Genomic DNA, 57,671 nt, shown 5'->3' on the forward strand with positions numbered 1-57,671 from the left:
CCGCAGGGATTATCCACCGGCACAGCAAATAGTGCAGCCCGGCACCCGCAGGGATTATCCACCGGCACAGCAAATAGTGCAGCCCGGCAAACGCAGGGATTATCCACCGACACAGCAAATAGTGCAGCCCGTCACCCGCAGGGATTATCCACCGGCGGCGCAGATATCCATCCCATGCAGCATAATTGCGTCTGGGGCTGGGGCTTTTTTCATAAATATGTCATAAAAGTGACGCATAATAACGCCGCGAGTCTCAATGACATCCCGTTACCGCAGCAGGAGTAATAATGGCTAAGCGCATTCTGGTGGTTGAAGATGAAACCCCCATCCGTGAAATGCTCTGTTTCGTTCTGGAACAAAATGATTATCAACCGATTGAAGCAGAAGACTATGACAGCGCCATCAACCTGCTCATTGAACCCTGGCCCAACCTGATACTGCTGGACTGGATGCTTCCCGGCGGATCGGGCATTCAGCTCATCCGGCACTTGAAGCGCGAAGCCATGACCCGACATATCCCGGTCATGATGCTCACGGCGCGCGGCGAAGAAGAAGATCGCGTTCGGGGCCTTGAGGTGGGAGCCGATGACTACATCACCAAGCCATTCTCACCAAAAGAGCTTATCGCCCGCATCAAAGCGGTCATGCGCCGCATTTCACCGATGGCGGTGGAAGAAGCGATCGAAATGCAGGGACTGACACTGGATCCCTCCTCCCACCGGGTGATGTCCGATACCCAGCCCGTTGAAATGGGGCCGACGGAATATAAGCTGCTGCACTTCTTTATGACCCATCCCGAGCGGGTTTACAGCCGTGAACAGTTGCTTAATCACGTATGGGGCACTAACGTTTACGTCGAAGATCGTACCGTTGATGTGCATATTCGCCGACTGCGCAAAGCGCTCGAACTTACCGGGCACGATCGCATGGTGCAAACGGTGCGCGGCACAGGTTACCGTTTTTCCTCACGCTACTGATCTCGCAACGGAGTATCCACCGTGCTGGAACGCCTCTCCTGGAAGAGATTACTGCTTGAACTGCTGCTGGCGTGCCTGCCCGCGCTGGCTCTCAGCCTGCTGATCGGCTATCTGCCGTGGCTGCTGCTGCTCTCCGTGCTGGCCCTGCTGGGCTGGCATTTTGCCAACATCCTTCGTCTTTCGCACTGGTTGTGGATCGACCGCAGCATGACGCCGCCAGGTGGGCGCGGCAGCTGGGAACCCCTTTTTTACGGTATTTACCAGATGCAGGCGCGAAACCGCCGTCGACGTCGCGAACTGGGCCATCTGATCAAACGCTTTCGCAGCGGCGCCGAATCACTGCCTGATGCGCTGGTGCTGACCACCGAAGAGGGCAGCATCTTCTGGTGCAACGGCCTCGCTCAGCAGATGCTCGGTCTGCGCTGGCCCGAAGATAACGGACAAAATATCCTCAACCTGCTGCGCTATCCTGAGTTCACCCGCTATCTGCGCCAGCGCGAATTTACCCGCCCGCTGATGCTGGTGCTTAACAGTCAGCGTCACCTTGAATTTCGCGTAATGTCCTACAGCGAAGGGCAGTGGCTCCTGGTGGCTCGGGACGTCACGCAGATGCACCAGCTTGAAGGCGCGCGGCGCAACTTTTTTGCCAACGTCAGTCACGAACTGCGTACGCCGTTAACGGTGCTGGGGGGCTATCTGGAGATGATGGAAACGTCAGAGATGGAAGGCGTGCGGCGGCAGAAAGCATTACAGACTATGCAGGACCAAACCCGCCGTATGGATGGGCTGGTGAAGCAGCTGCTGACGCTGGCCCGTATTGAAGCCGCACCGGCGCAGGGAAGGGACGAGCAGGTTGATATACCCGCGATGCTGCGGCGGCTGGAGGGGGAAGCCGCCACGCTCAGTCAGGGACGTCACCTGTTGCAGTTCTCCACCGATTCTCATCTGTGGGTTCACGGTAATGAGGAGCAGCTGCACAGCGCATTTTCTAATCTGGTTTACAATGCGGTAAACCACACGCCGGACGGCACACGGATTGACATTGCATGGCTGAAAACTGCGAAAGGGGCTGAGTTCAGGGTGAAGGATAACGGCCCGGGCATTGCGGCAGAGCATATTCCGCGCCTGACGGAGCGCTTCTATCGGGTGGATAAAGCCCGATCGCGACAAACGGGCGGCAGCGGTCTGGGCCTGGCTATTGTAAAACATGCGCTGAGTCATCATCACAGTCGTCTGGAAATACGCAGCCAGCCGGGAGAAGAGACCTGCTTCAGTTTTGTCCTGCCGCCGGAGTTGCTTGTCAGCGCTGAATCATCACAGAATGCGCTTCATCACTGATGCGGATAACAATAATGAAAAAGCTTATTATTGCCGGGCTGCTGCTGTTTAGCCTGCTGGCCCGGGCAAACGAAGGAATGCTGGCGGGTAATTTGAGCAGCGTAGGTTCGGATACGCTGGGTAATTTGATGGCGCTGTGGGGAGAGAGTTTTAATCGTCAGTATCCCGGCGTGAACGTGCAGATTCAGGCAGCCGGTTCCTCAACTGCGCCTACCGCGCTGGCAGCCGGGGCGGCTCAGCTGGGGGCAATGAGTCGCCCAATGCAGCAGGGGGAGCGTCAGCTGTTTGAAACCCGCTACGGCTATCCGCCCCTCGCCGTGCCGGTTGCCATGGATGCGCTGGTAGTGATGGTGAATCAGGATAATCCGCTGGCCGGGCTAAATACCCGCCAGCTCGATGCAATTTTTTCCATTACCCGCCGCTGTGGCGATACTGCAATCATCCGTCAGTGGGGTGATCTCGGGTTGACCCAGCCCGGCTGGCAAACGCGGGCACTACAGCGTTTTGGCCGCAACTCCGCCTCGGGAACTTGGGGTTTTTTCAAGCAGCAGGCGCTCTGCCACGGTGATTTTCGCAATGACGTCGGGGAGTATCCCGGTGCGGCGGCGGTCGCGCAGGCCGTTGCCGCCACGCTGAATGGTATCGGCTATGCCAGCATGGGTAGCCATATCAGCGGGGTTAAAACGCTGCCCATTGCGCGTGAGGGGAATGACTGGATCCCGCCTGACGCAGAGAATATTCGCAGTGGGCGCTACCCCTGGGCCAGACCGCTCTATATCTACATCAATAAGGCGCCAAACCAGCCGCTGGCACCGCTGACTGCCGCCTTTCTGCGGCATATTCTTTCACCGCAGGGGCAGGCGCAGGTAAGTCGGGCTGGCTACCTGCCGCTTTCTGACGCACAGCGTCTGGAAGCGCTAAGGCTGGCCGGGCTGGCCACGAAGTAAAGGTTATCCCCGACTTCAGGCAACGGGTCCGGTTGTAAGCCAGCAGCTTTACCCGACCCTCCCCAACGTGAATTTTTTTCACCTGTGATGAATTTTCCTCGTTTGCGCCTGAAACTTTCTCATGACATTCTTGCGTCTGGACATATAGACATCCAGAAGTCTAAAAATAACCCATTGTAACTATTTCACCGGTAAATTATGCGCCGTGCGCGCAGGCCAGGAGTAACCTAACATGCAAAGAGATTCCGCTCAGTACCGTGCCGAAGTGGTCGGCAGTTTCCTGCGTCCCGCCGCAATCAAAAAAGCACGTGAGCAGTTCCAGAACGGTGAAATCAACGCCGAAGAGCTGCGTCGTATTGAGGATGAGGCGATCCGTGACGTCGTGGAACATCAGCGCGCCAGCGGCCTGAAGGTGGTGACCGACGGCGAATTCCGCCGCGCCTGGTGGCACTTCGATTTCTTTGATGGCCTGGAGGGCGTGGAGCTTTATGAATCAGAGCAGGGTATTCAGTTTAACGGCGTGCAGACCAAAGCACACAGCGTACGCGTCACGGGCAAGCTGGGCTTTGGTCAGCATCCTATGCTGGAAGATTTCCGCTATCTGAACAGCATCAGCGGCGATGCCATCGCGAAAATGACCATTCCCAGCCCAAGCGTGCTGCACTTCCGCGGCGGCCGTAAGGCGATAGACGCCACCGTTTATCCCGATCTGAATGCCTATTTTGACGATCTGGCGCAAACCTATCGCGATGCGATTCAGGCTTTTTATAACGCGGGCTGCCGCTACCTGCAGCTGGACGACACCGTCTGGGCATACCTCTGCTCCGAAGACCAAAAGGCACAAATCCGCGAGCGCGGCGAAGACCCTGAAGAGCTGGCGCACATCTATGCGCAGGTGCTGAATAAGGCTCTCGAAGGCAAGCCTGAGGATCTCACCATCGGTCTGCATGTCTGCCGGGGTAACTTCCGATCGACCTGGATTTCGGAAGGCGGCTATGAGCCAGTGGCTGAAATTCTGTTTGGCAGCGTAAATATTGATGCGTTCTTCCTGGAATACGATAACGAACGCTCCGGTGGCTTTGAACCGCTGCGCTTTATCAAACCGGGCAGGCAGCAGGTAGTGCTGGGGCTGATCACCACCAAAACGGGTGAGCTGGAAGATCCGCAGACGGTAAAAAAACGTATTGCGGAAGCCGCGCAGTTCGTCAGCCTCGACCAGATTTGCCTCAGCCCGCAGTGCGGCTTTGCCTCTACGGAAGAGGGGAACAGCCTGAGCGAAGCGCAACAGTGGGAAAAGCTGCGACTGGTGGTCGATATCGCTAAAGACGTCTGGTAAAACACCGCAAAGGGTCATAAAGGCGCGCCCGGGCGCGCCTTTTGTGCATTTAAGCGGGCGGTAATGCAGGAAACCCCCCTGGACTGCATGCAAATCATACAAATCATGTAAGGCAACCAGCCGATAAACTGAACTGATTCACTGGATAAGCTTTTTTTTACGCTATATCACTCTGCATTCCCGATCCCGTATTGCCTTTCTCCGCTATAAACGGTTTACTTAGCGCCGTTTTTACATTATCCCCCGTTAGAAAACCAAAATCAGCGTACATTCGCTGCCAGAGCGACGTTGGGTCAATATATTTCCCTGTATCGGTTTGATAAGGCGGTGTTTTCAGCGCACACGGGGCGATATTTCTGACATCACGATTCCACTTAACACCAGTACAGGCAGCTTCGCTGATTATGACAAATCGATTATCTTCTAAAGACATCCTCGCGCTGGGCTTTATGACCTTTGCCCTGTTTGTGGGGGCAGGTAATATTATTTTTCCACCTATGGTGGGTATTCAGTCGGGCGCACACGTCTGGATCGCAGCAATAGGCTTTCTGATTACCGCCGTCGGCCTGCCGGTGATTACGGTCATTGCGCTGGCGCGCGTGGGCGGCGGCATCGACGCACTCAGTACGCCGATTGGCAAAGCCGCCGGTTTGGTACTGGCGACCGTGTGCTACCTGGCCGTCGGCCCGCTGTTTGCCACACCGCGCACCGCTACGGTCTCTTTCGAGGTGGGTATTGCCCCGCTGACCGGTGACGGCCCGCTACCGCTTTTTATCTACAGCCTGATCTACTTTGCGCTGGTTATCGGTATTTCTCTCTATCCCGGTAAGCTGCTCGATACCGTCGGTCATGTCCTCGCGCCGCTGAAAATTGTGGCGCTGGCCATTCTGGGAATTGCAGCGCTGATCTGGCCTGCCGGGGGGGTGGCACCGGCGACGGACGCTTACCAACAGGCGGCCTTTTCTACCGGCTTCGTCAATGGCTATCTGACCATGGATACCCTCGGTGCGCTGGTGTTCGGCATTGTGATTGTCAATGCGGCCCGCTCGCGCGGCGTCAGTGAAGCTAAGCTGCTAACGCGCTATACCGTTATGGCCGGTCTTATTGCCGGCGTGGGCCTGACGCTGGTCTATCTGACGCTGTTCAAGCTGGGTTCCAACAGCGCGGGACTGGTTGAGCAAAGCGCTAACGGTGCAGCTATCCTTCACGCCTACGTGCAGCAGACCTTTGGCGGCATGGGAAGCACCTTCCTGGCGGCGCTGATCTTTGTTGCCTGTATGGTAACGGCAGTGGGCCTGACCTGCGCCTGCGCGGAGTTCTTTGAGCAGTATCTGCCGCTGACCTACCGTCAGCTGGTATTTATTCTCGGCCTGTTCTCCATGCTGGTATCTAACCTTGGCCTGAGCCATCTGATCCGCATCTCTGTCCCCGTGCTGACCGGTATCTATCCACCCTGTATCGTGCTGATCCTGCTGAGTTTTACCCTGAACTGGTGGAACAAAAGCAGCCGCATTATCGCGCCAACGATGCTTATCAGCCTGCTGTTCGGCATTATTGATGCGATCAAGGCTGGTGAGCTGACGTCCATGCTGCCCGCTTTTGCCCAGCATCTTCCGCTGGCAGAGCAAGGGCTGGCATGGCTGCCGCCTTCACTGGCTATGCTGGTCGTGGCCGCTATCTATGACCGCGTACGCGGTGGCCAACCCGCTCACGTGTCGCAACAGTAATCGATCATCCGTCTTCCCCGTCGTCAATGCGTCGGGGAGGCAAATGTAGCAGGATCGGAAGCAGAGAAATGACAAAAAATACGCTCAAAAAGGGACTGAGTACCCGACACATTCGCTTTATGGCGCTGGGATCGGCAATTGGTACCGGGCTTTTTTACGGCTCGGCTGATGCAATGAAAATGGCCGGTCCGAGCGTTATCCTCGCCTACATCATCGGCGGGGCTATCGCCTATATTATTATGCGCGCGCTGGGCGAGATGTCGGTGAATAACCCCCAGGCCAGCTCTTTTTCACGTTACGCGCAGGACTATCTGGGGCCGCTGGCTGGCTATATTACCGGCTGGACCTACTGCTTTGAAATCCTGATTGTCGCTATTGCCGACGTGACCGCCTTCGGCATTTATATGGGCGTGTGGTTTCCGGACGTCCCGCACTGGATCTGGGTACTGAGCGTGGTGCTGATTATCGGCGCCATCAATATGGCGACCGTAAAGGTATTTGGCGAGGTGGAGTTCTGGCTGTCGCTGTTTAAGGTCGCCACCATTATTATCATGATCGTGGCGGGTATCGGTATCATCTTCTGGGGTATTGGTAACGGCGGTCAGGCGACCGGCATCCATAATTTATGGACTAACGGCGGCTTCTTTGCGCACGGCGTGATCGGTATGGTGCTGTCGTTGCAAATTGTGATGTTTGCCTATGGCGGGATAGAAATAATTGGTATCACCGCCGGTGAAGCGAAAGACCCTGAAGCCTCTATTCCCCGTGCGATAAACACCGTCCCGCTGCGTATTCTGGTGTTCTACGTGGGTACGCTGTTCGTGATTATGTCGATCTTCCCCTGGAATCAGGTCGGCACTGATGGTAGCCCCTTTGTGCTGACCTTCCAGCATATGGGTATCGCTGCCGCTGCGGCTATTTTGAATTTTGTGGTGATCACCGCTTCGCTGTCGGCCATCAACAGTGATGTATTCGGCGTGGGCCGCATGCTGCATGGTATGGCTGAACAGGGGCATGCGCCAAAAATGTTCGCCACGGTTTCGCGGCGCGGCATCCCCTGGGTAACCGTGTTGGTGATGATGTTAGCTATGCTGATCGCGGTCTATCTTAACTATCTGATGCCGGGCAAGGTGTTTCTGGTGATCGCTTCACTGGCGACGTTCGCCACCGTCTGGGTGTGGATTATGATCCTCTTCGCTCAAATTGGCTTCCGCCGGACGCTGAGCAAAGAGCAGGCGCGGGCGCTGAAGTTTGCCATGCCTGGCGGTACGTTCACTGCGATGGTAGGCGTGCTGTCGCTGGCCTTTATTATCGGCCTGATTGGCTACTTTCCCGATACGCGCGTTTCGCTATATGTTGGGGTAGGCTGGATCGCGCTGCTGCTGGTGAGCTGGCTGTTTGTGAAGAAAAAAGTCAGCGCTCATTAATCTCAGCCATCGACGACAGCAATGCGTCGCCCGGTTGTCACTCCCCGCAGGGTGGGGAAGAACCCAACAGCCGATAAAAAAAAGGGCCGGATAATTTCCGGCCCTTTTTTTGTTACTGATACCTGGCGAAAATAATTCACCCGACTTTGTACGCTTTTAGCCTGTGCCGACTTAAGCCGCCAGGCGAACGTGTTTTGACATCCAACACATCAGGATTTCGGGTAGCTCACCGGGACCATCACCGCCGGATCGATATTCTGCTTTATGCGCGTGAGCGCTGCATCGTAAGGGCAAAGCGTACCCACCGCAGTAGTTTTACAGCCGGGGAACTGCCACTCGGTGATAAGCAGCGGATTGCTCTGGCTGAGCGGCGTGAGCTGGCGTAGCTGATCGAGGCTCTGGGCCTGAAAGGTCACCCGGATATAACGCTGCTGATGGCTATCACGCCAGCGTTCGAAGACCAGGCTGCCGCCGGGCGGAATATTGCCAGGCGGATATTCACCCTGCTGCCAGCTGAAATTAAGCAGCGTACGCAGATACGCCAGATTAATATCGCTTGCCACATACAGCAGCCAGCGAACGTCCGGTGGCGCATCGGGCTGCGTATTATTATCCAGCGCAGCGGCTATCTGCCCCATCAGTATCGATCCGCCGCGACGCGCCGCATAAGGCAGATCGTTGCTGTAGGTGTATTTGGCGCTTAACAGTGGCAGAAGCCTGGCGACCCCGGCGGTGGTGCTTACCTGACCAAAAGCCACCCGTGCGACAGGCAGATTTTCACTCCACGCCAGCCGAAGGGTTTCCGCCATGGCGCCCAGGCTGTCCAGACCGGTAATACCTATGCGGCCGTTCGACCAGACATGGAGTGACCAGGGGCGATCGAAATCAGGGCAGGCGCTTCCCGGATGACATAAGGCGCGCTTCAGGGCCGCGATCTGTGGCTCCAGGCGCTGCTGCGCGCGGCTAACGTCGCCTCCGATTGCCTTAAGTGCTTCTTGCTTCGCTATTTCCTTTTCTGCCGGGCTGGCATTGCCTTTGGGATACTGAAACAGAGGGTCCCTGTCGGACAGCGCATGGACGGGCACACCGCAGCCGGGAAAAGCAGCCGATGACAGCGCAGCGGCGGTAGCCTGCGTACGCTGTAGGGTGCTGGCGCGGATATAAACCTCATCTTCAGACGGGCAGCCCGCCTTTAGCAGGCCGAGCTGGCGATAGCGCTGGCTTTCAAACTGGCCCTTAAGCCAGGCCCCGGTATAGCCGTGCCCGGTTAACTCTCCGTCGGCTGTCTGCCATACGGGCCATGAACGCTGGGTAACGGCTTCAATCTGCTTCCGGTTACCGGGGGTAGGTGGTCGCACGCCGTGGCGGCTGACCTCAACCACTTTTTCCAGCTGGTATTGCGTGCTCTCCGCACAGGCATTAAGCGTGAACAGGGCGGGCAGAATAGCGCTGATAAGCGCAGACAGAACGGGCGTTTTCACCAACATCGGATCCCTGTGCGTTGTCATCATTGGGGGAAGAGCAGACTGGCTCCAGTGTGCGAAACAATAGCCTGATTGCAGCACTAATGAAACCTTAAGACCCGAGGTGTAAGGGCTTAACACATTGGAATTACGTACGATGCGCGGAGTGAAGCCATTCAGCGCTGGATCAGCAGAGGTTAAGGGAAAGATGCTGCTGCCTAAGGTGGCGATTAAGGAGAGGGGATTGAAGCTGGCTAAGGTGGCGATTAAGGAGGGGGAGAGTTATGCCGGTGACGGACTGCCGTATCAGCACAGCTAAAAAAAAAGGCTCGCCGAAGCGAGCCATTGCAAAACGCGGGAATTACAGGTTATTTGCGTTTGCGGACAGGTATTTAGCTACGCCGTCTGGAGACGCGCCCATACCTTCTTTGCCTTTTTCCCACTGAGCCGGGCACACTTCACCGTGCTCTTCGTGGAACTGCAGCGCGTCTACCATACGCAGCATTTCGTCAACGTTGCGGCCCAGCGGCAGATCGTTAACAACCTGGTGGCGAACCACACCGGCTTTGTCGATCAGGAATGAGCCACGCAGCGCAACGCCAGCATCCGGGTGTTCAATACCAAACGCTTTCTGCACTTCGCGTTTGATATCAGCAACCATCGCATATTTCACTTCGCCGATGCCGCCTTTATCAATTGGGGTTTTACGCCAGGCGTTATGAACGAACTCGGAGTCAAAAGAAACGCCCACAACTTCCACGCCGCGCTTCTGGAACTCTTCGTAACGCTTGTCGAAGGCAATCAGTTCAGAAGGACACACGAAAGTGAAGTCCATTGGCCAAAAGAACACCACGGTGGCCTTGCCAGCGGTGTGTTTTTTGAAGTTGAAGTTTTCAACGATTTCACCGTTGCCCAGCACGGCAGCAGCAGTAAAATCAGGGGCTTGACGAGTTACCAGGACCATATGTACTCCTGTAAAAAGTGAGTGAATTAACGTTAATTAGACGCAGTATAAAGGTGGCTTCCGCGCGTGAACCAGCGCAACAGGCCGATTAATGAGATAGGCTAAAGCTATCAAAAGGTGTTATTCCTTCAGGCAGTCCACCACAGTAGTCTATTTCTGCAAAAGGGCAACGCTTTTCATTATTCAGAGGGCTTTTTGCGAGGCAAGTTCCATCATTCGCGGATATAACTGCCAAAAATAGTCGCTAAACGTTTGATAGTTATCAATGAAATCATAATAGGACGGCGCCAGCGCGGCCAGCCGGGGCCTGCTGCTGGCCATGCCGTTCAGCACTCTCTCAAGCCAGGCCGGATCGGCATACCTCTCCATCCAGCGCTCGCGCCATAGATAGCGATTAAGGCTCTGAAAGCGTTCCGGCGTCCCAGCCAGGTGAGGCGTAATTTCATCCTCAGCAAGGGTTAAAAATTCGCTAAGCGGCCTGTCGGGATGCAACCGGCCCCAGTTAAGGGATAAGAAGTGATCCCAGATAACATCAAGCGTAATGGGTGCCACCCGGCGCGTTTCATCGCGAAAAAATGCCTTTGCCGCGCGAACTTCAGGTAAAGCATCGGTCATCGCATCAACACGGCGGTGCAGCAAAATGCCCTCAGCAACGGCATCCGGCCAGTCGTTACGCGGATTACCGCGAACATAGTCAGCCATAAGGTTACCCAGCAGGGAGCTGTCAGCCAGCGTGGCGAGGTGGAGGTGGGCGAGATAGTTCATCCCCACAGTATACCGCCTTCGCCCTTGACGCTGTAGCGGCGTTTGCGGCGTTCGCTCACCCGAATCACTTACTTGAGTAAGCGCGTCGGATTCACTCCCTGTTTAGAAATGGTCGGTTTTCAGCTAGACTGTGCGCCCTGATTTCCCTGACAGTGAATGACCATGCGCGTTGCCGATTTTTCCTTTGAGTTGCCCGAGTCCCTGATTGCCCACTATCCGCAGGCCCAGCGCAGCGGATGTCGTCTGTTGACCCTGAATGGGGCTGACGGCACGCTGACGCACGGGGTCTTCACCGATTTGCTGGATATGCTCAACCCCGGCGACCTGCTGGTGTTCAACAATACGCGGGTGATCCCCGCGCGCGTCTTTGGTCGCAAAGCCAGCGGCGGTAAAATTGAAGTGCTGGTCGAGCGTATGCTTGACGACCATCGCGTACTGGCGCATGTCCGCTCCTCTAAGGCACCTAAGCCGGGCGCTGAACTTCTGCTGGGTGATGACGAAAGCGTCAAAGCCACCATGGTCGCGCGGCACGATACGCTGTTTGAGCTGCGCTTTGAGGATGAGCGTGCGGTACTGGACATCCTGAATGCCGTGGGGCATATGCCGCTGCCGCCTTATATTGATCGCCCGGATGAAGAAGCGGACCGCGAGCTTTATCAGACCGTATACAGTGAGCGTCCTGGTGCGGTAGCCGCGCCGACCGCTGGGTTGCATTTCGACCAGCCGCTGCTGGATGCGCTGCGTGAGAAAGGTATTGAAACCGCTTTTGTGACCCTGCACGTTGGCGCGGGTACCTTCCAGCCGGTGCGGGTAGAGAGCATTGAAGACCACATCATGCATGCCGAATATGCCGAGGTGCCACAGGAGGTGGTGGACGCGGTACTGGCCTGCAAGGCACGCGGCAACCGCGTGGTCGCGGTAGGCACAACCTCCGTTCGTTCTCTGGAGAGCGCGGCGAAGGCGGCACAGGGCCAGCTGATTGCACCCTTTTTCGATGACACGAAAATCTTTATCTATCCCGGCTACCATTACCAGGTTATTGACGCGCTGGTAACCAACTTCCATCTGCCTGAATCAACGCTGATTATGCTGGTCTCCGCCTTTGCCGGTTACCGCAATACCCTGCATGCCTATCAGCAGGCGGTTGCTGAACAGTACCGTTTCTTTAGCTACGGCGACGCCATGTTTATCACCCAAAATCCGCAGGCCGCAGATGAACAGGTGGGCGGTTAACGCGCTCGCTTGTATCGCAGCTGCCTGGGTTGGTAGAATGCGCTCCTTTTTACTGATCATCAGACTGTATATCTGGTGGAGGCAATGTGAAGTTTGAATTAGATACTACCGACGGGCGCGCACGGCGTGGCCGTCTGGTCTTCGATCGCGGCGTGGTTGAAACCCCTGCATTTATGCCGGTGGGCACCTATGGCACGGTAAAAGGCATGACGCCGGAAGAAGTGCAGGATACCGGTGCGCAGATTATTCTCGGCAACACCTTCCATTTATGGCTGCGCCCTGGCCAGGAGATCATGAAGCTGCACGGCGATCTTCACGATTTTATGCAGTGGAAAGGCCCCATTCTTACCGACTCCGGCGGTTTTCAGGTCTTCAGCCTGGGTGACATCCGCAAAATCACCGAAGCGGGCGTGCATTTCCGTAACCCGATTAACGGCGATGCGATTTTCCTCGACCCGGAAAAATCAATGGAGATCCAGTTCGATCTCGGCTCCGACGTGGTGATGATTTTTGACGAATGTACTCCTTACCCTGCCGACTGGGATTATGCTAAGCGCTCAATGGAGATGTCCCTGCGCTGGGCCCAGCGTAGCCGCGACCGCTTTGATTCTCTGGGGAATAAAAATGCGCTCTTTGGCATTATTCAGGGCGGGGTTTACGAAGATTTACGAGATGTCTCGGTAAAAGGGCTGGTGGAGATAGGCTTTGATGGTTACGCTGTGGGCGGCCTGGCGGTAGGTGAGCCAAAAGAGGATATGCACCGCATTCTGGAGCATGTCTGTCCGCAGATCCCCGAGGACAAACCCCGCTATCTGATGGGCGTGGGCAAGCCGGAAGATCTGGTTGAGGGCGTGCGTCGTGGGGTCGATATGTTTGACTGCGTGATGCCGACCCGCAATGCCCGTAACGGACATCTTTTTGTGACCCGCGGCGTGGTAAAAATCCGCAATGCGAAGTACAAAGATGACGTCTCGCCACTCGATGCTGACTGTGATTGCTATACCTGTCGTCACTACAGCCGCGCCTATCTGCATCATCTCGATCGCTGCAATGAAATCCTGGGTGCGCGTCTGAATACGATCCATAACCTGCGCTACTATCAGCGCCTGATGGCAGGTTTGCGGCAGGCTATCGAAGAGGGTAAATTAGAGCGCTTCGTTACCGAATTCTATGAACTGACGGGTAAAGCGGTTCCGCCGTTGAACGTCTGATAATTAAACAAAGAGGGAAATTAAATGAGTTTGTTCATATCTGACGCAGTGGCTGCCGCAGGCGCGCCGTCTCAGTCAAGTCCTTATTCACTGGTTATTATGCTGGTGGTATTTGGCCTGATCTTCTTTTTCATGATCCTGCGTCCGCAGCAGAAACGTGCGAAAGAACATAAAAAGCTGATGGACTCCATCTCTAAAGGTGACGAAGTGCTGACCACCGGTGGTCTGGTAGGTCGCGTAACCAAAGTGGCTGACACGGGCTACGTGGCCATCGCGCTGAACGAGACCACGGAAGTAGTGGTTAAACGTGATTTCGTGGCTGCCGTCCTGCCGAAAGGTACGATGAAAGCGCTTTAATTTTTTGTCTTCCCTAAGGGAAATGCCGTGTTAAACCGTTATCCTTTGTGGAAGTACATCATGCTGGTCGTCGTGCTTATCGTCGGCCTGCTGTATGCGCTTCCTAACCTTTATGGTGAGGATCCGGCTGTTCAGGTCACTGGTGCGCGCGGAAGCGCCGCCAGTGAGCAAACGCTGGTCCAGATCCAGAACGTATTAAAACAAGACAATATTCAGAGCAAATCCATCGCGCTGGAAAATGGCGCTATCCTGGCACGTTTTGCCAACGGTGATGCCCAGCTGCGCGCGCGTGATGCGATGATCAAGGTACTGGGCGAAGACTATGTCGTTGCGCTCAACCTGGCACCGGCGACGCCTGAATGGTTATCCCTGCTGGCTGCTGAACCGATGAAGCTCGGTCTGGATCTGCGCGGTGGCGTGCACTTCCTGATGGAAGTTGATATGGATACCGCCCTGGGCAAGCTCCAGGAGCAAAATATTGATAACCTCCGCAGCGACCTTCGCGATAAAAACATCCCCTACACCAACGTGCGCAAAACGGATAACTACGGTCTGGAAATCCGCTTCCGCGATGCTGCGGCGCGTGATGATGCCGTCAGCTATCTCTCTGGCCGCCATCGCGATCTGGTGATCAACAGCAGCGGCAGCAATGCGCTGCGCGCGGTCATGACCGACGATCGTCTGCGTGAGGCTCGCGAATACGCCGTACAGCAAAACATTACCATCCTGCGTAACCGCGTTAACCAGCTCGGCGTGGCCGAACCGCTGGTGCAGCGTCAGGGCTCCGATCGTATCGTGGTCGAGCTGCCGGGTATTCAGGATACGGCGCGGGCGAAAGAGATTCTGGGCGCGACGGCGACGCTGGAATTCCGCCTGGTGAACACCTCTGTTGACCCTACCGCCGCCGCGAATGGCCGCGTACCGGGTGATTCTGAAGTCAAAAAAACCCGTGAAGGCGAGCCGGTAACGCTCTACAAGCGCGTGATTCTGACCGGCGATCATATTACCGATTCCACGTCCAGCCAGGATGAGTACAACCAGGCGCAGGTGAACATTTCACTGGATAGCGCGGGCGGTAACATCATGTCCAACTTCACCAAGGATAATATCGGTAAGCCGATGGCAACGCTGTTTGTTGAGTATAAAGACAGCGGTAAGAAAGATGCCAACGGTCGGGCGATTCTGGCGAAGCAGGAAGAGGTCATTAACGTGGCGAATATCCAGTCCCGACTGGGTAACAGCTTCCGTATTACCGGTATCAGTAATCCTAACGAAGCCCGTCAGCTCTCGCTGCTGCTGCGTGCGGGTGCGCTGATTGCGCCTATTCAGATTGTTGAAGAGCGTACTATCGGTCCAACCATGGGCCAGCAGAACATCACTCAGGGTCTGGAAGCCTGTCTGTGGGGCCTGATCGCCTCTATCGTGTTTATGGTGGTTTACTACCGTAAATTCGGGGTGATTGCTACCACGGCGCTGGTCGCTAACCTGGTGCTGATCGTGGGGATTATGTCCCTGCTGCCGGGCGCTACCCTTACCATGCCGGGCATCGCCGGGATCGTACTGACGCTGGCGGTTGCGGTGGATGCAAACGTACTGATCAATGAGCGTATTAAGGAAGAGCTGAAGAACGGTCGCTCCGTTCAGCAGGCGATTCATGAAGGCTACAGCGGTGCGTTCTCCAGTATTATCGACGCCAACGTGACGACGCTGATCACCGCGATTATCCTGTACGCGGTCGGTACGGGTTCGATTAAAGGCTTTGCTATCACCACGGCAATCGGTGTGGTGACGTCTATGTTTACCGCCATTGTCGGTACCCGCGCCATCGTCAACCTGTTGTACGGCGGCAAACGCATCAACAAGCTGTCTATCTGAGGAGTGCGTTGTGGCACAGGACTATAGCGTTGAACAACTGAACTACGGCCGTAAAGTCTATGACTTTATGCGCTGGGATAAATTGGCCTTTACCCTTTCCGGCCTGTTGCTGATCGCCTCTTTTGCAATAATGGGCGTGAAAGGGTTTAACTGGGGTCTGGATTTCACCGGTGGTACGGTGATTGAAATTACCCTGGAAAAACCAGCCGATCTCGACAGCCTGCGCGGTGCGCTTGAGAAGTCTGGCTTTGTGGACCCACAAATCCAGAACTTCGGCAGCAGCCGTGACGTCCTGGTCCGTCTCTCTCCTCATGAGGGGAATGCGGGCCAGGAGCTGGGTAACAAGGTGGTCACCACCATTAATCAGGCCAGCCAGCAGCAGGCTACCGTGAAGCGTATTGAGTTCGTCGGTCCCAGCGTGGGCAGCGATCTGGCGCAGACCGGCGGTATGGCGCTGCTGGTGGCGCTGATCGCCATCCTTATCTACGTTGGTTTTCGCTTCGAATGGCGACTGGCGTTAGGGGCCGTACTGGCGCTGGCGCACGACGTGATCATTACTATGGGCGTGCTGTCTCTGTTCCATATTGAGATAGATTTGACCATTATCGCGTCGCTGATGTCGGTTATCGGCTACTCGCTGAACGACAGTATCGTGGTATCGGACCGTATTCGTGAGAACTTCCGCAAAATTCGTCGCGGAACGCCTTACGAGATCTTCAACGTCTCGCTGACGCAGACGCTGAGCCGTACCATCATGACCTCTGCGACCACGCTGATGGTGGTGCTGATGCTGTTTATCTTTGGCGGTGCGCTGCTGGAAGGCTTCTCATTGACCATGCTGATTGGTGTGTCCATCGGGACCATCTCTTCAATCTATGTTGCCTCGGCCCTGGCGCTGAAGCTGGGAATGAAGCGTGAGCATATGCTTCAGCAGAAGGTTGAGAAAGAGGGTGCCGATCAACCTTCAATCATGCCGTAAGCGGGAGAATTGCCGTTCTCAAGTCTGAGCGGCAGTTGAAAAAAACAACCCCACGCTAAGGTGGGGTTGATTGACCGTCAGAAGCGCCGCTAATGCGGCGCTTTTTATTTGGCTGGTGTGGAAGGCTGCCCGGAATTATTGGGCGGGTGTTGCCAGCTGTTCGGAAGGAGCCAGCTGGATATCATGGATACGTACGTAGCCTAACTGCTCGGGTGACACATTTTTCAGGCTTAGCGAAACGGCTGCATCACGTCTCGGCAACAGCGCGTCCGTCAGGTGAAGGGTCTGACTCTGACTGCTGGCCTCCAGTGGTTTACCCGTTGCGCTATCTGTTTCACCCCATTCAACCTGCGCGCTCAACGCCGGAATTGGCTTATCTGACACCGCATGGATATGCAACATCACCCGCGTGCCGTCGGCTTCGCTTTGTAGCGAACCAAGCGACAGTCGAAGATCCCCCGCCTGACTTTGCAACACCACTGCCGTGTGGGTGGATGGCAATAGCCACGCACCCTGTGCGGCACCGCCGTTAAGGCTATTTTGCTGCTCCAACAGCGAGGCCTGAGCGGTAAGCTGCTGCATCTGATTGTTCAGCTTACCCACTTCATGGTGCAATTTGTTCAGCTGCGGCTGCTGCGCGGGGGTGGCACAGCCGGCTAACAGCAGGGCTGCTGTTACCAGCAGAGGGGCTTTTACTCTGTCCTTTACCATTCTGTTCCGGGCTCCTTGCAGCCAGCTTACTCAGGGATACGCAGCGTCTGTCCGGGATAGATCTTGTCCGGATGAGAGAGCATTGGCTTGTTCGCTTCAAATATTTTGTTGTACTTGTTCGCGTCGCCATAAACCTGTTTAGAGATGGCGCTCAGGGTATCGCCCGACTTAACGGTATAAAATTTCGCTTCTGTGGCAGGTTCAGCCACTTTCACGTTGTCATCAACTGCGGTAATGCCCGCTACGTTCCCTGCTGCAACGAGGATTTTCTCTTTCAGTTCCTGAGAAATAGCGTCACCGCTGATGCTGGCTTTGCCATCATTAACCTTCACATCGACCTTATCACTGCCCGGCAGGCCCAGTTTGTTGATATAGTCGTGCAGCTTTTTACTCTGGTCCTCATCGGTGCCTGAAACGGAATCCCACAGTTTTTCACCCGCTTCTTTTACAAAGTTGAAAAGTCCCATATATCCTCCGGTTAATTGTTGCTCACTGAATGATTTATTTCACGTCAGGGGATAATTATAGCGGGAAAAACGGGAGCTGCTTTCAGGGGAGGTCTGAAAGAGGCCTGAAGGCTAAGGGATAATCGCGGTCAAAAGGTCGGTACGTTATTTTGTTCACTTTGACTTCGCGCTACACTGTATGTCTATTTCCAGACTATCAGGAAGCATCATGCACTGCCCGTTCTGTTCTGCTGTGGATACCAAAGTGATCGACTCCCGCCTGGTGGGGGAGGGAACCTCAGTGCGTCGACGTCGTCAATGCCTGGTGTGCCATGAGCGGTTTACTACCTTTGAGGTGGCCGAGCTGGTAATGCCGCGGGTGGTGAAAAGCAATGATATTCGCGAGCCGTTTAATGAAGATAAGCTCAGCAGCGGTATCATGAAAGCGCTGGAGAAACGCCCGGTTAACTCCGATGACGTGGAAAACGCCGTCAGCCATATCAAAAGCCAGCTGCGCTCGACCGGTGAGCGTGAAGTTCCCAGTAAAATGATCGGTAACCTGGTCATGGACGAACTGAAGAAGCTGGATAAAGTGGCCTACATTCGCTTTGCTTCGGTTTATCGCAGTTTCGAAGATATTCGCGAATTTGGCGAAGAGATTGCCCGCTTACAGGACTAACTCATGCGTGATGAAATCTATATGGCGCGCGCCCTGGAGCTGGCCCGCCGGGGACGCTTCACCACGACGCCCAATCCTAACGTAGGCTGCGTTATCGTACGTGCAGGCCAGGTGGTAGGGGAAGGCTATCACTACCGTGCGGGTGAGCCGCACGCCGAAGTTCACGCATTACGCATGGCGGGTGACAAAGCGCGCGGGGCGACGGCTTACGTCACCCTGGAACCCTGTAGCCATCATGGGCGAACGCCGCCCTGCTGCGATGCACTGATTGCCGCGGGTGTCAGCCGCGTGGTGGTAGCGATGCAGGACCCTAACCCGGAAGTGGCGGGGCGCGGACTTTACAGGCTCAGGCAGGCAGGTATTGAGGTCAGCCACGGGCTGATGATGCAGGAAGCGGAAGCGCTAAACCGCGGATTTCTGAAACGGATGCGTACCGGCTTCCCCTGGGTGCAGCTTAAAATGGGCGCGTCGGTGGATGGCAGAACGGCGATGGCCAACGGCGAAAGCCAGTGGATTACCTCACCGGAAGCCCGGCGCGACGTGCAGCGGCTGCGCGCGCAAAGTTCCGCTATTCTCAGCAGCAGTGCAACGGTGCTGGCGGATAATCCCTCCCTGAATGTACGCTGGGACGAACTGTCCGGCGAGAGTCAGGCGCTGTTCCCGGAAACGGATCTGCGGCAGCCGATACGCGTGATCGTCGACAGTAAGAATCGCGTCACGCCCGAGCACCGCCTGATTAATCAGCCCGGTGCCACCTGGCTGGTGCGCGAGCAGGCTGATACGCAGCGCTGGCCCGCAAATGTAGAGCAATTTACCCTGCCGCTGCATCGTAACCAGACGGATTTAGTGTCGCTGCTGCTGCTGTTAGGCCGCCGTCAGATCAACAGCGTCTGGGTGGAAGCGGGTGCGGGCCTTGCCGGCGCGCTGCTTAGCGCGGGCGTGGTTGATGAGCTTATTATTTATCTTGCGCCCAGGCTGCTAGGCGATGCCGCCCGTGGTCTGTGCCATTTGCCCGGCATCGCACATCTTGCTGAAGCGCCAGCGTTCTCATTCAGCGATATTCGTCAGGTCGGGCCTGATTTACGTCTTACGCTCACGCCGAATGCATCTTAGTTAGCATTATTGATGATGCGACCCGCCGTCTGCGCGAAAGCGGAAGCAGACCGGTGAAGAGTGTGATAGAATCCGCCCCCCTGCGGGGCCTCAACAGAACCCTTAAAGGAAGATTATGAACGTAATTGAAGCTGCTGTTGCTACTCCTGACGCGCGCGTGGCGATTGTTATCGCGCGTTTCAACAACTTTATCAACGACAGCCTGCTAAGCGGTGCCCTCGATGCGCTGAAGCGTATTGGCCAGGTCAAAGATGAAAACATCACCGTGGTCTGGGTGCCGGGCGCCTATGAAATGCCGATGACCGCGCGCGCGCTGGCCAATGCCGGCAAGCATGATGCCGTGGTCGCCCTGGGAACGGTTATTCGTGGTGGCACTGCCCACTTTGAATACGTCGCGGGTGAAGCCAGCTCTGGCCTGGCCAGTGTGGCAATGAACAGTGATATTCCGGTTGCTTTCGGCGTCCTGACGACTGAAAACATCGAGCAGGCCATTGAGCGCGCCGGAACAAAAGCGGGTAATAAAGGGGCGGAAGCTGCCCTGACCGCACTTGAAATGATTAACGTATTGAAAGCCATCAAAGCCTGATTTAAAGGGGAATTTCGTGAAACCTGCTGCTCGTCGCCGCGCCCGTGAATGTGCTGTCCAGGCGCTTTACTCCTGGCAGTTGTCTAAGAACGACATCTCTGATGTCGAATACCAGTTTCTGGCGGAGCAAGACGTCAAGGACGTTGATATCAGCTATTTCCGCGAGCTGCTGACCGGGGTTGCGACCAACAGCGCGTATCTCGATGGCCTGATGAAGCCCTGGCTGTCTCGTCAGCTGGAAGAGCTGGGTCAGGTTGAGAAAGCGATTTTGCGGATCTCACTGTATGAGCTGAGCAAACGCGCCGACGTTCCCTACAAGGTGGCCATCAACGAGGGGATTGAGCTGGCGAAAATATTTGGCGCCGAAGACAGCCACAAATTTGTCAACGGCGTGCTGGATAAAGCCGCTCCCACTATCCGCCCCAATAAGAAGTAATCCTCCCAGGCCGGTTTACCGGCCTTCTTCTTTTTTAACCCCGGAACGCAGCGTATGGCATGTGGCGAATTCGAACTTATCACACGTTATTTTGATCGTGTGACCAGCTCCCGTCGCGATGTGGAAAAAGGCATTGGCGATGACTGCGCATTACTGACCCTCCCCGAAAAGCAAACCCTGGCTATCAGCACCGATACGCTGGTGGAAGGCGTGCATTTCCTTCGTGATATTCATCCTGCCGATCTGGGCTATAAGGCCCTGGCGGTTAATCTGAGCGATCTGGCTGCCATGGGTGCTGACCCCGCCTGGCTGACGCTGGCGCTGACGCTGCCGGAAGTGAATGAACCCTGGCTTAAAGCGTTCAGCGACAGCCTGTTTGAGCTGCTGGACTACTACAATATGCAGCTCATCGGTGGCGATACCACGCGCGGACCGCTGAGCCTGACGCTGGGCATTCACGGCCTGGTGCCGCAGGGCAGGGCGTTGAAACGGTCGGGCGCACGGCCCGGCGACTGGATTTTTGTCACCGGTACGCTGGGCGACAGCGCCGCGGGTCTGGCGCTGCTCCAGCACCGGGTGAAGATTGGCGACCCGGTCGCCCATGAGGCGCTGATCAAGCGTCATCTGCGTCCGATGCCGCGTATCCTGCAGGGGCAGGCGCTGCGTAATCTTGCCAGCGCTGCCATCGATCTCTCTGACGGCCTGATCTCCGACGTGCAGCACATTCTGAAAGCCAGCGGCTGCGGCGCCCGACTTAATCTGGATGCGCTACCGCTGTCGGAGGTGATGAAGCAGAATATTGACCCCGGGCAGGCCCTGCGCTGGGCGCTGGGCGGCGGAGAGGATTATGAACTCTGCTTTACCGTGCCTGAGATTAATCGCGGTGCGCTGGATGTTGCCCTCAGTCATTATGGCATTCCCGTTACCTGCATCGGACAGATTGCGCCGCTCTCAGAAGGGCTGGTCCTGCTGCAAAACGGCAAACCGGTAGAGAGTCACTGGAAAGGATTTGACCATTTTGATCGCAGATAAATACGCGGCCAAAGGCCGTTTGAAAATGAGTAACCCCTGGCATCTGCTGGCAACGGGCTTCGGTAGCGGGCTTAGCCCCTACGTACCCGGCACGGTTGGCTCTGTTGCCGCGCTGCCCTTCTGGTATTTGATGACCTTTTTGCCGCCGGATATCTACTCGCTGGTAGTGATGTTCGGTATCTGTATTGGCGTTTATCTCTGCCACCGCACGGCGAAAGATATGGGCGTGCACGATCACGGCAGCATCGTCTGGGATGAGTTTATCGGTATGTGGATAACGCTGATGGCGATTCCGGTGAACAGCTGGCAGTGGGTGCTGGCAGGCTTCATTATTTTCCGCATTCTGGATATGTGGAAGCCCTGGCCGATACGCTGGTTTGACCGCAACGTGCAGGGCGGTATGGGCATTATGGTAGATGATATTGTTGCCGGGATTATTTCGGCGGGGATCCTTTACTATGCCGGGCATTATCTGGCGCTGTAGCCGTTAGGGTGAGCGGCCGTACACAAGCCAGCTTACACGACCGATCACGCTGTCTGGCACCAGATAGCGTAAGAATAAAAAAGCCTGACGTTAAATAACGACAGGCTTTTTCGTCTACTGTGCGGCAGGCTTATTCGTCCGGGTTTTCAGCACGCCCTGAGATTATTCAAACCCTACGAGATTATGCGGCTGATAGGCGCTCTCTAACTCGGCGATATCGGAAGGCGTTAGCGCAACGTCAACGGCCTTAACCAGATCGCTTAATTGCTCAGCCCGCGATGCGCCGATAATAGGTGCGGTAACGGCGGGTTTGGCCAGCATCCATGCCAGCGCGATCTGCGCCCGGCTGACGCCTTTATCTTCGGCAAGCGCGGCGACGCGCTGCGCAATCGCGCCGTCGTTCTCTTCGGTTTTATCATACAGGGTGCTGCCATATTCGTCCGATACCGAGCGCGCAGTGGCTTCGCCCCACGGCCGGGTCAGGCGTCCACGCGCCAGCGGGCTCCACGGCAGCACAGAAATACCTTCAGCCTGACAGAGCGGATGCATTTCGCGTTCTTCCTCACGCTGGATCAGGTTGTACTGGTCCTGCATGCTGACAAAGCGCGTCCAGCCGTGAAGGTCAGCCGTGTACAACGCTTTCGCGAATTGCCAGGCGTACATGGATGACGCGCCAATATAGCGGGCTTTGCCTGACTTCACGACGTCGTGAAGCGCTTCCAGCGTCTCTTCCAGCGGCGTTTCGTAGTCCCAGCGATGGATTTGCAGCAGGTCAACGTGGTCCATGCCAAGGCGACCCAGGCTGTCATCAATGGATTGCAGAATATTTTTGCGGGACAGGCCGCCTGAGAGATTGCTCATCGGGAAGTAGACTTTGGTCGCCACCACGATGTCGTCACGGTGGGCATACTCTTTCAGCGCGCGGCCCACAATCTCCTCGCTGCTGCCGTCGGAATAGCTGTTCGCGGTATCGAAAAAGTTGATCCCCGCGTCCAGCGCCTGCTTGATCAGCGGCCTGCTGCTCTCTTCTGGCAGAGTCCAGGCGTGGCGGCCACGATCAGGTTCACCATAGGTCATACAGCCCAGGCAGAGGCGGGAAACGGTCAGGTCGGTGCTGCCTAATTGAATAGTCTTCATTCGTGCTCCTGCATAGCGGAAATGGCGGGTAGCCGTTTATTCCGTTAAGCATAGCAGTTCAGATGCTCCCCGGATGGGGAGCATCGTGCGGTTTACTGTGCCAGCCAGCGGCTGATTTGCTGCTCAATGCCCTCTGCATCCAGCTGATAATCATGACGGATCTCATCCTGCGTTCCCTGGGGAATGAATTCATCGGGAAGACCCAGCGTCAGAACCGGCACCAGCAGTCGGCGTGCCATCAGGGTTTCGATCACCCCGCTGCCCGCTCCTCCCTTGATTGCGCCTTCTTCCAGGGTGATAAGCGCCTCATGGCTGGCGGCCAGCTCTGCAATAAGCGACTCATCCAGCGGCTTAACAAAGCGCATATCTACCAGCGTGGCGTTCAGCTTATCAGCGACCGCCGCCGCTTCGGGCAGCAGCGTCCCGAAATTGAGGATCGCCAGCTTTTCACCTTCACGCTTCACAATGCCTTTACCCAGCGGCAGCGAGGCGAGCGGCTTAAGCTCGGCCCCGGTGCCGGTCCCTCTCGGATAGCGCACCGCGCTCGGCCCGTGGGAGTAGTGATAGCCGGTATAAAGCATCTGCCGACATTCGTTCTCATCGCTTGGCGTCATGATCACCATATTCGGAATGCAGCGCATAAAGGCGATATCGAACGCACCCTGATGAGTCTGGCCGTCCGCGCCGACAATACCGCCACGGTCAATCGCGAATAGCACGGGCAGCTTCTGGATCGCCACGTCATGGATCAGCTGGTCGTAGGCACGCTGCAGGAAAGTAGAGTAGATCGCGACAACCGGCTTATAGCCGCCAATAGCCAGGCCCGCAGCAAAGGTCACGGCGTGCTGTTCGGCAATCGCGACGTCGAAATACTGCGCGGGATAGTCGCGCGAGAAGCTTACCATGCCGGATCCTTCGCGCATCGCGGGCGTCACGGCCATGAGCTTAGCGTCATCGGCTGCCGTTTCGTTCAGCCACTGACCGAAAATTTTAGAGTAGGACGGTAAGCCCTCTGCGACTTTTGGCAGCAGGCCGCTGGCGGGATCAAACTTTGGCACCGCATGCCAGGAGATCGGATCTTTTTCCGCCGGGGCGTAGCCTTTCCCCTTTTTGGTCATGATGTGCAGAAACTGCGGGCCCTTCAGGCCGCGCATGTTTTTTAGCGTCTGCACCAGCGTCAGCACGTCATGCCCGTCAACCGGGCCAATATAGTTGAAGCCCAGCTCCTCAAACAGGGTGCCAGGCACCACCATACCTTTCAGATGTTCCTCAGTACGCTTCACCAGCTCTTTGATGGGCGGCAGGCCATCCAGCACTTTCTTGCCGCCTTCGCGCAGGCGCGAATAGGTCTTGCCGGAAAGGATTTGCGCCAGGCGGTTGTTAAGCGCACCCACGTTCTCCGAAATGGACATCTCATTGTCGTTAAGGATCACCAGCAGGTCGGATTTGATATCTCCGGCGTGGTTCATCGCCTCAAACGCCATGCCCGCAGTAATCGCACCATCGCCAATGATACAGGCGGTACGACGGCCTTTGCCTTCCTTCTCAGCGGCAACGGCCATCCCCAGCCCGGCGCTGATTGATGTAGACGAGTGACCCACGTTAAGCACGTCATATTCACTTTCGTCGCGCCACGGGAAAGGGTGCAGGCCATTCTTCTGGCGGATAGTCCCGATGCGATCGCGGCGGCCGGTCAGAATTTTGTGCGGATAGGCCTGATGACCGACGTCCCAGACAAGGTGATCGAAAGGCGTATTATAAACGTAATGCAATGCAACGGTGAGTTCCACCACGCCCAGCCCGGAGGCAAAATGACCGCTGGAACGACTGACGCTGCTGAGTAAATACTGGCGCAGCTCGTCACAGAGTTTTGGCAGGCTCTCCTTAGGCAGAGAACGTAATTCTTGTACCGAGCTGGCCAGCGCCAGCGTCGGGTATTTTGCAGTATCAAAACTCATCAGAGACTCATTGTAGAGGTTATTTGTCGCGTTCAATTATGTAACTTGCCAGCGCCTGGAGTGAGGTTGTGTTACAGGATTGCGCCGCCAGAACGTCTAATGCGCTGAGGGATTCCTGATAGAGATCCCGCGCCTTCTGCCGCGCGCCGTCAAGCCCCAGCAGAGCAGGGTAGGTACTTTTTCCCAGGTCCTGATCGGCCCCCTGACGTTTCCCAATGATGGCCGTATCACCGACCACATCCAGAATATCGTCCTGCACCTGAAACGCCAGGCCAATAGCGCTGGCATAGCGGTCGAGCGCTGGCAGCGCCTGGCGGCCGCGTTCACCGGCCGCCAGTGCGCCGAGACGTACGGCTGAGCGAATAAGTGCGCCCGTCTTATGACGGTGTATTTGCTCCAGCGCTGCCAGATCTGTCTGCTGACCTTCAGCCGCTAAATCCAGCGCCTGGCCGCCGCACATACCGGCTACGCCACTGGCGTGGGCAAGTTCTGAAATCATCGCAATCCTGTTTGCGTCAGGGACGCCCGGCATTGGCGTATCGGCAAGTATAGTAAAGGCCAGCGTTTGCAGGGCATCGCCCGCTAAAATAGCCGTGTCTTCACCAAATTTAATATGGCAGGTTGGCTGCCCACGGCGCAGGCTGTCGTCATCCATAGCGGGTAAGTCATCGTGAATCAGCGAATAGGCGTGGATGCACTCTATCGCCGCGGCAGGTGCGTCCAGCGCCTCACCGTTGGCCAGCAGCATTTCACCGGTGGCATACACCAGGAAAGGACGTATGCGCTTGCCGCCTAATAATGCACCATATTCCATGGCATTCACCAGAGGAGAACTCTGAAAGGGCAGCGGCGAAATAAAGCGCTGTAGCGCCTGGTTTACGCGTGCGTGATGCGCCGTCAGGAGAGCAGCGAAATCCATCAGTCATTTTCCGGTGTGAAAGGCGTTAATTCGGCGTCCTTATCATCACTGAGCAGGATCTGCACGCGCTGTTCGGCCTGTTGCAGCGTTTGCTGCCCCGCGCGCGCCAGCTGGACGCCACGCTCGAATTCGGTCAGCGCCTCTTCCAGTGGAAGCTCACCGCTTTCAAGGCGTGAGACAATGTGTTCCAGCTGCGTAAGCGAGGTTTCAAAGCTGGCTGGCTGTTCGGCTTTTTTTGGCATAATGGCTTTCGACCCGGTCGTTTTGTTGACGTGGAAGTCGCTCATGTTAGCCGACTGGAAATGATTAGCAAAATAATGATCCTGTTAACGGATGAAGAAGCGGTCGGTTAACGGATGTGGTAGACTGCCGTCCTGGATGTAAAGGGCGCAAGCTGCTTTGCAATACGATGATTTTATCAGCTAAGTGCGTACGCTTTCAGCACTTAATTGCCCAACGAACCCATGCCGCCATGAAGTTTATCATTAAGCTGTTCCCCGAAATTACCATCAAAAGTCAGTCTGTTCGCCTGCGATTTATCAAAATTTTGACCACGAACATCCGTAACGTGCTGAAACAGAGCGATGAGACGCTTGCCGTCGTTCGCCACTGGGACCATATCGAGGTTCGCTCCAAGGATGAGAGCAAGCGCGCCGTCATTATTGATGAGCTGACGCGTATCCCCGGTATTCATCATGTTCTGTCGGTTGAAGATCGTCCCTGGACCGATATGCACCATATTTTCGAGCAGACGCTCGAGCTGAACCGTGAGCGGGTGGAGGGTAAGACCTTTGCCGTACGCGTTAAGCGTCGTGGCAAGCATGATTTCAGCTCCCAGGACGTTGAGCGTTATGTGGGCGGCGGTCTGAATCAGCACGTTGCCTCTGCGCAGGTGAAGCTTAACCATCCGCAGGTAACGGTCAATCTTGAGATCGAAGACGATCGCCTGATGCTGATTACCGCCCGGCATGAAGGTATCGGTGGCTTCCCGATTGGTACGCAGGAAGATGTACTGTCGCTGATCTCCGGTGGATTCGATTCCGGCGTATCCAGCTATATGCTGATGCGTCGCGGATGCCGCGTACATTACTGCTTCTTTAATCTGGGCGGTGCAGCGCATGAAATTGGTGTCCGTCAGGTGGCGCACTATCTGTGGAACCGCTATGGTCGATCGCATAAGGTGCGCTTTGTCGCCATCAACTTTGAGCCGGTGGTGGGTGAAATCCTCGAAAAAGTTGAGGATGGTCAGATGGGCGTGGTGCTTAAGCGCATGATGGTTCGTGCGGCCTCTAAGATAGCGGAGCGTTATGACGTTCAGGCGCTGGTCACGGGTGAAGCACTGGGCCAGGTGTCCAGCCAAACCCTGACTAATCTGCGGCTGATTGATAATGCTTCAGACACGCTGATCCTGCGGCCGCTGATTTCCCATGATAAGGAACACATCATCAATCTGGCCCGTGAAATTGGTACCGAGGATTTTGCCCGGACCATGCCGGAGTATTGTGGCGTCATTTCAAAAAGCCCGACGGTAAAAGCGGTGAAAGCAAAAATTGAAGCCGAAGAGCAAAATTTTGACTTCGCCCTCCTTGACAGGGTGGTGGCTGAAGCAACCAACGTTGATATCCGGCAAATTGCGGAAGAGACCCAGCAGGAAGTGGTAGACGTTGAAACCGTGATCTCCTTTAGCAACAATGATGTGGTGCTGGATATCCGCTCTCCCGACGAGCAGGACAGCCATCCCCTTATGCTGGAAGGCGCGGAGGTTAAATGCCTGCCGTTCTACAAACTCAGCACGCAGTTTGGCGATCTGGATCAGAACAAAACCTGGCTTCTCTACTGCGATCGTGGCGTGATGAGCCGCCTGCAGGCGCTCTATCTGCACGAGCAGGGGTTTACTAATGTGAAGGTTTACAGACCTTAACCACAAAACGCGGATGGCTGCATTATGCAGCCATCCTGCGCCTGAAGCCTGGCTGCCCTTCAATGGCCATACGACATAGTTCTCACCGCCTCAGGGCGCCTGTTCTACTGTTTTGTCCCAGATTCTTTCACAGGCTGCGCCTCGTATAGCTGACTGGTCAGCATAGTTTGCCAGCGCTCTATTGCGCTCGACAGATTCTTCGAGCAGCTGGGCAAGCAAAAGGGAGGAGCGGGTCTCTGTCTGGCATTTTCCGGCAGCGGGGGCATTCTGGCGGGCATGACCGGCGATAAGCTGCTTATGTAGTTTACCGATGGTGTGCTGCAACTGCTCAGCAGAAGACTTAGCATTAACGGTCTCAGCATGCGCCTGTTCAAGCTGTTTGCTGGCATTATCGTTTACCTGGCCGATGATAGTCTGACGGGCAAATTCTTTACTGCGCTCTGCCGCCTCTTGTTGTGCCCTGGCACGCAACTCTGCCAGATCCCTCTCGTGCCATTTACCCGTCCACTCCCTCTCTGAGGCACGAAACCCTGAGTAATAAATGCCCGCGCCAACGCCAAGGAATAATAAAATAATAGATACAGGTTTCCAGTAATTAATGGCCAGGTTGATTGCTTTCATTATTGCCATTTTAAATCCCCTGGCTTAGCGATGCCGTCATTCACAATTTCCTGACAGCGTGCGCCACTCCGTTGATGAAGGTTTGCTGGCATGAAGACACTTTTATTATAACGATTTGTTGTCGAACCAGGGGCCTCTGGAATAATTATTTTTTAATGTAAAAAGCACACTGTGTAATTTTTTAAAAACAACGCGTGTTTTTTTAATAGGATGTTGACTAAAGAATAATAATGGATGGCCTTTTATTATGCTTTTTTTTGGCTGCGCCATGGCCCTGATTTCTACAGGTCGGCATGCGGCCAACTCTCATCATGTTCGCATAAGCCATATACATTTAATGCTTTGATTTTAAGTGATTATTTCACCATTAACTGGAACTAATAATCACCTTCCGACACTTAATGTGGTTAAGAAGTGAACATGCTTTTTAAAAATTGATTTTTAGGAAATAGAAATTGATTCGTAAAAAAGCTGAAAGTTACTTAATTATTCCTTATTTTTAATTGGCGAAGTAAATGATTTTCTTCTCTGAATTTAGGGTGAGTTTTTATTTAATTTTTAATTAATGTAAATAAAACTCATCAGTGCCATAGGTTTCGAAATTTTTTCCGCATTGGATCTTATTATCTTTACCTTTTTGGACACGTGAAGAATGTTTTAGTTTAGAATTAATGGCTCTAACGATCAGGACTTTATCTGAATGGCATTTCTCCCTGAATAAAAGGACAGGCGCATGTTTATAAGTAAATCTATGCAGGTTTTTATCACATTATACAGGCAGAAAAACCTTAAGCAGGCGGCCGACCAGCTCTGCCTCACCGTGCCGCCTGTCTCGCGTATGTTAAAAAACACCGAGGAGTGGCTTGGGGTTAAGTTATTTATAATCGAACGTAATAAAGCCATCCCTACGCCTGCGGCAGAAGCGCTTTATAAAAAACTGATGCCACACTATTCGCTGCTTAATGAGATACTGAATGATAACAAAAATCATCAGTTTACCATTTCATCATCGCTGACACATTCCTCCTTCTTCAGCTATGTCATGCAGCCCTTTATAAAAAAACTGTCCACTATGCCCAGGGTGAAATTTTCCAGTCGTATTTATCACGAGGATGATGTTTATGTTTCTTTCTGCCAGATGCAGAGTTCAGATGATTTTTTACTGCATCATTTTATTCTTCCCTGCGTCGTCTGCTGTACGCCTTCCGTGCGGGAAGGGTGGAAGCAGCTGGATTTAGTGGTGGATCATAGTTTGCTGGATACCGACGAGTTTCAGAACATCGTTCTTGTTCTGCGCAATGAGGGATTTGAAGGTAAAATAAAACAGATTGATAATGCGGATCTTCAGCTCCTGCAGTTCAAACAGGGTGAGTGCATTATGCTGAACGTAAATGCCACGCATCCCGATGCAGAAACCATCCTGCCGTTTAACTTTTCACTCTCGCTTTATATTTATATCAATCAGGCCAGAAAAATGCCCAGTTCGGAACTTATGCTGGATTACCTATCCCATGAGATCGTAGGGCTTTAAGGTTTATCAATGGTTATTTCTTAAAGAAACTACAGAGTGATAAAAATGAAAAGACCAGGTTAAGCACCGCGAAATGGAGTATTACTCGACCTTTTTATCAACCGCAGCTTAGCGGTTGATGTCATTTGGGGCGATTCAGGTTGGCAATGCCTCAGGGCGAGGCTGTTATTTTCAGGACGCTTATTACGCCTTTTTCACCTTGCCTGTTTCCTGGCCAGCTAACCCTGGCCTTACTCTGACAGCGTGACTTCACCTCAAAGCTTAGGCTTCCCAGTCGCGGTAGTCGTAAATGCCAGCGGCCAGCACCAGTTGTCCAGCCACCTCCTGTGCCTTATCCTTACCGACCAGCAGGTCAATAAGCTTCAACGCAAAATCTATCGTGGTACCCGGCCCCTGGCTGGTCAGTAAATTAACTCGCGGGTCCCAGACAACGCGTTTATCCACCCATTTCTCTTCAGGGATAGCTGCCTTCAGACCCGGCGAGCCGGTCATATTACCCACCGGAAACAGATTGTGGGGAATCAGTACGGTGCCGGGCGCCGCGCAAATGGCGGCAACAATGCGCCCGGAAAGATGAAACTGACGAACGGTTTCGACCACCAGGGGACTGTCGCGAAACGCTTCAGCACCCCGCAGGCCGCCCGGCAGAACGACAGCGGCAAAATCGTTGTCAGCAACCTCTACTAAGGGGGCATCGGCCAGTAGTCGCACTCCGCGGGAGCAGACGATTTCTTTGCTCCCCTCATCCGTGACGCTGGCAGTGGTGACGCTAATCCCGCCGCGGACCAGTAAATCAATGGTGGTAACAGCTTCAGTTTCCTCACTGCCAGGTGCCAGGCAGACCAGTACCGATACGTTCGCGGTCATAATTTTGCTCCTTTCGTTTCACTATTTCATAAAGTCGGCTGTTTTGTGGCGTAGACAGGCCCTGTGCACGTGCGCGACGGATAATGTAACCGGTAATGTATTCAATCTCAGTACGGCGTTCGGCCCGGATATCCTGTAGCATGGAACAGGTATTTGCTGCCGTGCTGTGAATCACATCCATCACCACGGCGAGCAGCGACGCTGTCGAGGTGTGCTGGCCTTCACGCGCCATGACCATGGCTAATTCATCGCAGAGGACGGTAATTTCGTCACCATAGTTTACCAGCTCACCGTTGGTACAGTCGTACAGTACAGCCAGCGGGTTGATCACGCAGTTGACCGCCAGCTTTTGCCAGGCGGCAGAGGCCACGTTATTGTGCCAGGCAACGTCGGGCAGGGCATGATGTAGCGTCTCGGCAAGGCCGCTAAACTCTGCCGCTTCGGGAGACGTGGGGCCAATATGTGTCACCCCGGAAGCCACGTGAATCACTCTGCTGCCGTCACGTTTGGCTGCGTGAGTCGTTACTCCCCGCAGGAGCGGTTGTCGTAGCGCACTGAGCTCTTCCAGCGTGCCCATGCCATTGTGCAGCAGCAGGATTGGGCACGATCCCCGTAGCGCAGGCTGTAAATTTTTAACCGCTTCTGAAACCTGCCAGGCTTTAAGCGTAACCAGCAGCAGACTGCTTTCTGACAGAAACGCGGCGTCGTTAGCAAGGTAGCGTTTACCGATCGTCTCCCCTGCAAGCGTAACAACGTCAACAGAACAGTGAGACTGCGGCACACGCAGCCATCCCTGCACCTCATGTCCCTGCTGGTCGAGGGCTGCAAGCCAGATCTGCCCTAACGCGCCGCACCCCAATACGGTTATTTTCATTAATCCTCCCCGCCTGCGGATGGTATTCAGTGATGCTGGGTTATGGTAGTCAGCCAGCCAGGCCAAAAATTACCACCAGGCACACTGCGTGTAACTCCCCCTGGTATAGCTTTCGACAGCGGTGGTTTTTTTACCGTGGCGAAGTGGGTATTATGCACGTCACTTTAGATTCAGGAGAATACATCATGCCATCTTTCGATATCGTTTCAGAAATTGACATGCAGGAAGTCCGAAATGCCGTTGAGAATGCTAACCGTGAGATCTCAACGCGCTTTGATTTTCGCAATGTCACGGCCAGCTACGAGCTTAACGAGAAAAACGAGTCCATTAAGGTGCTGAGCGAATCTGACTTTCAGGTTAAACAGCTGGTGGATATCCTGCGCGAGAAATTATTAAAGCGCGGTATTGAAGGTGCAGCGCTGGAGGTGCCAGAAGAAATTGAGCACAGCGGCAAAAGCTGGACCGTCGAGGCCAAAATGAAGCAGGGTATTCCGACAGACGTGGCTAAGAAGCTTGTTAAGCTGATTAAAGACAGCAAGATAAAGGTGCAGTCGCAGATTCAGGGAGAAGAAGTGCGGGTTAACGGCAAATCTCGCGACGATCTGCAAAGTGCGATGGCGTTGGTTCGTGGGGGGAATTTAGGTCAGCCCTTCCAGTTTAAAAACTTCCGCGATTAAACCTTCGTGGAGCGCCTATGCGGAGAATCGCTCTCCGCATAGGATATTCATTTTACAGCAGCAAACCCTTCAGGCCGAGGCGACCAGGGCTTCAAGCTCCACGCGGCTGGTCACTTTACTGTCAATTTTCACGTAGGCACTTTTCTCCTCCGGAACAATAAACACCGCCGCGACGCCGGGCTGGGCCTTTAAGCGTTTTTCCAGCTTTGCGCTGTCCTGATGATGATCGCCCAGCATAATGCGCAGGCTACTGACATAAGGTGGCTCTTTCATCGTACAGCTGACTAACAGCCAGACTGCCGCCACCATCGCGCCGACAAGAAACACCGTCTGGGCATCAAAATGGCCAAACAGCCAGCCACCCAGGCTACCGCCGATGGCAACGCCGATAAACTGGCTGGTTGAATACAGCCCCATCGCCGTGCCTTTATAGCCAGGGGGGGACTCTTTGCTGACCAGCGAGGGGAGGATAGCTTCCATCAGATTGAATCCGATAAAGAACAGCTGTACGCCGACCACCAGGGTCCAGAAATGCGCACCGGCACCCCACAGCACAATTTCGGCAATCAGCATCAGCGCGACACAGCAGATAAATACCCGCTTCATACGGCGCTTCACTTCGGCATAAATAATAAAAGGAATAACGCTGCAAAAGGCGATCAACATTGTCACCAGGTAGACTTTCCAATGCTGTTCAGCAGGGAATCCTGCCTGCTCAAACTCGCCCGGCAGCGCGACAAAGCTCGACATCAGCAGGATATGCAGACACAAAATGCCAAAGTTAAGCTTGACCAGCCGACCGTTGGATAACACATCACGAAAGCTCCCCTTAACCATCCCCGACTCACGGTTGAGAATATGCACCGGGGTGGAAGGGACCACCAGCAGGGTGATGATAATGCCGCCCGTAGCCAGCAGGGCAATCATCCAGAACAGCGCATGCAGACCCAGCGCGTGCGTAATAATGGGTCCCAGCACCATCGCAATGGCGAAGGTCACACCGAAGCTGATGCCAATAAACGCCATCGCCTTGGTCCGGTTTTGTTCACGGGTGAGGTCAGAGAGTAACGCCATCACCGCTGCGGCAATCGCCCCCGAACCCTGTAGCGCACGCCCCAGGATAACGCCCCAGATGGACGTGGTGCAGGCGGCAATCACGCTACCGAGGACAAATATCAGCAATCCGCCGACAATTAACGGTTTGCGGCCGATGCGATCGGACAGCAGTCCGAAGGGGATTTGAAAAATGGCCTGCGCCAGACCGTAGATACCGATAGCGAGTCCAATCAGTGCCTCGCTTGCTCCCTGGAGTGCCATCCCGTACGTGGTCAGAACGGGTAACACCATAAACATTCCCAGCATTCGCAGGGAAAATACCGTGCCTAAACCCCATGTCGCGCGCAGCTCGACTGGAGTCATTTTATTATCGTTCATTACTACCTCAGTTTATCTGGTCGACATATTTTAGGCGGCGGGGCAGGGCGGGTAAAACGATACTTCATGCGAAGTCGTAACAAAAAGAAAGGGCGTGCGATACCCTGGGTAGTTAGCGCTGTAGCTGCTACAGCGCCAGTTACTTCAGGTATCGTCACGCCCCTGACGATCGGAGTAGTGTTACCAGACGTATGTCAGCAGATCCTTTGAAGCCGGCGTCATGAAGTCGACCGACATCATCACGCTAAGTGCTGTAATCGCCACGATGGAGAAGACAAACAGCTTACGCGCCCAGACGCGATCGTTCTGCGTCTTGTAGCCCGAAAGTGCCATCCCCAACCACCACACGCTTACGGCAGCAGCCACAACCAGATATTTGTAGCCTGCATAGCCCACCAGCGTCAGCATCAGCGTGGCAACCATAAAGGCGATGATGTACACCGTAATATGGTTTTTTGCCACAGAGATACCTTTTACCACCGGCAGAACCGGGATATTCGCTGCCTGGTAATCTTTAAAGCGGAAGATGGCAATCGCATAGGAGTGCGGCATCTGCCACAGGCTAAAGATAGCCAGTAGGATCAGCGCGCCTGCATCAAAATGGCTGGTTACCGCGCAGTAGCCAATGACCGGTGGCGCGGCGCCAGAGAGACTGCCAATTAAGGTGCCATAGACGGATTTGCGCTTCATATACAGGCTATAGACGCCGACATAAACCACAAAGCCCATCACCGCCAGCCACATGGCCAGCGGGTTTGCTCCGAAATACAGCAACGCGAATCCAGCAATACCCAGAACGGTTGCATAAACCAGAGAGACAGTCGGAGAAATGAGGCCTTTAACCAGCACTCGATTTCTGGTTCTCTCCATTTTTACGTCGATGTCACGGTCGATAAAGTTGTTGTAAACACAACCCGATGCGACCACCAGCGAGACGCCGACTAAGGTGGAGAGAAACAGGGCATAGTCGATGCTGCCTTTAGAGGCCAGCAGGAATCCCCCGATGACAGAAATTAAATTCCCGAAAATAATTCCTGGTTTCGTTACTTGCAGGTATTGCTTAATCATCACAGGCAGCTCTTTAGTGGACCATCATGTTGTAATTGAGGTTCCACATAATCCATATAGAGCCCACTACAACAATTAGAATGATGACGGCGGAAAAGATAATCGCCACCAGATTCCAACGCTGATCGGTAGAGGTGCTGAGGTGCAGGAAGTAATAGAGATGCACCAGCACCTGAATGACTGCGGTGACAATCACAACGGCGAGAATAGTCGATTTAGCCGCGCCGCCGTGCATCACCATCCAGAATGGAATGGCAGTCAGGATGATCGACAGAACAAAGCCGATCATGTAGGTCTTCACGCTACCGTGGGAGGTACCATGATCGGTTAATGTCTTACTCATTACATGGCCCCCAGCAGATAAACGATGGTGAATACACAAATCCAGACCACGTCAAGGAAGTGCCAGAACATGCTCAGGCACATCACACGGGTATGGTTAGTGGATGTCAGGCCCTTGGTGGCAACCTGATACATCAGCACCAGCATCCAGATCAAACCAGACGTCACGTGCAGACCGTGAGTCCCGACCAGCGTAAAGAATGCTGACAGGAAGCCACTGCGCTGCGGACCGAAACCTTCGGTGATCAGATGGTGGAACTCATAGATTTCCATTGAGATAAAGCCCGCACCCAGCAGGAAGGTCAGCGCCAGCCAACCTAAAACGGTGGCTTTGGTGCCTTTTTCCATGCTGATAACGGCAAACCCGTAGGTAATGGAGCTGAACAGCAGCAGTGCTGTCTCGCCCAGTACGAAGGGTAACTCAAAGATATCTTTCCCTGCCGGGCCACCAGCCGTGCTGTTGACCATAACTGCATAGGTCGCAAACAGCGTTGCGAAGATAATGCAGTCACTCATCAGGTAGATCCAGAAGCCAAAGAGTTTATTGGCTCCTGCATCGTGATGCCCATGCTCCGCATGGGCGTCGTGGTGTTTAGTCAGAGTTTCAGTCGACATTTTTCAGACCTGCTTTGCTAATTTCGTCAAAGTGCTGATTCTCGATTTTTTCGATCTCGGCAACGGGAACGTAGTAATCCACGTCTTCGTCAAAGCTTTTGATGATCCAGGTTAAGATCATACCGAGGAACGATAAACCTACCAGCCACCAGATGTGCCAGATAGCGGAGAAACCAAACACCAGGCTGAATGCACCGATTACCACGCCAGCACCGCTGTTTTTCGGCATGTGGATTTCAGTGTAGTGAGCAGGCTGTTTATACGCTTCACCTTTTTCCTTCATTTCCCAGAACGCATCACGCTCATGGACAACAGGCACTTCGGCAAAGTTATAGAACGGTGGTGGTGAAGACGTTGACCATTCCAGCGTACGCGCACCCCATGGATCGCCAGTCAGGTCACGGTTCTGTTCACGGTCACGGACCGATACCCAGAACTGAGTTACCTGGCAGATCACGCCACAGGCAATCAGGGCAGCACCGAAGGCAGCAACGACCAGCAGTGAGTGGAAGCGTGGATCAATGTCCTGAGACAGACGACGCGTCATACCCATGAAGCCCAGTGCGTACAGCGGCATAAAGGCAACGAAGAAACCGATAATCCAGAACCAGAATGCACGGATACCCCATTTTTCGTTCAGGGTAAAGCCGAAGGCTTTCGGGAACCAGTAGGTCACACCTGCGAAGCAACCAAATACCACACCACCGATAATCACGTTATGGAAGTGAGCAATCAGGAACAGGCTGTTGTGCAGCACGAAGTCTGCGCCCGGCACCGCCAGCAGAACACCGGTCATACCGCCTACGGAGAAGGTGACCAGGAAGCCAACGGTCCACAACATAGCAGAGTGCATCTGAATGCGGCCCTGGTACATGGTGAATAGCCAGTTAAAGATTTTAACACCGGTCGGAATGGCGATAATCATCGTCATAATACCGAAGAAGGCGTTAACGTTCGCACCGGCACCCATGGTGAAGAAGTGGTGCAGCCACACGACAAAGGAGAGGATGGTGATAACAATCGTCGCCCAAACCAGTGAGGTGTAACCAAACAGACGCTTTTTAGAGAAGGTTGCGACCACTTCGGAGAACACACCGAAGACCGGCAGAACCAGGATGTACACTTCCGGATGACCCCAAACCCAAATCAGGTTGACGTACATCATCATGTTGCCGCCCATTTCATTGGTAAAGAAATGGAAGCCCAGGTAGCGATCCAGCGTCAGCAGCGCCAGCGTCACGGTAAGAACCGGGAAGGAGACGATGATCAGAACGTTAGTACAAAGCGACGCCCAGGTGAAAACCGGCATCTTGAACATGGTCATGCCAGGGGCACGCATTTTCAGGATAGTAACGAAGAAGTTAATCCCGGTTAATGTCGTACCAATCCCCGACAGCTGTAGACTCCATATCCAGTAGTCAACGCCGACCCCCGGACTGTATTCCGCGCCAGAGAGCGGCGGATAAGCCAGCCAGCCGGTCTGGGCAAATTCGCCCACACCCAGTGACAGGTTAACCAGTACCACACCCACAGCCGTGAACCAGAAGCTCAGGTTGTTCAGGAAAGGGAAGGCCACGTCGCGTGCACCAATCTGAAGCGGAACAGCAATGTTCATCAGACCGATAACAAACGGCATCGCTACGAAGAAGATCATGATCACGCCGTGGGCGGTGAAGATCTGATCGTAGTGATGGGGTGGCAGGAATCCGGCTTCACCTGCCGAGGCCAGCACCTGCTGGCTACGCATCATCACCGCATCGGCAAAGCCGCGCAGCAGCATAACGAATGCCACGATGATGTACATGATACCGAGTTTTTTATGGTCAACAGAAGTTAACCATTCGGACCACAGGTACTGCCACTTACCGAAGTAAGTGATTGCACCTGCAACGGCCAGACCACCAAGAATGATGGCGGCCACCGTAATCACGATAATCGGCTCGTGATACGGTACTGCATCAAGGGTTAATTTTCCCAACATCGTATTATTCCTCGGCTCCCGCGTGTGAGGCTTCGCTCATGTCCATACCTTCGTGTTCAGGCATGGCCATTTTCCCGTGGTTCATCTTGAATTTGCCAATAACCTGCTTGAACAATTCAGGATTTGCCGTCGAGAAGAACTCAACCGGATGATTTTCGCTTGGCGCAGCCAGTTTGTCGAAATCGTCCATCGTCATCAGGGTGTTTGGTGACTGTTTGGCTTTCGCTACCCACTGATCAAATGTTGCATTGTCAGGGGTGGCGATCGCTTTGAACTTCATACCAGAGAAGCCACGACCACTGAAGTTAGAGGAGATACCGTCAAACGTGCCGGGTTCATTCGCAATCAGATGTAATTTAGTCTGCATGCCCGCCATAGCGTAAATCTGGCTACCGAGGGTAGGAATGAAGAAGGAGTTCATAACGGAGTTAGATGTAATCTTAAAGCTCACAGGGGTGTTTGCCGGGAAGGCAATCTGGTTAACTGTTGCAATACCCTGTTCCGGGTAGATAAACAGCCATTTCCAGTCCAATGCAACCACATCGATCTCCACAGGCTTCACGTTAGAAACCAGCGGCTTACTTGGGTCAAGTGCATGGGTGGATTTCCACGTCAGCACGCCAAGGAAGACGATAATCAAAATGGGAATAGTCCAAACCACGGCTTCCACTTTATTCGAGTGTGACCAGTTAGGGCTGTATTTTGCATTGGTATTGGATGCCCGATATTTCCAGGCGAACACCACGGCCATTAAGACTGCTGGGATAACGACGATCATCATCAAGCCGAAAGCTGTCAGAATCAGCGAACGCTGGTCCATTGCAATCTGTCCTTTGGGATTCAACAATGCACTATCACAGCCACTTAACAATAAAGTGCCTGCAAACAGTGACAAAATCCCCAAACTTTTATTGTATTTCCTGAGTCTCATTTAACGACCTCAATGACAAGGGCTCTATTGTCGTTTAAGTGTGGCGGCATTTTACGGGAAGGTTTCAGTACTGTAAACCAGCAACATGTTGTGTCAGCGCCGTGTTGACACCATTTGCAAAGACTGTCACATATGTTGCCAAGGGTGACAAAATATTAAGGATAGCAGGGGTTTGCCGCTAATATAACAAAAATAGGTGGAAAATTTGTAAGGGGAAAGCGCATTGCTATAAATAGCGAGTTTATGACTCAAGTATTTAACATTCCGGCATCATTTTATTGATGTTATTAGGGCGATAATAATTACGCACCGTTTTTTAATACCGGTCAATAAAGGCGCTTAACGATGAGAATATTTTATGAAACTTATTAAAATCTGCCGGAAGCGTAGCCGCAAGGATGTTAAAAAAAAGGAGGCTTCTGAAGAAGCCTTCAGGATAAATCGGCACCACATATCCCGCGAATTTTAACACTTCTCACCGCTAAAGGCAGCGGCCACGTCCCGGGCAATAATTATCCCAGCGGGTAACTTTTACGCATGGCGATGAAGTCCAGCAGGCTTCCAGCCACCACGCCCAGCAGAGCGAAGGTCAGCCCGGCGATAAACAGCGTATTGATGACGGTACCCGCGTCAGCGAGGCCCGTTGACCTTAACGCCAGCAGCAGCAGCCAGGTGGCAATAAGCACCGCGCCCATCATCAATCCCCTTAGCGCCCAGCGGTATCCTTGTTTAAAGCTTACGCGTGGCAAAAACGTCTGATAATTTTGCGCATGTTCCAGCGTTTTACGGCAGCCCGCCAGCAGCAGCAGCCCCGGCAAGCCAGCAACGACGGAGAATGCGTAAAACGTGGGCCATCCCCAGGCTTCGACAAACCATCCCGCGACCGGGCCGACGTAGACCCGACCCACGGCAGACAGCGCCGAAAGCAGGGCAAACTGGGTGGCTGAAAACGATTTATTGCACAGCGTCATCAGCAGCGCCACGAAAGCAGCGGTGCCCATTCCCCCACAGATGTTCTCAACAAAGACGGCGGCGGCCATGCTATAGAGGTGTTTATCGGTTACCGACAGCGCCCAGTATGCGAGGTTGGAAACGGCCTGAAGGATGCCAAACAGCATCAGAGCACGGAAAAGGCTCAGTCGCTGCATCAGCATGCCGCCATAGAGTGCGCCGATAATGGTGGCGAGCAGACCGAGCGTTTTATTTACCAGCCCAACGTCGCCCGCATCGAATCCAACGCCGCGGATGAGGAAAATGGTGGTCAGGCTGGCGGCAAAGGCATCGCCAAGCTTATAAAGTACGATCAGTGAGAGGATAAGCCAGGCGTTATTCCGGTTAAAAAAGTCGCGCAGCGGGGCCACTACCGCCTCCTCAAGCGTATGCGGCCGGGCAATAATATCCGTTGGCTCCTTTGCTAACAGCGTGGCGATAACCCCGGGGATCATCATTGCCGCCATCAGCCACCAGATCGCCTGCCACCCCAGAAACCTGTCTGCCAGCCATAGCGCCAGCCCGCCCGAAACCAACATTGCCAGCCGATAGCCCAGAACGCTAATGGCCGCGCCACTGCCGCGCTCGGCGGGCGGCAGCACGTCCGTTTTCCACGCATCAAACACGATATCCTGGGACGCGGAGCAAAAAGCCACCACCACTGCCAGGGCGGCAAGCAGGGTGAGGTCGCGCGACGGCTGCATAAACCCCATTAGCGCAATGCCGAGGATTAACAGCAGCTGCGTGAGCAGCAGCCAGCCGCGACGGCGGCCCAGAAAAGAGGGGGTATAGCGGTCCATCAGCGGGGACCAGAGGAATTTAAAAACGTAAGCCTGACCTACCAGCGAAAAGAAACCGATGGTTTTAATATCGACGTTCTCAACGGCCATCCAGGCCTGAAGCGTACCTGAGGTGAGCGCCAGCGGCAGGCCGGATGAAAACCCCAGCAGCAGCAGAAGCGCCGCATTACGCTGAGTGAAAATTTGCAGATATTGGCTGGACATACAAACCCTAAAACGACGCCCGCCGGTTAACCGACGGGCTGAGGCAAATTAATGAGCGTTCTGCTTAATAAACTCGTGGATGCTGGTGTCCTGAGCCATATCGCCAATAACGTCACTTAGCGTCGCGTTGACCGCTTTGGTAATTTTGTCATTGGTTGCGTTGAACGCACCTTCAACGCTGTAGGTCTGGCGATAATTTTTCACCTGCTTGCTGCCATTTTTGGCGGTGGCGATAATGGAGATATCTGCTTTGGTGGTAATGCTGTAGCGCACGCTGCCCTGGGTAACATCGGCATAGAGGTTATTCACGACAATTTGCAGATCGACCGCTCCGTTTGGACCAATCATATAGCCCCGGGCGCCCATCTGTTTCTCCAGCACTTCCTGCAGCAGGAAGCGCAGGTCGCGGGACGGGGTCAGCGTGACCAGCTGGCCATCACGGTTAACTTTTGCCAGCGCCTGATCGGTACGCTGGTCTGCGCCGTTAATACTGAGGGTGATCCCTGTCAGGCTGGGATCCTGCTGCGGCAGCTGAATTTTTGGGGAAACGTCAAGCGTCGTGCTGGTCGTTGCACAGCCAGCCAGAATCAACACGGCCATGAGAGGTAAAATTAATTTTTTTAACATGCTTATTATCTCGTTAACGTGAGGTGTGTAGTGCCGACAAAACTGCGCTCATCATAACATCGCCTGTGGCAAGAGGAAGTCCTGATAGCGCGTAAATTCATCGTGTTGCAGTTTTATCATGCTACCGAACGGTCTCGCTTTTCGGCTTACCGATTATGACCTTTTTAATTGCCCGCGGTTGCAGTCCCCCAGCAGAAAATGCAAAGTAGCCCCGGCAGGCGCCGTGATAATTTATTTCCCCTTATCGGCAAAGGAAAAAACCAGCTAATATTTAAACAGATGGGGCGAACAGGCGGTCGAGGAGCGTGGTTATGATCCGTGAACAGATAGAAGCAAAATTAAGAGCGGCGTTTACACCCGTACATCTGGAAGTTCATGACGAAAGCTATCGTCATAACGTGCCTGCCGGTGCAGAAAGCCACTTTAAAGTTGTGATCGTCAGCGACAGCTTTGTCAGTCAGCGCTTCCTGGCGCGTCATCGTGCCATCTACAGCGAACTGGCCGATGAGCTGGCGGGCAGCGTTCATGCCCTGGCGTTACACACCTACACGATTAAAGAGTGGGAAGGGCTACAGGATGCCGTTCCGTCCTCTCCTAACTGTCGGGGGGCGGGTACGCTGGCCTGATTGTAACCTGTTTTATTTGAGCGGCCTGCGGGCCGCTTTGTTGTTTATGCCCTAAAAGAGTGAACCTGACGACGCTTTTGGCGAATTACTGGCAAAAAGGACATAAGTTAAGGGGCGGCAACGCGGTGTAGCCTCGACTCGCTTTAATGTTACCGCTATAATGCTGCGTCTATTTTTCCTGAATGTCTTCGGGACGCTTCTGGCGAAAGGGAATGCGGTTCTGCCATCAGAGGCCGTCCCGGTTCTTAGAGCTCTCCTCGTTTCTTGCGGAGCGGGGTAGGTCTGAAGTTGACCGAGCACGTGATTTTTTGAGGTAACAAGATGCAAGTTTCAGTAGAAACAACTCAGGGCCTGGGCCGTCGCGTAACGATTACCGTAGATAAAGATGTGATCGAGAATGCGGTAAAAAGCGAACTGCTGAGCGTAGCGAAAAAAGTGCGCATTGACGGTTTCCGCAAAGGGAAAGTGCCAATGACGGTGGTTGCACAGCGTTACGGTGCTTCCGTTCGCCAGGACGTTCTGGGCGATCTGATGCAGCGCAACTTTGTTGACGCCATCATTAAAGAGAAGATCAATCCGGCTGGCGCACCTAACTACGTGCCGGGCGAGTACAAAATGGGCGAAGACTTCACGTTTACCGTAGAGTTTGAAGTCTATCCGGAAGTTGAGCTGAAAGGGCTGGACGCAATCGAAGTTGAAAAACCGGTTGTCGAAGTCACTGACGCAGACGTTGATACCATGCTGGATACCCTGCGCAAGCAGCAGGCAACATGGAAAGAGACCGATCGTGCTGCTGAAGCTAACGACCGCGCCACTATCGACTTTAGCGGCTCCGTTGACGGTGAAGAGTTTGAAGGCGGTAAAGCCTCTGACTTCGTTCTGGCGATGGGCCAGGGCCGTATGATCCCAGGCTTTGAAGAGGGCGTTGTAGGCCACAAAGCGGGTGAAACCTTCACTATCGACGTAAACTTCCCGGAAGATTACCATGCTGAAAACCTGAAAGGGAAAGCAGCGAAGTTTGAAATCGTGTTGAAGAAAGTGGAAGAGAGCGAACTGCCAGAATTCACCGAAGAATTCATCAAGCGCTTTGGCGTGGAAGATGGCAGCGTAGATGGCCTGCGTGCTGAAGTGCGTAAAAACATGGAGCGTGAGCTGAAAGGCGCCGTGCGTAACCGTGTTAAAACTCAGGCTATCGACGGTCTGGTGAGCGCGAACGACATCGACGTGCCGGCTGCACTGATCGACGGTGAAATCGATGTGCTTAAGCGTCAGGCTGCACAGCGTTTTGGCGGTGATGAGAAGCAAGCGCTTGAACTGCCTCGCGAACTGTTTGAAGAGCAGGCAAAACGTCGCGTTGTCGTCGGACTGCTGCTGGGTGAAGTCATTCGCACTCACGAGCTGAAAGCAGACGAAGACCGCGTTAAGGCGCTGATCGAAGAGATGGCTTCTGCCTACGAAGATCCGTCTGAAGTTGTTGAGTTCTACAGCAAAAACAATGAGCTGATGAACAACATGCGCAACGTTGCACTGGAAGAGCAGGCGGTGGAAGCCGTGCTGGAAAAAGCCAAAGTGACCGAGAAAGCCACTAACTTCCAGGAACTGATGAACCAGACCCAACCGGCCTGATTGATCTGATTCTGACGAGTTAATCAAAGCCCGCGGTCACTGTGACCGCGGGCTTTTTGCTTTTTATCCCTCGGGCCGATGTGCCTTAATGTGTTTATTCGCCCATTGAAGCGGTAAATTTTCGACTAAGCTACTTTTCCAGGTTAGCAGTTGAAAAAAACGTTGTTATGCTTGAATCAGCGGGGCACGATCCCCAAATAGAAAGCTGTAGCAATATTTGCGCGTGGCAGGGTGAGTCCCGAAGGACATCGGGAGAGGGGTGGGAAACGTAGTGTTCCGAACCACTCTCAAGTAGAATTGGTACAAAGTATTGCCAAACGAAATTTATCAGGAGACGGTAATGTCCTACAGTGGCGAACGTGAACAAACGGCACCTCATATGGCTCTGGTGCCGATGGTGGTCGAACAAACCTCTCGCGGAGAGCGTTCTTACGACATTTTTTCTCGTCTGCTCAAGGAACGTATTATCTTCCTGACGGGGCAGGTTGAGGACCATATGGCGAACCTGATCGTCGCACAGATGCTTTTTCTGGAAGCTGAAAACCCGGAAAAAGACATCCACCTTTATATCAACTCTCCTGGTGGCGTGATTACTGCAGGGATGTCTATCTACGACACGATGAAATTCATCAAGCCTGACGTCAGCACCATCTGTATGGGGCAGGCGTGTTCGATGGGGGCTTTCCTGCTTACCGCCGGTGCGAAGGGCAAACGTTACTGTCTGCCTAATTCACGGGTAATGATCCACCAGCCTCTGGGCGGTTACCAGGGACAGGCGTCGGACATTGAGATCCACGCGCGTGAAATTCTTAAGGTGAAGCAGCGTATGAATGAGCTGATGGCCGAGCATACGGGCAAAACTCTTGAAGAAATAGAGAGAGACACCGAGCGCGACCGTTTCCTCTCCGCGAGCGAAGCTGTAGAGTATGGTCTGGTTGATTCCATCCTGACGCATCGTACTTAAGCTCAGCGCCCGCGTCGTCTATAGTTAGTAAGGGTATGAGTGATATATCAGGGTGCCGCCGGGCGGCGCCTTTACCGCAACCGAGTGCGGGCGAAGATAATAGAAGAGGTAACTGATGACAGATAAGCGCAAAGACGGTTCAGGAAAGCTGCTGTACTGCTCTTTCTGTGGCAAAAGCCAGCATGAAGTGCGCAAGCTGATTGCCGGCCCGTCAGTGTATGTCTGCGATGAGTGTGTCGATTTGTGTAACGACATCATCCGCGAAGAGATTAAAGAAGTATCACCGCATCGCGAGCGCAGTGCGCTCCCCACGCCGCATGAAATTCGCCATCACCTTGATGACTATGTTATCGGTCAGGAACGGGCGAAGAAAGTGTTGGCCGTAGCGGTCTACAACCACTATAAGCGTCTGCGAAATGGCGACACCAGCAACGGTATTGAGCTGGGTAAAAGTAACATTCTGCTGATTGGCCCAACCGGTAGCGGCAAAACGCTGCTGGCAGAAACCCTGGCTCGTCTGCTGGATGTTCCCTTCACCATGGCGGATGCCACCACGCTAACCGAAGCGGGTTACGTAGGTGAAGACGTTGAGAACATCATCCAGAAGCTGCTGCAAAAATGTGACTACGACGTGCAGAAGGCGCAGCGCGGGATCGTTTACATCGATGAAATTGATAAAATTTCCCGCAAATCGGATAACCCTTCTATCACCCGTGACGTGTCGGGTGAAGGTGTACAGCAGGCGCTGCTCAAGCTGATTGAGGGCACCGTTGCGGCCGTGCCACCTCAGGGTGGGCGTAAGCATCCTCAGCAGGAATTCTTGCAGGTTGATACCTCTAAAATCCTGTTTATCTGCGGCGGCGCGTTTGCCGGCCTTGATAAGGTCATTTCCCAGCGTGTTGAAACCGGGTCAGGTATTGGTTTTGGCGCCACGGTGAAAGGCAAGGCGCAGAAAGCGACCGAAGGGGAACTGCTGGCGCAGGTTGAACCGGAAGATTTGATCAAGTTTGGTCTGATCCCGGAGTTCATCGGTCGTCTGCCCGTGGTGGCAACGCTGAATGAGCTGAGTGAAGAGGCGCTGATTCAGATCCTGCGTGAGCCGAAAAATGCGCTGACTAAACAGTATCAGGCATTGTTCAACCTTGAAGGCGTTGAGCTGGAATTCCGGGATGAAGCGTTAACCGCAATCGCTAAAAAAGCGATGTCGCGCAAAACCGGCGCGCGTGGTCTGCGTTCCATTGTTGAGGGCGCGTTACTTAATACCATGTACGACCTGCCTTCACTGGATGATGTGGAAAAAGTCGTGGTGGATGATTCGGTGATTGAAAATCAAACTGACCCGATGCTCATCTATGTTAAACCTGAAGCTCAGCAGGCTTCCGGTGAATAAATAACCGCATCTTTCCAGCGAGTTACCTTAAAAAAGGGGGAATTATTCCCCCTTTTGCTTTTCTCTTGCACATATCATTGAATGTCCCGTATTCATCCCCATATACTCAACTACCTGTGGGTAAAACTGCACTTTAATGGTCTGTTGCGGTTCCCATCACCCTGGCGGAAATTAAACTAAGAGAGAGCTCTATGAATCCTGAGCGTTCTGAACGCATTGAAATCCCTGTGTTGCCGTTGCGTGACGTAGTGGTTTATCCGCACATGGTAATTCCGTTGTTTGTCGGTCGTGAGAAATCGATTCGCTGCCTTGAAGCCGCTATGGATCATGATAAAAAAATCATGCTGGTCGCTCAGAAAGAAGCTTCAACGGATGAACCTGACATTAACGATCTCTTCTCAGTAGGGACCGTCGCCTCCATTCTGCAAATGCTGAAGCTGCCTGACGGCACCGTTAAAGTGCTGGTTGAAGGCTTACAGCGTGCGCACATTACGACGCTTGGCGATAATGGCGATCATTTTACGGCCCAGGCTGAATATCTTGCTTCGCCTGAGATTGATGAGCGTGAGCAGGAAGTGCTGGTGCGTACCGCTATCAGCCAGTTTGAAGGCTATATCAAGCTGAATAAGAAAATCCCACCGGAAGTTCTGACCTCGTTAAACAGCATTGAAGATGCTGCGCGCCTGGCAGATACGGTGGCAGCGCATATGCCGCTTAAGCTTGCGGATAAGCAGTCCGTGTTGGAAATGTCCGACGTGAATGAACGTCTGGAATATCTGATGGCGATGATGGAGTCGGAAATCGACCTGTTACAGGTTGAAAAGCGCATTCGTAATCGTGTCAAAAAACAGATGGAAAAAAGCCAGCGCGAGTACTATCTGAATGAGCAGATGAAGGCTATTCAGAAAGAACTGGGCGAAATGGATGATGCGCCGGATGAAAATGAGGCGCTGAAGCGTAAAATCGACGCGGCTAAAATGCCGAAAGAAGCGCGCGAAAAAACCGAAGCCGAGTTGCAAAAGCTGAAAATGATGTCACCGATGTCGGCTGAAGCGACCGTGGTTCGCGGCTATATCGACTGGATGGTCCAGGTTCCGTGGAACGCTCGTAGCAAGGTGAAAAAAGACCTGCTGAAAGCCCAGGAAACCCTGGATACCGATCACTTCGGACTGGAGCGGGTCAAGGATCGTATTCTTGAGTATTTAGCGGTACAGAGTCGCGTCAGCAAAATCAAAGGCCCGATTTTGTGCCTGGTTGGACCTCCGGGCGTGGGTAAAACCTCGCTGGGACAGTCTATTGCTAAAGCCACCGGACGCAAATATGTCCGTATGGCGCTGGGCGGCGTGCGTGACGAGGCGGAAATTCGCGGTCATCGCCGAACCTATATTGGCTCTATGCCCGGCAAACTGATTCAAAAAATGGCCAAGGTTGGGGTGAAGAACCCGCTGTTCCTGCTGGATGAGATCGACAAAATGTCTTCGGACATGCGCGGCGATCCTGCATCAGCGCTGCTGGAAGTGCTCGATCCGGAACAGAACATTGCCTTCAACGATCACTATCTGGAAGTGGATTACGATCTGTCAGATGTGATGTTCGTGGCAACGTCCAACTCGATGAATATCCCGGCACCGCTGCTGGATCGAATGGAAGTGATTCGTCTGTCCGGCTATACCGAAGATGAAAAGCTCAATATCGCTAAACAGCATTTGCTGTCGAAGCAGATTGAACGTAACGCGCTGAAAAGCAGCGAAATCACCGTCGATGATAGCGCGATTGTGGGCATTATCCGTTATTACACCCGCGAAGCCGGCGTGCGTAGCCTTGAGCGTGAGCTGTCTAAACTGTGCCGTAAGGCGGTGAAGACGCTGCTGATGGACAAAACCGTCAAGCATATCGAAATTAACGCTGATAACCTGAAGGATTTCCTTGGGGTGCAGCGCTTCGATTACGGTCGCGCCGACAGTGAAAATCGCGTAGGTCAGGTGACCGGTCTGGCATGGACGGAAGTGGGTGGCGATCTGCTGACCATCGAAACGGCCTGCGTACCGGGGAAAGGTAAGCTGAGCTATACCGGTTCGCTGGGCGAGGTGATGCAGGAGTCGATTCAGGCTGCACTGACCGTAGTCCGTGCGCGTGCCGAAAAGCTGGGGATCAACGGGGACTTCTACGAAAAACGTGATATTCACGTTCACGTACCCGAAGGTGCCACGCCGAAGGATGGCCCGAGTGCGGGTATAGCGATGTGTACCGCGCTGGTCTCCTGCCTGACGGGTAATCCGGTTCGTGCGGACGTTGCGATGACAGGAGAAATTACCCTGCGTGGCCAGGTTCTGCCAATAGGCGGTCTGAAGGAAAAACTGCTGGCTGCCCATCGCGGTGGTATTAAAACGGTCCTGATCCCTGACGAAAATAAGCGTGATTTGGAAGAGATCCCTGATAACGTCATCGCCGATCTCGACATTCATCCGGTTAAGCGTATTGAAGAAGTCTTAACGCTGGCCCTTGTCAATGCGCCTTACGGCATGCAGGTAGCCACGGCTAAATGATGATTTAAGACAAAAACAGGACGAAACAAGGGCTGGCAGGCAAATTGGGGCTTGCCAGCTTTTTTTTGTGCCGTTAATTTAGATAGCTGTCTGACTCGGGCTGGCAAAATCCACTGGATGACCGTGCCCGAGACAGGTTAACGCTATCTTGATAACTAACGCGCGTTTGTTGTCGGCGGGAAGCCCGAACGCGATGTAAATAATAATAGAGGGGATGATAGAGTGAATAAGTCACAGTTGATCGACAAAATCGCTGCAGGTGCTGACATTTCTAAAGCCGCAGCAGGACGTGTATTAGATGCATTTATGGAATCTGTATCAGAATCTCTGAAGTCTGGCGATGAAGTGGCGCTGGTTGGTTTTGGTACCTTCTCCGTGCGCGATCGCGCAGAGCGCACCGGCCGCAATCCGCAGACGGGTAAAGAGATTACTATCCCAGCGGGTAAAGTACCTGGCTTCCGTGCCGGTAAAGCGCTGAAAGACGCGGTTAACTAACTGCGGTATGCACCACCAGAGCATTTTCTTTGGTGGAGTGAGGATTGTCATCGCGTTCTCATGTACCATACTGGGCACATCACAATTCTGATGTGCCTTTTTTTATCTATCAATGACAAACGCGTAGCGCGTTGGTCAACATGGCGTGAAGGAGCAGGGCTTAATCACGCAGTGGCGCGAAACGTCCCCGGGAATGTGGGTCGTAGCGCTAACGGTTTATATTCACACTACAGCGGAGTGTTGTCACACCATGATGGACAATTTACGTGCGGCATCGAACCATGTCGTGCTCAAAATTATACTGGGTTTGATCATCCTTTCTTTCGTCCTGACCGGGGTGGGCAACTACCTGATCGGCGGTAACGGTGATTTTGCTGCAAAGGTTAACGGTGACGAAATCAGCCGGGCACAGCTTGAAAGGGCTTTTTCCAGCGAGCGTTCACGTCAGCAGCAAATGCTGGGCGAACAGTTCTCAACCCTGGCCAGCAATCCAGGCTATATGCAGCAGATTCGTCAGCAGGCGCTTTCCCAGCTGATTGATGAAAAGCTGCTGGATCAGTACGCGAAAACGTTGAAGCTGGCTATCAGCGACGATCAGATTAAGCAGGCTATCTTTTCTCAGCCCGCTTTCCAGACTGACGGTAAATTCGATAACGCCAAATATCTCGGCCTTATCAATAATATGGGCTTCTCTGCCGATCAGTATGCAGAAGCACTGCGCAAACAGCTGACTACACAGCAGCTGATCACCTCCGTTACCGGCACTGACTTTATGCTGAATGGCGAAACGGATGCGCTCGCGGCGCTGGTGGCTCAACAGCGCCAGGTTCGCGAGGCGACAATTAACGTGGGTGCGCTTGTAGCGAAGCAGGCCGTCACTGACGAAGACGTTAAAAACTATTACGAGCAAAACAAAAACAGCTTTATGTCTCCTGAGCAGTATCGGGTGAGTTACATCAAGCTGGATGCGGCCTCGCTGCACGAAAACGTCAGCGAGAGCGAAATCAGAAGCTGGTACGATCAACATCAGTCTGACTACACCCAGCCTGAGCGCACCCGCTACAGCATTATCCAGACCAAAACCGATGCTGAAGCACAGGCACTGCTGGCCGAGCTTAAAAAGGGCGGTGATTTTGCCGCGCTGGCGAAAGCGAAATCCAGCGATCCTATCTCGGCTCGTCACGGCGGGGATATGGGTTGGCTTGAGCCGGACACCACGCCAGATGAGCTGAAAAGCGCCGGTCTGAAAGAGAAAGGCCAGCTTTCTGGCGTCATTAAATCGTCCGTCGGTTTCATTATTGCCCGCCTGGATGATATCCAGCCGCAGCAAATTAAGCCGTACTCTGCCGTTCACGAAGATATCGCGGCGAAGGTGAAGCAGGAAAAAGCCATTGATGCTTACTACAAGTTACAGCAGAAAGTAAGCGAGGCGGCCAGCAACGACAACGAATCCCTGGCGGGTGCTGAAGAGGTTGCGGGCGTTAAGGCTGTTGAAACCGGCTGGTTCAGCCATGACAACGTGCCTGCTGAACTTAACTTCAAACCCGTTCAGCAGGCCATCTTCAATGGCGGCCTGGTAGGGGATAACGGTGCACCGGGAAGCAATTCTGACATCATCACCGTTGATGGCGATCGTGCTTTTGTCCTGCGCGTGAGCGAGCATAAAGCTGAAGCAGTGAAACCGCTGAGTGAAGTGACCGCACAGATTACTGATACGCTGAAAACTGAGAAGGCTCAGCAGGAAGCGAAGGCGCTGGCTGACAAACTCCTGGCCGCGCTTAAAGCTGGCAAAGGCGAGCAGGCAATGAAAGCGGCTAACCTGAGCTTCGGTCAGCAGCAAACGCTTAGCCGTAACGGCCAGGATGCCATCACTCAGGCGGTCTTTGCTATGACGCCTCCTGCGAAGGATCAACCGTCATGGGGCGTAAGCGAAGATGGTCAGGGCAATGTCGTCCTTATCGCGCTCGACAACGTGAAAACGGGCACCATGCCGGACGCGCAGAAGCAGGCCATGGTTCAGGGCGTCACGCAGAATAATGCGCAAATCGCGTTTGAAGCATTGCTGAGTAACCTGCGCAAAGAAGGTAAAATTAAGTACGGTGCAGCGGCACAGGCTCAGTAAGCCCCGCAGTTTTTTTGCAACGTACTGAAAAAGAAAAGGCCGCATTCGCGGCCTTTTCCATTTCTGTTATCCGCCGTTTGTATCCGCACTGCCTCTGACCTAGTTTGGACGTGCTGTCAAATACACGGAGGAAAACAGCATGAAACACCTTTCACTGTCTGCACTATTTTTTGCTTTAGCCCTTAGCCCTCTGGCTCTCTCAGTGGCACAGGCAGAAACCGCGACCAGCCGGGGCGCTGAGCCGGGCCTACAGATGGAATCAGGCCGAACGACCACGGACGGGCAAATCAGTATTAATCACGCCACTGCGGAAGAGTTTGCCGCGGCGCTTAACGGGGTAGGCCTGAAAAAGGCAGAAGCCATTGTCAGCTACCGCGATCGCTACGGAGCCTTCACGCAAATCGAACAGTTAAAAGAGGTTCCCGGTATGGGTAACGCCCTGGTGGAGCGAAATCTGTCGCGGCTTAAATTGTGATCTGCTTCGCGGGATCCACCGCTTTCCCGTCAGATGTTCTGACTGCCTGCTAATCTTGAGGAGGTCATACCAGTGGGTATGGCCCTCTTAATGGCTGAGTGATTATGCACACAACAATAAAAGTACGTGGTTACCACCTCGATATTTATCAGCACGTCAACAATGCTCGCTATCTGGAATTTCTGGAGGAAGCGCGCTGGGAATGGCTGGAGAATCTGGAATCGTTCCACTGGCTTAACGATAACCATCTGGCTTTTGTGGTCGTGAACATCAACATCAACTATCGGCGGCCCGCCGTTATGGGTGACGTACTGCAGATAGAGAGTCAGCTTGTACAACTGGGAGGAAAAAGTGGGGTCATTGGTCAGACGGTGACGCTGGCACCGAACGGCGAGGTAGTGGCTGACGCCATGCTGACCTTCGTTTGCATCGATCTGCGCACGCAAAAAGCGCAGCCGATGGAGGGCGATTTAAAGCGCAGGATGGAAGCAATGCTTACAGCCCGGGTCGACACGAAACAGATGCCTGCATCCCGAGCCGGCCAGAAAGAGATGTCAGCATCACGAGCCGACCAGAAATAGAGGCTTTCAGCTTAAGCCAGTTTTACGCTTCATCTCCTGCATAATGGCCTCTTTTTGATCGAGATATTCCTGCAAACCACGGGCCCTCAGGTTGCAGGCAGCGCACTCTGTGCAACCTGCACCTTTAATGCCGTTATAGCAGGTTAAGGTTTCGCTGCGTACCAAAGGCAAGTGCTGCCAGTAGTCGGCGAGCGCCCAGGTTTCTGCCTTATTCAGCCACATCAGCGGCGTTTCAAAGCGAACGTTGCGAGCCATGCCCAGGGTAACTGCGTGATTGAGGGCCTTAACAAATTCATCCCGGCAGTCGGGATAGCCAGAAAAGTCAGTTTCACAGACCCCGGTGATCACGGCTTCTGCTTCTACCTGATAAGCATAAATTGCTGCCAGAGTTAAGAACAGAATGTTGCGACCCGGTACAAAGGTACTGGGAAGACCCGTGGCATCAGGGTTCCAGGCAGGGACAGGGATGCTGTCGCGCGTCAGGCTGCTGATTGCCAGCTCATTAAGGAGCGTAACGTCCAGCACCTTATGCGCCCGCGCGCCCAGAGATTGAGAAAGCGCTGCAGCCACCTCAATTTCTTCCCGGTGACGCTGACCGTAATCAAAGGTGACACAATGCACTTCGTCATACTGTTTCAACGCCTGTATCAAACAGGTGGTTGAATCCTGACCACCGCTAAAGACCACTACTGCACGTTTCATACTTTTAACCTTATTCATTTATTGCGGCCTATGGTAATCCCTGCCGCGGCAGAAGGGTAGCCTCAGCGCCAGGCCAGGTGGCGAAACGGCGCAGGCCGGGCAAAAATGGGCTACATCTTCTGCAAATTTTTGACGGATTCAGCGCCGCATGCCATTTTTTCCACTGCGGGCGAACGTTTGAAAAGCGTCAGCAGTATTCCGCTAAGGAACGGCAGCATGAGCCACAGCGACTGCGGAGAGATGGGGTTACCGTTTATTGCGGCTTCCAGCGCAATGGCAATCAGCGGAAACACAAGGAAGACCAGTGATGCCTGAAAGGCTCTGGCCAGCTTTTGCAACAAAAAATAGCACAGGATACCGGCTACGCCTGCCACCACGCCAAGATAGACGATTGCCATTAATGCACCCTGAGTAAAGTCCGCCACGCTGGGTTTTTCAACCAGCCACCCCGTGGCGGTAAGCATCATCCCGGCCATCAGGCAGGGCAGGGCGTTATAGGTCATGACGGATACCTGATGGCAGCGCTTTTTACACTGCACGTACATAATCGCATGCAGACAGACTGCTGCGATCAGTGCCAGCACGCCTGTAAAAAGGCTACCGTCATGCTGGTGCGATTCCAGCCAGATAATAGCGGCCAGCGCGGTCAGACTAATCGCTAACCCACAGACCTGCTGCAGCGAGGTACTCTCTTTGAGAAAGATAATGGAGGCGGCCAGTACCGCCGCAGGCATGGTTGAAAAAATGATGGCGGCAAGGCTGGATGAAGTATATCGCTCCCCAAATATCATCAGGGTAAAGGGGATCGCAAAGTAGAAGATCGTGACGGCAGCCTGAAACAGCCGACTGCCGCGAGGAAACAGAAAGGGTGCCTTCATTATCCAGCACAGCAATAGCAGAAAAGGGGCAGCCGAAAGAAAACGTAATCCGGTGGCGAAAAGTGGAGGTACTGACCCGACGGCTATTTTCATGGCCATCCACGTTGTTCCCCAAGTTAATGAAACGACGATAAACAGCAGAACAATAATCAATTTTCTATAAGAGTGCGTTTGCATAAATGATCCTTCAGTAACCGTTGGCACAGGTTAGCGAATTATCCTGAGCAATTTTTGCTATACTGATGGCGTCAATTTGGGGATGAGGAGAAAAAATGCCTGATTCAGCGCTGGATAAGAAGGATTTTTTGCTCCTTTCACTGCTTCAACAGGATTGTACGCTCTCATTGCAGGCGCTGGCGGATGCCGTACACCTGACCACCACACCCTGCTGGAAGCGCTTGAAACGCCTGGAGGATGAAGGCTATATTCGCGGACGGGTAGCGCTGCTTGATGCGGATAAGCTGGCACTGTCATTAACCGCCTTTATGCTGATTAAAACGCAGCAGCACAGCAGCAGCTGGTACCAACAATTCGTTGAGGTTGTGAAGGCGATGCCGGAAGTGATGGGCTGCTACCGTATGGCGGGCGAATATGACTACCTGCTGCGGGTCCAGGTCGCCGATATGAAAACCTATGACGCTTTTTATAAACGTTTGGTGAACGGTGTTCCAGGTTTACTTGATGTGACTTCGAGCTTTGCCATGGAAGAGATAAAATACACCACGGCACTTCCGCTAAGCTGATGGTTACGTATTGATGTTGAGGCTTACCCCTATCCAGGACGGTTTTTGTGCGATTGTTTAAGCAATTAAGCTGGTATTTTATTCGTGAATGGCGGCGCTATTTGGGCGCGGTGTTCCTGCTAATCATCATTGCTCTGCTGCAACTGCTGCCGCCCAAAATCGTCGGTATCATTGTTGATGGTGCCACAGCGCATCGGATGCATACTTCTGGAATTATCATGTGGGTTGGCGTGATGCTGCTCACCGCTGTGGTGGTATATCTTCTCCGCTACGTATGGCGCGTACTGCTGTTTGGCGCTTCCTATCAGCTTGCAGTGGAGCTTCGGCAGGATTTCTACCGTCAGCTCAGCCGTCAGCCGCCAGAATTTTACTTGCGACACCGTACCGGCGATCTGATTGCCCGCGCGACCAATGACGTTGACCGGGTGGTATTTGCGGCTGGCGAAGGCGTGCTGACGCTGGTTGATTCGCTGGTAATGGGCATGGCGGTGCTGATTGTCATGAGTACCCAAATTAGCTGGCAGCTTACGCTGCTGGCACTTCTGCCCATGCCAGTGATGGCGGTGGTGATTAAGCGCTACGGTGACCAACTGCATCAGCGATTTAAGGCGGCGCAGGCGGCATTCTCTTCCCTTAACGACCAGACGCAGCAGAGCCTGACCAGTATTCGTATGATTAAGGCGTTCGGACTGGAAGACAACCAGTCCGGGCAGTTTGCCGCGGCCGCGCGTGATACCGGGCAAAAAAATCTGCGTGTCGCCCGCGTGGATGCCCGCTTTGATCCCACCATCTATATTGCCATTGGCATGTCGAATTTGTTGACGTTCGTCGGAGGCAGCTGGCTGGTCTGGCATGAACAGCTGACGCTGGGGCAGTTAACCAGCTTTGTGATGTATCTTGGCCTGATGATCTGGCCAATGCTAGCCCTGGCGTGGATGTTCAACATCGTCGAGCGCGGAAGCGCGGCGTGGAGCCGTATACGCTCCCTGCTGGCAGAGATGCCGGGCGTTGAGGATGGCACCAAAGTTCCCCCGACGGATCGCGGTCAGTTGCAGATCGCCGTGCGGGAATTTAGCTATCCCGGTGCAAATCGCCCCTCGCTAAAACATATTAACGTCAGCCTGAAACCGGGCCAGATGTTAGGGCTGTGTGGCCCAACCGGCGCCGGGAAAAGCACCTTGCTCAGTCTTATCCAGCGACATTTCGATATTGCGCAGGGCGATATTCGCTTTCATGGCATTCCACTGACGCAGCTGCGGCTGGATAGCTGGCGCAGCCGATTAGCCGTGGTCAGCCAGACGCCGTTTCTCTTCTCTGATTCGGTCGCCAACAATATCGCGCTGGGCAGGCCGGGTGCCAGTCAGAGCGACATTGAGCAGGCGGCGAAGCTGGCCTACGTTCATGAGGATATTCTTCGCCTGCCCCAGGGCTATTCCACGGAGGTCGGTGAGCGTGGCGTTATGCTTTCCGGTGGTCAGAAGCAGCGTATTTCCATTGCCCGGGCGCTGCTGCTGAATGCTGAAATCCTGATACTGGACGATGCGCTTAGCGCAGTGGATGGCCGCACCGAACATCAGATATTGCAAAACCTGCGGCGCTGGGGTGAGGGAAGAACCATTATCATCGCTGCCCATCGCCTTTCTGCACTCAGCGAGGCAAATGAAATACTGGTTATGCAGAAGGGAACGGTCGCCCAGCGTGGACAGCATGAGGCGCTGGCCGCAACGCCGGGATGGTATCAGGAGATGTACCGCTATCAGCAGCTTGAAGCAGCGCTTGATGAAGATGAGACCGTGAAGGAAACAGGCAATGAATAATCTTGCACAGCTCTGGCCGACGCTGAAGCGTCTTCTGTCTTATGGCTCACCGTGGCGCAAATCAATTGGGCTGGCGGTGCTGCTATTATGGATTGCCGCGGGTGCAGAGGTTATTGGTCCCATACTGGTGAGCTATTTTATTGATAACCTGCTGGCAAAGCACAACATGCCACTGGGGATTGTCACCGGACTGGCGTTCAGCTTTCTGTTATTACAGGGACTCGCTGCCGCGCTGCATTACTGGCAGGCACTGCTTTTCAATCAGGCCGCGGTAGGCGTTGTGCAGCAGCTGCGGACTGACGTAATGGATGCCGCTCTGCGTCAGCCGTTGAGTGCTTTTGATACGCAGCCCGTTGGTCAGATTATCTCGCGGGTCACTAACGATACCGAAGTCGTGCGGGATCTCTATGTGACGGTAGTTGCCACCGTCCTGCGCAGCGCGGCCTTAATCGGGGCCATGCTGGTAGCGATGTTCAGTCTGGACTGGCGAATGGCGCTGGTTGCTGTCACCATTTTCCCCGCGGTGCTGACGGTGATGCTTATCTATCAACGCTACAGTACGCCAATTGTACGGCGGGTCCGAAGCTATCTGGCCGATATTAACAATGGCTTCAATGAAGTGATTGGCGGCATGAGCGTTATCCAGCAGTTTCGTCAACAGGCCCGCTTTGGTGAGAGGATGGGTGAAGCCAGCCGATCGCACTATCTTGCCCGTATGGAAACGCTGAGGCTGGATGGCTTTCTACTGCGTCCACTCTTGAGCCTCTTTTCAGCGATTATCCTCTGCGGCCTGATGATGCTGTTTGGCTTTTCATCGGTGGGTTCCGTTCAGGTCGGTGTGCTTTATGCCTTTATCAATTATCTCGGCCGGCTTAACGAACCGCTGATAGAGCTAACGACCCAGCAGTCGATGCTGCAGCAGGCCATTGTGGCGGGCGAGCGCATTTTTGAACTGATGGATGCGCCTCGCCAGCACTACGGCGCAGACGCAAGACCGCTTGTGACGGGCAGCATTGAGATTACCGATCTGACCTTCGCCTACGATGACCACCGGCCCGTGCTTAATGACATCAACATCACCATTCCCTCCCAACGTTTTATCGCGCTGGTGGGGCATACCGGC

Annotated in this window: 55 protein-coding genes and 1 pseudogene (1 of these 56 only partly in view); 34 read left to right on the top strand and 22 right to left on the bottom strand. The window is 53.9% G+C overall.

Features of this window, described 5'->3' with window-relative positions:
• The 7 genes from A1830_RS23320 to proY all read left to right on the top strand — a co-directional run.
• The coding region (locus tag A1830_RS23320) for a hypothetical protein (protein WP_231877602.1) at positions 1 to 285 on the top strand (285 nt) is incomplete at its 5' end.
• A gap of 2 nt (positions 286 to 287) precedes the next feature.
• On the top strand, positions 288 to 977 hold the full coding sequence (phoB, locus tag A1830_RS09600) for a phosphate response regulator transcription factor PhoB (protein ID WP_067705177.1): 690 nt from the start codon (positions 288 to 290) through the stop codon (positions 975 to 977).
• Positions 978 to 998: 21 nt separating this feature from the next.
• Positions 999 to 2,315, top strand: coding sequence for a phosphate regulon sensor histidine kinase PhoR (gene phoR, locus A1830_RS09605; protein WP_067705179.1), 1,317 nt, complete (start codon positions 999 to 1,001; stop codon positions 2,313 to 2,315).
• A gap of 14 nt (positions 2,316 to 2,329) precedes the next feature.
• On the top strand, positions 2,330 to 3,262 hold the full coding sequence (locus A1830_RS09610) for a PstS family phosphate ABC transporter substrate-binding protein (protein ID WP_067705182.1): 933 nt from the start codon (positions 2,330 to 2,332) through the stop codon (positions 3,260 to 3,262).
• A 232-nt stretch (positions 3,263 to 3,494) separates the two neighbouring features.
• Entirely contained in the window at positions 3,495 to 4,598 is a 1,104-nt protein-coding gene (locus A1830_RS09615; RefSeq protein ID WP_067705184.1) for a cobalamin-independent methionine synthase II family protein, read from the top strand.
• 404 nt (positions 4,599 to 5,002) lie between these two features.
• Positions 5,003 to 6,325 (top strand): branched-chain amino acid transport system II carrier protein, encoded by a 1,323-nt coding sequence (gene brnQ, locus A1830_RS09620; protein ID WP_067705186.1) that lies wholly within the window; start codon positions 5,003 to 5,005, stop codon positions 6,323 to 6,325.
• 68 nt (positions 6,326 to 6,393) lie between these two features.
• Positions 6,394 to 7,752 carry a proline-specific permease ProY gene (gene proY, locus A1830_RS09625; RefSeq protein WP_067705189.1) on the top strand — a complete coding sequence of 453 codons (1,359 nt, stop codon included), beginning with the start codon at positions 6,394 to 6,396 and terminating at the stop codon, positions 7,750 to 7,752.
• 209 nt (positions 7,753 to 7,961) lie between these two features.
• Here proY and A1830_RS09630 read toward each other — a convergent pair whose 3' ends face one another.
• Positions 7,962 to 9,239, bottom strand: a complete 1,278-nt coding sequence (locus tag A1830_RS09630) for a histidine-type phosphatase (protein ID WP_067705191.1) — start codon at positions 9,237 to 9,239, stop codon at positions 7,962 to 7,964.
• A gap of 118 nt (positions 9,240 to 9,357) precedes the next feature.
• On the opposite strand from A1830_RS09630, the gene A1830_RS22615 reads away from it, so the two are divergent.
• Positions 9,358 to 9,534 carry a hypothetical protein gene (locus A1830_RS22615; protein WP_156484979.1) on the top strand — a complete coding sequence of 59 codons (177 nt, stop codon included), beginning with the start codon at positions 9,358 to 9,360 and terminating at the stop codon, positions 9,532 to 9,534.
• 42 nt (positions 9,535 to 9,576) lie between these two features.
• Here the strand turns inward: A1830_RS22615 and A1830_RS09635 are convergent, their stop codons facing one another.
• Complete coding sequence (locus tag A1830_RS09635) at positions 9,577 to 10,179, bottom strand: peroxiredoxin C (protein WP_067705193.1); 603 nt, start codon at positions 10,177 to 10,179, stop codon at positions 9,577 to 9,579.
• 183 nt (positions 10,180 to 10,362) lie between these two features.
• Complete coding sequence (locus A1830_RS09640; protein WP_067705195.1) at positions 10,363 to 10,944, bottom strand: ACP phosphodiesterase; 582 nt, start codon at positions 10,942 to 10,944, stop codon at positions 10,363 to 10,365.
• A gap of 162 nt (positions 10,945 to 11,106) precedes the next feature.
• Between A1830_RS09640 and queA the strand changes: the two genes are divergently transcribed.
• From queA to secF, 5 genes are all read left to right on the top strand, one after another.
• Positions 11,107 to 12,177, top strand: coding sequence for a tRNA preQ1(34) S-adenosylmethionine ribosyltransferase-isomerase QueA (gene queA, locus A1830_RS09645; RefSeq protein ID WP_067705567.1), 1,071 nt, complete (start codon positions 11,107 to 11,109; stop codon positions 12,175 to 12,177).
• An 86-nt stretch (positions 12,178 to 12,263) separates the two neighbouring features.
• Positions 12,264 to 13,388 (top strand): tRNA guanosine(34) transglycosylase Tgt, encoded by a 1,125-nt coding sequence (gene tgt, locus A1830_RS09650; RefSeq protein ID WP_067705197.1) that lies wholly within the window; start codon positions 12,264 to 12,266, stop codon positions 13,386 to 13,388.
• A gap of 24 nt (positions 13,389 to 13,412) precedes the next feature.
• Positions 13,413 to 13,745 (top strand): preprotein translocase subunit YajC, encoded by a 333-nt coding sequence (gene yajC / locus A1830_RS09655; protein WP_067705199.1) that lies wholly within the window; start codon positions 13,413 to 13,415, stop codon positions 13,743 to 13,745.
• Between the two features lie 27 nt (positions 13,746 to 13,772).
• The gene (secD, locus tag A1830_RS09660) at positions 13,773 to 15,620 is read left to right on the top strand and encodes a protein translocase subunit SecD (protein ID WP_073980989.1); all 1,848 of its coding nucleotides are present in this window, start codon (positions 13,773 to 13,775) and stop codon (positions 15,618 to 15,620) included.
• A gap of 10 nt (positions 15,621 to 15,630) precedes the next feature.
• Positions 15,631 to 16,599, top strand: coding sequence for a protein translocase subunit SecF (gene secF, locus A1830_RS09665; protein WP_067705203.1), 969 nt, complete (start codon positions 15,631 to 15,633; stop codon positions 16,597 to 16,599).
• A gap of 135 nt (positions 16,600 to 16,734) precedes the next feature.
• On the opposite strand, the gene A1830_RS09670 is transcribed toward secF, so the two are convergent.
• Both A1830_RS09670 and lysM read right to left on the bottom strand, forming a co-directional pair.
• Positions 16,735 to 17,310: a DUF3251 domain-containing protein gene (locus tag A1830_RS09670; protein WP_067705206.1), complete on the bottom strand. Its 576-nt coding sequence runs from the start codon at positions 17,308 to 17,310 to the stop codon at positions 16,735 to 16,737.
• Between the two features lie 26 nt (positions 17,311 to 17,336).
• The gene (gene lysM, locus A1830_RS09675; protein WP_067705208.1) at positions 17,337 to 17,777 is read right to left on the bottom strand and encodes a peptidoglycan-binding protein LysM; all 441 of its coding nucleotides are present in this window, start codon (positions 17,775 to 17,777) and stop codon (positions 17,337 to 17,339) included.
• A 208-nt stretch (positions 17,778 to 17,985) separates the two neighbouring features.
• Between lysM and nrdR the strand changes: the two genes are divergently transcribed.
• The 6 genes from nrdR to pgpA all read left to right on the top strand — a co-directional run bounded on the left by nrdR (position 17,986) and on the right by pgpA (position 22,086).
• Positions 17,986 to 18,435 (top strand): transcriptional regulator NrdR, encoded by a 450-nt coding sequence (nrdR, locus tag A1830_RS09680; protein ID WP_067705210.1) that lies wholly within the window; start codon positions 17,986 to 17,988, stop codon positions 18,433 to 18,435.
• Between the two features lie 3 nt (positions 18,436 to 18,438).
• Entirely contained in the window at positions 18,439 to 19,548 is a 1,110-nt protein-coding gene (gene ribD, locus A1830_RS09685; RefSeq protein WP_067705212.1) for a bifunctional diaminohydroxyphosphoribosylaminopyrimidine deaminase/5-amino-6-(5-phosphoribosylamino)uracil reductase RibD, read from the top strand.
• Positions 19,549 to 19,663: 115 nt separating this feature from the next.
• Positions 19,664 to 20,134: a 6,7-dimethyl-8-ribityllumazine synthase gene (ribE, locus tag A1830_RS09690; protein WP_067705215.1), complete on the top strand. Its 471-nt coding sequence runs from the start codon at positions 19,664 to 19,666 to the stop codon at positions 20,132 to 20,134.
• 16 nt (positions 20,135 to 20,150) lie between these two features.
• Complete coding sequence (gene nusB, locus A1830_RS09695) at positions 20,151 to 20,570, top strand: transcription antitermination factor NusB (protein WP_067705217.1); 420 nt, start codon at positions 20,151 to 20,153, stop codon at positions 20,568 to 20,570.
• A gap of 54 nt (positions 20,571 to 20,624) precedes the next feature.
• On the top strand, positions 20,625 to 21,602 hold the full coding sequence (gene thiL / locus A1830_RS09700) for a thiamine-phosphate kinase (RefSeq protein ID WP_067705218.1): 978 nt from the start codon (positions 20,625 to 20,627) through the stop codon (positions 21,600 to 21,602).
• The gene (gene pgpA / locus A1830_RS09705; RefSeq protein ID WP_067705221.1) at positions 21,580 to 22,086 is read left to right on the top strand and encodes a phosphatidylglycerophosphatase A; all 507 of its coding nucleotides are present in this window, start codon (positions 21,580 to 21,582) and stop codon (positions 22,084 to 22,086) included. Before thiL ends, pgpA begins: the two co-directional genes overlap by 23 nt.
• 162 nt (positions 22,087 to 22,248) lie before the next feature.
• Here pgpA and A1830_RS09710 read toward each other — a convergent pair whose 3' ends face one another.
• From A1830_RS09710 to xseB, 4 genes are all read right to left on the bottom strand, one after another.
• Positions 22,249 to 23,223 (bottom strand): aldo/keto reductase, encoded by a 975-nt coding sequence (locus A1830_RS09710; RefSeq protein WP_067705223.1) that lies wholly within the window; start codon positions 23,221 to 23,223, stop codon positions 22,249 to 22,251.
• A 92-nt stretch (positions 23,224 to 23,315) separates the two neighbouring features.
• Positions 23,316 to 25,181 (bottom strand): 1-deoxy-D-xylulose-5-phosphate synthase, encoded by a 1,866-nt coding sequence (gene dxs / locus A1830_RS09715; RefSeq protein WP_067705225.1) that lies wholly within the window; start codon positions 25,179 to 25,181, stop codon positions 23,316 to 23,318.
• Between the two features lie 19 nt (positions 25,182 to 25,200).
• Positions 25,201 to 26,100 carry a (2E,6E)-farnesyl diphosphate synthase gene (ispA, locus tag A1830_RS09720; RefSeq protein WP_067705227.1) on the bottom strand — a complete coding sequence of 300 codons (900 nt, stop codon included), beginning with the start codon at positions 26,098 to 26,100 and terminating at the stop codon, positions 25,201 to 25,203.
• On the bottom strand, positions 26,100 to 26,342 hold the full coding sequence (gene xseB / locus A1830_RS09725) for an exodeoxyribonuclease VII small subunit (protein ID WP_067705568.1): 243 nt from the start codon (positions 26,340 to 26,342) through the stop codon (positions 26,100 to 26,102). Before xseB ends, ispA begins: the two co-directional genes overlap by 1 nt.
• Before the next feature lie 230 nt (positions 26,343 to 26,572).
• Between xseB and thiI the strand changes: the two genes are divergently transcribed.
• Positions 26,573 to 28,021, top strand: a complete 1,449-nt coding sequence (thiI, locus tag A1830_RS09730; RefSeq protein ID WP_067705569.1) for a tRNA uracil 4-sulfurtransferase ThiI — start codon at positions 26,573 to 26,575, stop codon at positions 28,019 to 28,021.
• Positions 28,022 to 28,111: 90 nt separating this feature from the next.
• On the opposite strand, the gene A1830_RS09735 is transcribed toward thiI, so the two are convergent.
• A complete protein-coding gene (locus tag A1830_RS09735) occupies positions 28,112 to 28,651 on the bottom strand; it encodes a DUF2514 family protein (RefSeq protein WP_067705229.1) in 540 nt (179 codons plus the stop codon).
• Positions 28,652 to 29,375: 724 nt separating this feature from the next.
• Here A1830_RS09735 and A1830_RS09740 point away from each other — a divergent pair.
• Positions 29,376 to 30,173, top strand: coding sequence for a LysR family transcriptional regulator (locus tag A1830_RS09740; protein ID WP_067705231.1), 798 nt, complete (start codon positions 29,376 to 29,378; stop codon positions 30,171 to 30,173).
• 261 nt (positions 30,174 to 30,434) lie between these two features.
• Here the strand turns inward: A1830_RS09740 and yajL are convergent, their stop codons facing one another.
• Both yajL and panE read right to left on the bottom strand, forming a co-directional pair.
• Complete coding sequence (yajL, locus tag A1830_RS09745; RefSeq protein WP_067705233.1) at positions 30,435 to 31,040, bottom strand: protein deglycase YajL; 606 nt, start codon at positions 31,038 to 31,040, stop codon at positions 30,435 to 30,437.
• Positions 30,994 to 31,914 (bottom strand): 2-dehydropantoate 2-reductase, encoded by a 921-nt coding sequence (panE, locus tag A1830_RS09750; protein ID WP_067705235.1) that lies wholly within the window; start codon positions 31,912 to 31,914, stop codon positions 30,994 to 30,996. Before panE ends, yajL begins: the two co-directional genes overlap by 47 nt.
• Positions 31,915 to 32,099: 185 nt before the next feature.
• On the opposite strand from panE, the gene A1830_RS09755 reads away from it, so the two are divergent.
• Positions 32,100 to 32,591, top strand: a complete 492-nt coding sequence (locus tag A1830_RS09755) for a YajQ family cyclic di-GMP-binding protein (protein WP_067705237.1) — start codon at positions 32,100 to 32,102, stop codon at positions 32,589 to 32,591.
• Between the two features lie 69 nt (positions 32,592 to 32,660).
• Here A1830_RS09755 and A1830_RS09760 read toward each other — a convergent pair whose 3' ends face one another.
• The 8 genes from A1830_RS09760 to A1830_RS09795 all read right to left on the bottom strand — a co-directional run bounded on the left by A1830_RS09760 (position 32,661) and on the right by A1830_RS09795 (position 41,583).
• Positions 32,661 to 34,025 (bottom strand): MFS transporter, encoded by a 1,365-nt coding sequence (locus tag A1830_RS09760; protein ID WP_067705239.1) that lies wholly within the window; start codon positions 34,023 to 34,025, stop codon positions 32,661 to 32,663.
• Between the two features lie 180 nt (positions 34,026 to 34,205).
• Positions 34,206 to 35,093: a heme o synthase gene (gene cyoE, locus A1830_RS09765; protein ID WP_067705241.1), complete on the bottom strand. Its 888-nt coding sequence runs from the start codon at positions 35,091 to 35,093 to the stop codon at positions 34,206 to 34,208.
• Positions 35,094 to 35,106: 13 nt separating this feature from the next.
• Positions 35,107 to 35,436: a cytochrome o ubiquinol oxidase subunit IV gene (locus tag A1830_RS09770; protein WP_067705243.1), complete on the bottom strand. Its 330-nt coding sequence runs from the start codon at positions 35,434 to 35,436 to the stop codon at positions 35,107 to 35,109.
• Entirely contained in the window at positions 35,436 to 36,050 is a 615-nt protein-coding gene (locus tag A1830_RS09775; RefSeq protein WP_067705245.1) for a cytochrome o ubiquinol oxidase subunit III, read from the bottom strand. Before A1830_RS09775 ends, A1830_RS09770 begins: the two co-directional genes overlap by 1 nt.
• A complete protein-coding gene (gene cyoB / locus A1830_RS09780; protein ID WP_067705247.1) occupies positions 36,040 to 38,031 on the bottom strand; it encodes a cytochrome o ubiquinol oxidase subunit I in 1,992 nt (663 codons plus the stop codon). The genes A1830_RS09775 and cyoB overlap by 11 nt, the downstream gene beginning before the upstream one ends.
• Before the next feature lie 4 nt (positions 38,032 to 38,035).
• The gene (cyoA, locus tag A1830_RS09785; RefSeq protein WP_067705249.1) at positions 38,036 to 38,962 is read right to left on the bottom strand and encodes a cytochrome o ubiquinol oxidase subunit II; all 927 of its coding nucleotides are present in this window, start codon (positions 38,960 to 38,962) and stop codon (positions 38,036 to 38,038) included.
• Positions 38,963 to 39,474: 512 nt separating this feature from the next.
• Positions 39,475 to 40,956, bottom strand: a complete 1,482-nt coding sequence (gene ampG, locus A1830_RS09790) for a muropeptide MFS transporter AmpG (RefSeq protein WP_067705251.1) — start codon at positions 40,954 to 40,956, stop codon at positions 39,475 to 39,477.
• A gap of 48 nt (positions 40,957 to 41,004) precedes the next feature.
• Positions 41,005 to 41,583 carry a lipoprotein gene (locus tag A1830_RS09795; protein ID WP_067705253.1) on the bottom strand — a complete coding sequence of 193 codons (579 nt, stop codon included), beginning with the start codon at positions 41,581 to 41,583 and terminating at the stop codon, positions 41,005 to 41,007.
• A 311-nt stretch (positions 41,584 to 41,894) separates the two neighbouring features.
• Between A1830_RS09795 and bolA the strand changes: the two genes are divergently transcribed.
• From bolA to A1830_RS09840, 9 genes and pseudogenes are all read left to right on the top strand, one after another.
• Positions 41,895 to 42,209, top strand: coding sequence for a transcriptional regulator BolA (gene bolA / locus A1830_RS09800; protein ID WP_067705256.1), 315 nt, complete (start codon positions 41,895 to 41,897; stop codon positions 42,207 to 42,209).
• 321 nt (positions 42,210 to 42,530) lie between these two features.
• Complete coding sequence (gene tig / locus A1830_RS09805; protein WP_067705258.1) at positions 42,531 to 43,835, top strand: trigger factor; 1,305 nt, start codon at positions 42,531 to 42,533, stop codon at positions 43,833 to 43,835.
• A 340-nt stretch (positions 43,836 to 44,175) separates the two neighbouring features.
• Positions 44,176 to 44,799, top strand: coding sequence for an ATP-dependent Clp endopeptidase proteolytic subunit ClpP (gene clpP, locus A1830_RS09810; protein ID WP_067705260.1), 624 nt, complete (start codon positions 44,176 to 44,178; stop codon positions 44,797 to 44,799).
• A 115-nt stretch (positions 44,800 to 44,914) separates the two neighbouring features.
• Positions 44,915 to 46,189, top strand: coding sequence for an ATP-dependent protease ATP-binding subunit ClpX (gene clpX, locus A1830_RS09815; RefSeq protein ID WP_067705262.1), 1,275 nt, complete (start codon positions 44,915 to 44,917; stop codon positions 46,187 to 46,189).
• A gap of 191 nt (positions 46,190 to 46,380) precedes the next feature.
• Positions 46,381 to 48,735, top strand: coding sequence for an endopeptidase La (gene lon, locus A1830_RS09820; protein ID WP_067705264.1), 2,355 nt, complete (start codon positions 46,381 to 46,383; stop codon positions 48,733 to 48,735).
• A 222-nt stretch (positions 48,736 to 48,957) separates the two neighbouring features.
• A complete protein-coding gene (hupB, locus tag A1830_RS09825; protein WP_067705265.1) occupies positions 48,958 to 49,230 on the top strand; it encodes a nucleoid-associated protein HU-beta in 273 nt (90 codons plus the stop codon).
• A 250-nt stretch (positions 49,231 to 49,480) separates the two neighbouring features.
• Positions 49,481 to 51,352 carry a peptidylprolyl isomerase gene (gene ppiD / locus A1830_RS09830; protein ID WP_067705267.1) on the top strand — a complete coding sequence of 624 codons (1,872 nt, stop codon included), beginning with the start codon at positions 49,481 to 49,483 and terminating at the stop codon, positions 51,350 to 51,352.
• Positions 51,353 to 51,491: 139 nt separating this feature from the next.
• Positions 51,492 to 51,827, top strand: a complete 336-nt coding sequence (locus A1830_RS09835; protein ID WP_067705268.1) for a helix-hairpin-helix domain-containing protein — start codon at positions 51,492 to 51,494, stop codon at positions 51,825 to 51,827.
• 104 nt (positions 51,828 to 51,931) lie between these two features.
• Positions 51,932 to 52,321: pseudogene (locus A1830_RS09840) on the top strand (acyl-CoA thioesterase); the annotation flags it as partial.
• Between the two features lie 93 nt (positions 52,322 to 52,414).
• Here A1830_RS09840 and queC read toward each other — a convergent pair.
• Both queC and A1830_RS09850 read right to left on the bottom strand, forming a co-directional pair.
• On the bottom strand, positions 52,415 to 53,110 hold the full coding sequence (queC, locus tag A1830_RS09845; RefSeq protein ID WP_067705570.1) for a 7-cyano-7-deazaguanine synthase QueC: 696 nt from the start codon (positions 53,108 to 53,110) through the stop codon (positions 52,415 to 52,417).
• 110 nt (positions 53,111 to 53,220) lie between these two features.
• A complete protein-coding gene (locus A1830_RS09850; RefSeq protein ID WP_067705270.1) occupies positions 53,221 to 54,165 on the bottom strand; it encodes a DMT family transporter in 945 nt (314 codons plus the stop codon).
• A 95-nt stretch (positions 54,166 to 54,260) separates the two neighbouring features.
• On the opposite strand from A1830_RS09850, the gene A1830_RS09855 reads away from it, so the two are divergent.
• The 3 genes in view from A1830_RS09855 to A1830_RS09865 are tightly spaced (at most 47 nt apart) and all read left to right on the top strand, a layout consistent with a single transcriptional unit that may run on beyond the window.
• Entirely contained in the window at positions 54,261 to 54,731 is a 471-nt protein-coding gene (locus tag A1830_RS09855) for an Lrp/AsnC family transcriptional regulator (RefSeq protein ID WP_067705272.1), read from the top strand.
• Positions 54,732 to 54,778: 47 nt separating this feature from the next.
• Positions 54,779 to 56,548, top strand: a complete 1,770-nt coding sequence (locus A1830_RS09860; RefSeq protein ID WP_067705274.1) for a SmdA family multidrug ABC transporter permease/ATP-binding protein — start codon at positions 54,779 to 54,781, stop codon at positions 56,546 to 56,548.
• Positions 56,541 to 57,671 carry the 5' portion of a SmdB family multidrug efflux ABC transporter permease/ATP-binding protein gene (locus A1830_RS09865; RefSeq protein WP_067705276.1) on the top strand. It continues 639 nt past the right edge of the window, so the window shows 1,131 of its 1,770 coding nt (coding positions 1–1,131); its start codon is at positions 56,541 to 56,543; its stop codon lies beyond the right edge, outside the window. Before A1830_RS09860 ends, A1830_RS09865 begins: the two co-directional genes overlap by 8 nt.

This window comes from Erwinia sp. ErVv1 (assembly GCF_900068895.1).
GTDB lineage: Bacteria > Pseudomonadota > Gammaproteobacteria > Enterobacterales > Enterobacteriaceae > Erwinia.

Coding starts and splice junctions, on each gene's coding strand:
- A1830_RS09795 (WP_067705253.1), bottom strand. CDS start 41,583: ATGTTAAAAAAATTAATTTTACCTCTCATGGCCGTGTTGATTCTGGCT.
- thiL (WP_067705218.1), top strand. CDS start 20,625: ATGGCATGTGGCGAATTCGAACTTATCACACGTTATTTTGATCGTGTG.
- A1830_RS09735 (WP_067705229.1), bottom strand. CDS start 28,651: ATGGCAATAATGAAAGCAATCAACCTGGCCATTAATTACTGGAAACCT.
- queA (WP_067705567.1), top strand. CDS start 11,107: ATGCGCGTTGCCGATTTTTCCTTTGAGTTGCCCGAGTCCCTGATTGCC.
- ispA (WP_067705227.1), bottom strand. CDS start 26,100: ATGGATTTCGCTGCTCTCCTGACGGCGCATCACGCACGCGTAAACCAG.
- dxs (WP_067705225.1), bottom strand. CDS start 25,181: ATGAGTTTTGATACTGCAAAATACCCGACGCTGGCGCTGGCCAGCTCG.
- cyoB (WP_067705247.1), bottom strand. CDS start 38,031: ATGTTGGGAAAATTAACCCTTGATGCAGTACCGTATCACGAGCCGATT.
- A1830_RS09630 (WP_067705191.1), bottom strand. CDS start 9,239: ATGTTGGTGAAAACGCCCGTTCTGTCTGCGCTTATCAGCGCTATTCTG.
- clpP (WP_067705260.1), top strand. CDS start 44,176: ATGTCCTACAGTGGCGAACGTGAACAAACGGCACCTCATATGGCTCTG.
- panE (WP_067705235.1), bottom strand. CDS start 31,914: ATGAAAATAACCGTATTGGGGTGCGGCGCGTTAGGGCAGATCTGGCTT.
- clpX (WP_067705262.1), top strand. CDS start 44,915: ATGACAGATAAGCGCAAAGACGGTTCAGGAAAGCTGCTGTACTGCTCT.
- A1830_RS09850 (WP_067705270.1), bottom strand. CDS start 54,165: ATGCAAACGCACTCTTATAGAAAATTGATTATTGTTCTGCTGTTTATC.
- nrdR (WP_067705210.1), top strand. CDS start 17,986: ATGCACTGCCCGTTCTGTTCTGCTGTGGATACCAAAGTGATCGACTCC.
- A1830_RS09615 (WP_067705184.1), top strand. CDS start 3,495: ATGCAAAGAGATTCCGCTCAGTACCGTGCCGAAGTGGTCGGCAGTTTC.
- lon (WP_067705264.1), top strand. CDS start 46,381: ATGAATCCTGAGCGTTCTGAACGCATTGAAATCCCTGTGTTGCCGTTG.
- A1830_RS09770 (WP_067705243.1), bottom strand. CDS start 35,436: ATGAGTAAGACATTAACCGATCATGGTACCTCCCACGGTAGCGTGAAG.
- lysM (WP_067705208.1), bottom strand. CDS start 17,777: ATGGGACTTTTCAACTTTGTAAAAGAAGCGGGTGAAAAACTGTGGGAT.
- ribD (WP_067705212.1), top strand. CDS start 18,439: ATGCGTGATGAAATCTATATGGCGCGCGCCCTGGAGCTGGCCCGCCGG.
- A1830_RS09760 (WP_067705239.1), bottom strand. CDS start 34,025: ATGAACGATAATAAAATGACTCCAGTCGAGCTGCGCGCGACATGGGGT.
- cyoE (WP_067705241.1), bottom strand. CDS start 35,093: ATGATTAAGCAATACCTGCAAGTAACGAAACCAGGAATTATTTTCGGG.
- A1830_RS09710 (WP_067705223.1), bottom strand. CDS start 23,223: ATGAAGACTATTCAATTAGGCAGCACCGACCTGACCGTTTCCCGCCTC.
- proY (WP_067705189.1), top strand. CDS start 6,394: ATGACAAAAAATACGCTCAAAAAGGGACTGAGTACCCGACACATTCGC.
- A1830_RS09775 (WP_067705245.1), bottom strand. CDS start 36,050: ATGTCGACTGAAACTCTGACTAAACACCACGACGCCCATGCGGAGCAT.
- A1830_RS09755 (WP_067705237.1), top strand. CDS start 32,100: ATGCCATCTTTCGATATCGTTTCAGAAATTGACATGCAGGAAGTCCGA.
- A1830_RS09740 (WP_067705231.1), top strand. CDS start 29,376: ATGTTTATAAGTAAATCTATGCAGGTTTTTATCACATTATACAGGCAG.
- ribE (WP_067705215.1), top strand. CDS start 19,664: ATGAACGTAATTGAAGCTGCTGTTGCTACTCCTGACGCGCGCGTGGCG.
- brnQ (WP_067705186.1), top strand. CDS start 5,003: ATGACAAATCGATTATCTTCTAAAGACATCCTCGCGCTGGGCTTTATG.
- bolA (WP_067705256.1), top strand. CDS start 41,895: ATGATCCGTGAACAGATAGAAGCAAAATTAAGAGCGGCGTTTACACCC.
- A1830_RS09855 (WP_067705272.1), top strand. CDS start 54,261: ATGCCTGATTCAGCGCTGGATAAGAAGGATTTTTTGCTCCTTTCACTG.
- yajL (WP_067705233.1), bottom strand. CDS start 31,040: ATGACCGCGAACGTATCGGTACTGGTCTGCCTGGCACCTGGCAGTGAG.
- xseB (WP_067705568.1), bottom strand. CDS start 26,342: ATGCCAAAAAAAGCCGAACAGCCAGCCAGCTTTGAAACCTCGCTTACG.
- A1830_RS09835 (WP_067705268.1), top strand. CDS start 51,492: ATGAAACACCTTTCACTGTCTGCACTATTTTTTGCTTTAGCCCTTAGC.
- A1830_RS09635 (WP_067705193.1), bottom strand. CDS start 10,179: ATGGTCCTGGTAACTCGTCAAGCCCCTGATTTTACTGCTGCTGCCGTG.
- A1830_RS09670 (WP_067705206.1), bottom strand. CDS start 17,310: ATGGTAAAGGACAGAGTAAAAGCCCCTCTGCTGGTAACAGCAGCCCTG.
- A1830_RS09610 (WP_067705182.1), top strand. CDS start 2,330: ATGAAAAAGCTTATTATTGCCGGGCTGCTGCTGTTTAGCCTGCTGGCC.
- queC (WP_067705570.1), bottom strand. CDS start 53,110: ATGAAACGTGCAGTAGTGGTCTTTAGCGGTGGTCAGGATTCAACCACC.
- cyoA (WP_067705249.1), bottom strand. CDS start 38,962: ATGAGACTCAGGAAATACAATAAAAGTTTGGGGATTTTGTCACTGTTT.
- phoB (WP_067705177.1), top strand. CDS start 288: ATGGCTAAGCGCATTCTGGTGGTTGAAGATGAAACCCCCATCCGTGAA.
- tig (WP_067705258.1), top strand. CDS start 42,531: ATGCAAGTTTCAGTAGAAACAACTCAGGGCCTGGGCCGTCGCGTAACG.
- ppiD (WP_067705267.1), top strand. CDS start 49,481: ATGATGGACAATTTACGTGCGGCATCGAACCATGTCGTGCTCAAAATT.
- ampG (WP_067705251.1), bottom strand. CDS start 40,956: ATGTCCAGCCAATATCTGCAAATTTTCACTCAGCGTAATGCGGCGCTT.
- yajC (WP_067705199.1), top strand. CDS start 13,413: ATGAGTTTGTTCATATCTGACGCAGTGGCTGCCGCAGGCGCGCCGTCT.
- thiI (WP_067705569.1), top strand. CDS start 26,573: ATGAAGTTTATCATTAAGCTGTTCCCCGAAATTACCATCAAAAGTCAG.
- A1830_RS09640 (WP_067705195.1), bottom strand. CDS start 10,944: ATGAACTATCTCGCCCACCTCCACCTCGCCACGCTGGCTGACAGCTCC.